Origin of the sequence: Streptomyces beigongshangae (assembly GCF_019710745.1) — a bacterium.
GTDB classification, from domain to species: Bacteria; Actinomycetota; Actinomycetes; order Streptomycetales; family Streptomycetaceae; genus Streptomyces; species Streptomyces beigongshangae.
In genome coordinates this window covers 1-57,451 of record NZ_JAHKJW010000046.1, presented here as the reverse complement: position 1 = coordinate 57,451, position 57,451 = coordinate 1, and the positions used below count along the sequence as shown (strand labels likewise).

The 57,451-nt window shown below is 70.3% G+C and carries 51 protein-coding genes, 1 tRNA gene and 1 pseudogene (1 of these 53 cut by a window edge); 27 read left to right on the top strand and 26 right to left on the bottom strand.

Going from position 1 to position 57,451, the window contains the following annotated elements:
• The 5 genes from KM933_RS29155 to KM933_RS29135 form a co-directional block, all read left to right on the top strand.
• Positions 1-206 carry the final stretch of a peroxiredoxin gene (locus tag KM933_RS29155; protein WP_221357652.1) on the top strand. Its footprint begins 253 nt before the window's first position, so only the last 206 of its 459 coding nucleotides appear in the window; its start codon lies beyond the left edge, outside the window; the stop codon is at positions 204-206.
• Between the two features lie 171 nt (positions 207-377).
• Complete coding sequence (locus KM933_RS29150; RefSeq protein WP_149513484.1) at positions 378-953, top strand: TerD family protein; 576 nt, start codon at positions 378-380, stop codon at positions 951-953.
• A gap of 218 nt (positions 954-1,171) precedes the next feature.
• Positions 1,172-1,747, top strand: coding sequence for a TerD family protein (locus KM933_RS29145; RefSeq protein ID WP_221357651.1), 576 nt, complete (start codon positions 1,172-1,174; stop codon positions 1,745-1,747).
• Between the two features lie 289 nt (positions 1,748-2,036).
• Complete coding sequence (locus KM933_RS29140) at positions 2,037-3,182, top strand: DUF475 domain-containing protein (RefSeq protein WP_221357649.1); 1,146 nt, start codon at positions 2,037-2,039, stop codon at positions 3,180-3,182.
• Between the two features lie 130 nt (positions 3,183-3,312).
• Complete coding sequence (locus tag KM933_RS29135; RefSeq protein ID WP_221357647.1) at positions 3,313-4,050, top strand: TerD family protein; 738 nt, start codon at positions 3,313-3,315, stop codon at positions 4,048-4,050.
• A gap of 80 nt (positions 4,051-4,130) precedes the next feature.
• On the opposite strand, the gene KM933_RS29130 is transcribed toward KM933_RS29135, so the two are convergent.
• Positions 4,131-5,051, bottom strand: coding sequence for a TerD family protein (locus KM933_RS29130; RefSeq protein ID WP_221357639.1), 921 nt, complete (start codon positions 5,049-5,051; stop codon positions 4,131-4,133).
• 245 nt (positions 5,052-5,296) lie between these two features.
• Here KM933_RS29130 and KM933_RS29125 point away from each other — a divergent pair, with 245 nt between their 5' ends.
• The 3 genes from KM933_RS29125 (at position 5,297) to KM933_RS29115 (ending at position 10,259) form a co-directional block, all read left to right on the top strand.
• Positions 5,297-6,463: an HpcH/HpaI aldolase/citrate lyase family protein gene (locus KM933_RS29125; protein WP_221357638.1), complete on the top strand. Its 1,167-nt coding sequence runs from the start codon at positions 5,297-5,299 to the stop codon at positions 6,461-6,463.
• Between the two features lie 125 nt (positions 6,464-6,588).
• Positions 6,589-9,324 (top strand): phosphoribosyltransferase, encoded by a 2,736-nt coding sequence (locus tag KM933_RS29120; protein ID WP_260334311.1) that lies wholly within the window; start codon positions 6,589-6,591, stop codon positions 9,322-9,324.
• Entirely contained in the window at positions 9,324-10,259 is a 936-nt protein-coding gene (locus tag KM933_RS29115) for an HAD family hydrolase (protein ID WP_430727382.1), read from the top strand. Before KM933_RS29120 ends, KM933_RS29115 begins: the two co-directional genes overlap by 1 nt.
• Positions 10,260-10,348: 89 nt before the next feature.
• Here KM933_RS29115 and KM933_RS29110 read toward each other — a convergent pair whose 3' ends face one another.
• From KM933_RS29110 to KM933_RS29080, 7 genes are all read right to left on the bottom strand, one after another.
• Positions 10,349-11,077 (bottom strand): DedA family protein, encoded by a 729-nt coding sequence (locus KM933_RS29110; protein WP_221357676.1) that lies wholly within the window; start codon positions 11,075-11,077, stop codon positions 10,349-10,351.
• A 201-nt stretch (positions 11,078-11,278) separates the two neighbouring features.
• On the bottom strand, positions 11,279-11,506 hold the full coding sequence (locus KM933_RS29105; RefSeq protein ID WP_221357636.1) for an FmdB family zinc ribbon protein: 228 nt from the start codon (positions 11,504-11,506) through the stop codon (positions 11,279-11,281).
• A 9-nt stretch (positions 11,507-11,515) separates the two neighbouring features.
• Positions 11,516-12,229, bottom strand: coding sequence for a DUF4383 domain-containing protein (locus KM933_RS29100; protein WP_221357634.1), 714 nt, complete (start codon positions 12,227-12,229; stop codon positions 11,516-11,518).
• A 274-nt stretch (positions 12,230-12,503) separates the two neighbouring features.
• Positions 12,504-12,893 (bottom strand): hypothetical protein, encoded by a 390-nt coding sequence (locus KM933_RS29095; protein WP_221357633.1) that lies wholly within the window; start codon positions 12,891-12,893, stop codon positions 12,504-12,506.
• A gap of 189 nt (positions 12,894-13,082) precedes the next feature.
• On the bottom strand, positions 13,083-14,201 hold the full coding sequence (locus KM933_RS29090; protein WP_221357632.1) for a GTPase: 1,119 nt from the start codon (positions 14,199-14,201) through the stop codon (positions 13,083-13,085).
• A 110-nt stretch (positions 14,202-14,311) separates the two neighbouring features.
• Complete coding sequence (locus KM933_RS29085) at positions 14,312-14,671, bottom strand: hypothetical protein (protein ID WP_221357631.1); 360 nt, start codon at positions 14,669-14,671, stop codon at positions 14,312-14,314.
• A 22-nt stretch (positions 14,672-14,693) separates the two neighbouring features.
• A complete protein-coding gene (locus KM933_RS29080; protein ID WP_221357630.1) occupies positions 14,694-15,068 on the bottom strand; it encodes a hypothetical protein in 375 nt (124 codons plus the stop codon).
• A 267-nt stretch (positions 15,069-15,335) separates the two neighbouring features.
• On the opposite strand from KM933_RS29080, the gene KM933_RS29075 reads away from it, so the two are divergent.
• Positions 15,336-15,509 carry a hypothetical protein gene (locus KM933_RS29075; RefSeq protein ID WP_221357629.1) on the top strand — a complete coding sequence of 58 codons (174 nt, stop codon included), beginning with the start codon at positions 15,336-15,338 and terminating at the stop codon, positions 15,507-15,509.
• A 410-nt stretch (positions 15,510-15,919) separates the two neighbouring features.
• Here the strand turns inward: KM933_RS29075 and KM933_RS29070 are convergent, their stop codons facing one another.
• A complete protein-coding gene (locus KM933_RS29070; RefSeq protein ID WP_221357628.1) occupies positions 15,920-16,675 on the bottom strand; it encodes a GntR family transcriptional regulator in 756 nt (251 codons plus the stop codon).
• A 77-nt stretch (positions 16,676-16,752) separates the two neighbouring features.
• Here KM933_RS29070 and KM933_RS29065 point away from each other — a divergent pair, with 77 nt between their 5' ends.
• The 5 genes from KM933_RS29065 (at position 16,753) to KM933_RS29045 (ending at position 24,371) form a co-directional block, all read left to right on the top strand.
• Positions 16,753-17,037 carry a hypothetical protein gene (locus KM933_RS29065; protein ID WP_221357627.1) on the top strand — a complete coding sequence of 95 codons (285 nt, stop codon included), beginning with the start codon at positions 16,753-16,755 and terminating at the stop codon, positions 17,035-17,037.
• Between the two features lie 589 nt (positions 17,038-17,626).
• Complete coding sequence (locus KM933_RS29060; RefSeq protein WP_221357674.1) at positions 17,627-17,902, top strand: hypothetical protein; 276 nt, start codon at positions 17,627-17,629, stop codon at positions 17,900-17,902.
• Between the two features lie 680 nt (positions 17,903-18,582).
• A complete protein-coding gene (locus KM933_RS29055) occupies positions 18,583-20,097 on the top strand; it encodes a type I restriction-modification system subunit M (protein WP_221357625.1) in 1,515 nt (504 codons plus the stop codon).
• A complete protein-coding gene (locus tag KM933_RS29050; protein WP_221357623.1) occupies positions 20,090-21,295 on the top strand; it encodes a restriction endonuclease subunit S in 1,206 nt (401 codons plus the stop codon). Before KM933_RS29055 ends, KM933_RS29050 begins: the two co-directional genes overlap by 8 nt.
• A gap of 1 nt (position 21,296) precedes the next feature.
• Positions 21,297-24,371, top strand: a complete 3,075-nt coding sequence (locus KM933_RS29045; RefSeq protein WP_221357620.1) for a type I restriction endonuclease subunit R — start codon at positions 21,297-21,299, stop codon at positions 24,369-24,371.
• 115 nt (positions 24,372-24,486) lie between these two features.
• Here KM933_RS29045 and KM933_RS29040 read toward each other — a convergent pair.
• Positions 24,487-25,688 (bottom strand): IS3 family transposase gene (locus KM933_RS29040; protein WP_430727381.1). Its coding sequence is split into 2 segments (ribosomal slippage): positions 24,487-25,403 and positions 25,403-25,688, totalling 1,203 coding nucleotides; the frame shifts between segments, so codons are not numbered across the junction.
• 238 nt (positions 25,689-25,926) lie between these two features.
• Positions 25,927-26,001, bottom strand: a tRNA-Val gene (locus KM933_RS29035).
• Between the two features lie 212 nt (positions 26,002-26,213).
• Here KM933_RS29035 and KM933_RS29030 point away from each other — a divergent pair.
• Together KM933_RS29030 and KM933_RS29025 are read left to right on the top strand one after the other, a co-directional pair.
• Positions 26,214-27,014: a DUF4097 family beta strand repeat-containing protein gene (locus tag KM933_RS29030; RefSeq protein ID WP_221357618.1), complete on the top strand. Its 801-nt coding sequence runs from the start codon at positions 26,214-26,216 to the stop codon at positions 27,012-27,014.
• 82 nt (positions 27,015-27,096) lie between these two features.
• Positions 27,097-28,542, top strand: coding sequence for a coiled-coil domain-containing protein (locus tag KM933_RS29025; RefSeq protein ID WP_221357617.1), 1,446 nt, complete (start codon positions 27,097-27,099; stop codon positions 28,540-28,542).
• Positions 28,543-28,679: 137 nt separating this feature from the next.
• On the opposite strand, the gene KM933_RS29020 is transcribed toward KM933_RS29025, so the two are convergent.
• Positions 28,680-29,045: a hypothetical protein gene (locus KM933_RS29020; RefSeq protein WP_221357612.1), complete on the bottom strand. Its 366-nt coding sequence runs from the start codon at positions 29,043-29,045 to the stop codon at positions 28,680-28,682.
• Between the two features lie 86 nt (positions 29,046-29,131).
• Here KM933_RS29020 and KM933_RS29015 point away from each other — a divergent pair, with 86 nt between their 5' ends.
• Positions 29,132-29,368 carry a DUF2277 domain-containing protein gene (locus KM933_RS29015; RefSeq protein WP_221357610.1) on the top strand — a complete coding sequence of 79 codons (237 nt, stop codon included), beginning with the start codon at positions 29,132-29,134 and terminating at the stop codon, positions 29,366-29,368.
• A 354-nt stretch (positions 29,369-29,722) separates the two neighbouring features.
• Here KM933_RS29015 and KM933_RS29010 read toward each other — a convergent pair whose 3' ends face one another.
• The 6 genes from KM933_RS29010 to KM933_RS28985 form a co-directional block, all read right to left on the bottom strand.
• Positions 29,723-30,409, bottom strand: a complete 687-nt coding sequence (locus KM933_RS29010) for a DedA family protein (RefSeq protein WP_221357609.1) — start codon at positions 30,407-30,409, stop codon at positions 29,723-29,725.
• Between the two features lie 154 nt (positions 30,410-30,563).
• Positions 30,564-30,719 carry a hypothetical protein gene (locus KM933_RS29005; RefSeq protein ID WP_221357608.1) on the bottom strand — a complete coding sequence of 52 codons (156 nt, stop codon included), beginning with the start codon at positions 30,717-30,719 and terminating at the stop codon, positions 30,564-30,566.
• A 97-nt stretch (positions 30,720-30,816) separates the two neighbouring features.
• Positions 30,817-31,269 (bottom strand): DoxX family protein, encoded by a 453-nt coding sequence (locus tag KM933_RS29000; protein ID WP_221357607.1) that lies wholly within the window; start codon positions 31,267-31,269, stop codon positions 30,817-30,819.
• A gap of 80 nt (positions 31,270-31,349) precedes the next feature.
• The gene (locus tag KM933_RS28995; RefSeq protein ID WP_221357670.1) at positions 31,350-33,284 is read right to left on the bottom strand and encodes an FAD/NAD(P)-binding protein; all 1,935 of its coding nucleotides are present in this window, start codon (positions 33,282-33,284) and stop codon (positions 31,350-31,352) included.
• 464 nt (positions 33,285-33,748) lie between these two features.
• Positions 33,749-35,512, bottom strand: a complete 1,764-nt coding sequence (locus KM933_RS28990) for an alkaline phosphatase D family protein (protein WP_221357603.1) — start codon at positions 35,510-35,512, stop codon at positions 33,749-33,751.
• 164 nt (positions 35,513-35,676) lie between these two features.
• On the bottom strand, positions 35,677-36,321 hold the full coding sequence (locus tag KM933_RS28985; RefSeq protein WP_221357593.1) for an HNH endonuclease family protein: 645 nt from the start codon (positions 36,319-36,321) through the stop codon (positions 35,677-35,679).
• 508 nt (positions 36,322-36,829) lie between these two features.
• Here KM933_RS28985 and KM933_RS28980 point away from each other — a divergent pair.
• Positions 36,830-37,504, top strand: a complete 675-nt coding sequence (locus KM933_RS28980) for an HAD family hydrolase (protein ID WP_221357591.1) — start codon at positions 36,830-36,832, stop codon at positions 37,502-37,504.
• A 180-nt stretch (positions 37,505-37,684) separates the two neighbouring features.
• Here the strand turns inward: KM933_RS28980 and KM933_RS40375 are convergent, their stop codons facing one another.
• Positions 37,685-38,950: a peptidoglycan-binding domain-containing protein gene (locus KM933_RS40375; protein ID WP_221357590.1), complete on the bottom strand. Its 1,266-nt coding sequence runs from the start codon at positions 38,948-38,950 to the stop codon at positions 37,685-37,687.
• Between the two features lie 165 nt (positions 38,951-39,115).
• Between KM933_RS40375 and KM933_RS28970 the strand changes: the two genes are divergently transcribed.
• The 3 genes from KM933_RS28970 (at position 39,116) to KM933_RS28960 (ending at position 42,785) form a co-directional block, all read left to right on the top strand.
• Positions 39,116-41,170 (top strand): MDR family MFS transporter, encoded by a 2,055-nt coding sequence (locus KM933_RS28970; protein WP_260334309.1) that lies wholly within the window; start codon positions 39,116-39,118, stop codon positions 41,168-41,170.
• A gap of 302 nt (positions 41,171-41,472) precedes the next feature.
• Positions 41,473-42,150, top strand: coding sequence for a hypothetical protein (locus tag KM933_RS28965; RefSeq protein ID WP_221357583.1), 678 nt, complete (start codon positions 41,473-41,475; stop codon positions 42,148-42,150).
• Between the two features lie 5 nt (positions 42,151-42,155).
• Positions 42,156-42,785, top strand: coding sequence for a hypothetical protein (locus tag KM933_RS28960; RefSeq protein ID WP_221357581.1), 630 nt, complete (start codon positions 42,156-42,158; stop codon positions 42,783-42,785).
• 147 nt (positions 42,786-42,932) lie between these two features.
• On the opposite strand, the gene KM933_RS28955 is transcribed toward KM933_RS28960, so the two are convergent.
• Positions 42,933-43,337, bottom strand: coding sequence for a DnaJ family domain-containing protein (locus tag KM933_RS28955; protein WP_221357579.1), 405 nt, complete (start codon positions 43,335-43,337; stop codon positions 42,933-42,935).
• 279 nt (positions 43,338-43,616) lie between these two features.
• Between KM933_RS28955 and KM933_RS28950 the strand changes: the two genes are divergently transcribed.
• Positions 43,617-44,012 carry a hypothetical protein gene (locus KM933_RS28950; RefSeq protein WP_221357576.1) on the top strand — a complete coding sequence of 132 codons (396 nt, stop codon included), beginning with the start codon at positions 43,617-43,619 and terminating at the stop codon, positions 44,010-44,012.
• Between the two features lie 54 nt (positions 44,013-44,066).
• Here KM933_RS28950 and KM933_RS28945 read toward each other — a convergent pair whose 3' ends face one another.
• Positions 44,067-44,738 carry an O-methyltransferase gene (locus KM933_RS28945; RefSeq protein ID WP_221357574.1) on the bottom strand — a complete coding sequence of 224 codons (672 nt, stop codon included), beginning with the start codon at positions 44,736-44,738 and terminating at the stop codon, positions 44,067-44,069.
• A 310-nt stretch (positions 44,739-45,048) separates the two neighbouring features.
• On the opposite strand from KM933_RS28945, the gene KM933_RS28940 reads away from it, so the two are divergent.
• A complete protein-coding gene (locus tag KM933_RS28940; RefSeq protein ID WP_308013578.1) occupies positions 45,049-47,229 on the top strand; it encodes a bifunctional glycosyltransferase 87/phosphatase PAP2 family protein in 2,181 nt (726 codons plus the stop codon).
• Here the strand turns inward: KM933_RS28940 and KM933_RS28935 are convergent.
• Complete coding sequence (locus KM933_RS28935) at positions 47,183-48,859, bottom strand: hypothetical protein (RefSeq protein WP_430727380.1); 1,677 nt, start codon at positions 48,857-48,859, stop codon at positions 47,183-47,185. The two genes, KM933_RS28940 and KM933_RS28935, sit on opposite strands and share 47 nt — an antisense overlap.
• Before the next feature lie 214 nt (positions 48,860-49,073).
• Complete coding sequence (locus KM933_RS28930; RefSeq protein WP_221357573.1) at positions 49,074-50,318, bottom strand: cytochrome P450; 1,245 nt, start codon at positions 50,316-50,318, stop codon at positions 49,074-49,076.
• Between the two features lie 313 nt (positions 50,319-50,631).
• Between KM933_RS28930 and KM933_RS28925 the strand changes: the two genes are divergently transcribed.
• Positions 50,632-51,801 (top strand): steroid 3-ketoacyl-CoA thiolase, encoded by a 1,170-nt coding sequence (locus KM933_RS28925; RefSeq protein WP_221357570.1) that lies wholly within the window; start codon positions 50,632-50,634, stop codon positions 51,799-51,801.
• A 30-nt stretch (positions 51,802-51,831) separates the two neighbouring features.
• Here KM933_RS28925 and KM933_RS28920 read toward each other — a convergent pair whose 3' ends face one another.
• A complete protein-coding gene (locus KM933_RS28920) occupies positions 51,832-52,536 on the bottom strand; it encodes a glycosyltransferase family protein (RefSeq protein ID WP_221357568.1) in 705 nt (234 codons plus the stop codon).
• A 228-nt stretch (positions 52,537-52,764) separates the two neighbouring features.
• Between KM933_RS28920 and KM933_RS28915 the strand changes: the two genes are divergently transcribed.
• Together KM933_RS28915 and KM933_RS28910 are read left to right on the top strand one after the other, a co-directional pair.
• A complete protein-coding gene (locus KM933_RS28915) occupies positions 52,765-54,051 on the top strand; it encodes a glycosyltransferase (protein WP_221357566.1) in 1,287 nt (428 codons plus the stop codon).
• A 48-nt stretch (positions 54,052-54,099) separates the two neighbouring features.
• The gene (locus KM933_RS28910) at positions 54,100-54,609 is read left to right on the top strand and encodes a cupin domain-containing protein (RefSeq protein ID WP_260334307.1); all 510 of its coding nucleotides are present in this window, start codon (positions 54,100-54,102) and stop codon (positions 54,607-54,609) included.
• On the opposite strand, the gene KM933_RS28905 is transcribed toward KM933_RS28910, so the two are convergent.
• On the bottom strand, positions 54,553-55,299 hold the full coding sequence (locus KM933_RS28905) for an SDR family oxidoreductase (protein WP_221357564.1): 747 nt from the start codon (positions 55,297-55,299) through the stop codon (positions 54,553-54,555). The genes KM933_RS28910 and KM933_RS28905 overlap by 57 nt on opposite strands.
• Positions 55,300-55,374: 75 nt before the next feature.
• Here KM933_RS28905 and KM933_RS28900 point away from each other — a divergent pair, with 75 nt between their 5' ends.
• Positions 55,375-55,722, top strand: a complete 348-nt coding sequence (locus KM933_RS28900) for a MerR family transcriptional regulator (protein WP_221357562.1) — start codon at positions 55,375-55,377, stop codon at positions 55,720-55,722.
• A gap of 1,259 nt (positions 55,723-56,981) precedes the next feature.
• Here KM933_RS28900 and KM933_RS28895 read toward each other — a convergent pair.
• A pseudogene (locus KM933_RS28895) lies at positions 56,982-57,451 on the bottom strand (PE family protein); the annotation flags it as partial.

Genomic DNA, 57,451 nt, shown 5'->3' with positions numbered 1-57,451 from the left:
AGGGCCTGGAGTACCCGCTGCTGTCGGACTTCTGGCCGCACGGCGAGGTCTCGCGCGCGTACGGCGTCTTCGCCGAGGACAAGGGCTGCGCGGTGCGCGGCACCTTCGTCATCGACAAGGGCGGCGTCGTCCGCTGGACCGTCGTCAACGCGCTGCCCGACGCGCGGGACCTGGAGGAGTACGTACGGGCCCTCGACGCCCTGTGACCCCGGCGCCGGCGCGGCCCGGCACCGCGGGACACGCCGGGATGCCGACACTTCGGGATTCTTCGTGCCCAGGGCCTGCGGTGACGGGGAACCCCTCACTAGGATCTGTACGTTGATCCGATACCAACGCACTACGGGGCTTCCCGCCCCCGGACACCAATGGGAGGACTCGTGGGAGTCAGCCTCAGCAAGGGCGGCAACGTATCGCTGTCGAAGGAGGCCCCGGGCCTGACCGCGGTCATCATCGGTCTGGGGTGGGACATCCGCACCACCACCGGCACCGACTTCGACCTCGACGCCAGCGCCATCCTGACGAACGCGGACGGCAAGGTCAGCAGTGACGCCAACTTCGTGTTCTTCAACAACCTGAAGAGCCCGGACGGCTCGGTCGAGCACACCGGTGACAACACCACCGGTGAGGGCGAGGGCGACGACGAGCAGATCAAGGTCAACCTCGCCGCGGTCCCGGCCGACATCGAGAAGATCGTCTTCCCGGTCTCGATCTACGACGCCGAGAACCGCCAGCAGTCGTTCGGCCAGGTGCGCAACGCGTTCATCCGCGTCGTGAACCAGGCCGGTGAGGCGGAGATCGCCCGGTACGACCTCTCCGAGGACGCCTCGACGGAGACCGCGATGGTCTTCGGCGAGCTGTACCGCCACGGCGCGGAGTGGAAGTTCCGCGCCATCGGCCAGGGGTACGCCTCCGGCCTGCGCGGCATCGCGCAGGACTTCGGCGTCAACGTCTGAGCCCTCCCGGGACCGCACCGGTCCCGGGCCGCACCACCGCTTCCCGTCCGGCGCCGCACGCTCCCAGTGCGGCGCCGGACGTGGTAGTTCCGCAGCACCCGCGGGCACCACGCGGGTACCACCCGAGGACCGCCGAAGCACTGCTCAAACAGCACCCGGGCACCACCCGGGCAGCACCCGGGCACCACCCAACGGCTTCACCGGAGAGGACCAGGAACATGGGCGTCACGCTCGCCAAGGGGGGCAATGTCTCCCTCTCCAAGGCCGCACCGAACCTCACGCAGGTGATGATCGGGCTCGGCTGGGACGCGCGCTCCACCACCGGAGCCCCCTTCGACCTCGATGCCAGCGCGCTGCTGTGCAACTCGGGGCGGGTGCTGGGCGACGAGTGGTTCATCTTCTACAACCAGCTCAAGAGCCCGGACGGCTCGGTCGAGCACACCGGGGACAACCTCACGGGCGAGGGCGACGGCGACGACGAGTCCCTGCTCATCGACCTCTCCAAGGTGCCCGCCGGCGTCGACAAGATCGTCTTCCCGGTCTCGATCCACGACGCCGACAACCGCGGCCAGACCTTCGGCCAGGTCAGCAACGCCTTCATCCGGGTCGTCAACCAGGCCGACGGCCAGGAGCTCGCCCGCTATGACCTCTCCGAGGACGCCTCGACGGAGACCGCGATGATCTTCGGTGAGGTCTACCGCTACGGCGGCGAGTGGAAGTTCCGCGCCGTGGGGCAGGGCTACGCGTCCGGGCTGCGGGGTATCGCCCTGGACTTCGGCGTCAACGTTTCGTAAAGCCGCGTGCGCGGAAGACGCCTCCTGTGACAGGAGGGTCGGCCGTGACCTCTCGTGGACGGGGTGCCCCCGAACATCGTGGACGGGGTACCCCCGAACAGCCGGATGCGCGGCACCCGCGCGGATCCACTGGACCCGCGACTCCCCGGAAGGAGGGCCCGGCCCTCTCTACCGGGGGGTCGGCCCTCTAGACTTCGTGGTCAATGTTTCGTAAAGCCGGGTACGGCGGGGGAAAACCCCCTCCGGACTTCGTCCGGGGGTAGCCCCCCAACTCACGATTGGGTAGCCAGTGGTTCTGAAAACCTTCGGCTGGTCGTTCGCGGTCACCGCGCTCGGCCTGGTCGCAGCGGTGCTGTTCGGCGGATGGACCGCCTTCGGGATCGTGCTGATCCTGTCCATCCTCGAGATCTCGCTGTCCTTCGACAACGCGGTGGTCAACGCCGGCATCCTGAAGAAGATGAGTGCCTTCTGGCAGAAGATCTTCCTCACCATCGGCATCCTCATCGCCGTCTTCGGCATGCGGCTGATCTTCCCCGTCGTGATCGTCGCGATCAGTGCCTCGCTCGGTCCCATCGAGGCGGTCGACCTGGCGCTGAACGACGCGGACCGCTACCAGGAGCTCGTCACCGACGCCCACCCGTCGATCGCCGCCTTCGGTGGCATGTTCCTGCTGATGATCTTCCTCGACTTCATCTTCGAGGACCGTGACATCAAGTGGCTCGGCTGGATCGAGCGCCCGCTCGCCAAGCTCGGCAAGGTCGACATGCTGTCGGCCTGCATCGCCCTGATCGTCCTGCTGGTCACCGCGCTGTTCCTCGCCCCGCACGCCCACCTGCACGCGGGCTCCGCCGACAAGACCGAGACGGTACTGCTCTCCGGCGTCGCCGGCCTCATCACGTACCTCGTCGTCGGCGGGCTCTCCGGATTCTTCGAGAACCGCCTGGAGGAGGCCGAGGAGCGCGAGCACGAGGCCGAGGAGGAGGCCAAGGCCAAGGGCAAGCAGATCACCGGCGGCGCCATGGTCGGCAAGGCCGCGTTCTTCATGTTCCTCTACCTGGAGGTCCTGGACGCGTCCTTCTCCTTCGACGGCGTCATCGGCGCCTTCGCCATCACCAACGACATCGTCCTGATGGCACTGGGCCTGGGCATCGGCGCCATGTACGTCCGGTCGCTCACCGTCTACCTGGTCCGCCAGGGCACGCTGGACGACTACGTCTACCTGGAGCACGGCGCCCACTACGCCATCGGCGCCCTGGCCACGATCCTGCTCGTCACCATCCGCTTCGAGGTCAACGAGATCATCACCGGCCTCATCGGGGTCGTCCTGATCGCCTGGTCCTTCTGGTCCTCCGTGCGCCGCAACAAGGCACTGGAGGCGTCCGGGGGAAAGGGTGACCCCTCGGACGACAAGACGGAGGTCTCGTCCGGGGTGTGACACCGGCCGGGTTGAGGAACGCTCTGTGTGGGGCGGCTGCCGAGGAGTCCTCGGCAGCCGCCCCGGCGCATGGGGCCCCGGCCCACCGCAGGGGTGAGGGCGGGAAGAACAGGCGAGCGTGGGGGCGGGAATGAAGTTCTGGGAAGGTTTGTGGCGCGGCCGGACGACGGAGTTCGACTCGGGCAGCGCGGCGACCAACGCCATCGAACTGACCAAGCGGAACCAGACGATCTCACTCACCAAGCAGGGCGCGGCCACCGGCAACCTCCGCATCAACCTGTCCTGGCGGATGCGGACCTCCGACATCGGCGGGCCCCGGCGGGACAGCCTGCTGCGCCACCCCCTCAGGGCGTTCAAGCCGGACGTCGTGCAGGCGCACACCCAGAGCATGGTCAACGTCGACCTCGACCTGGGCTGCATGTACGAGCTGGCCGACGGCACCAAGGGAGTGGTCCAGCCGCTCGGCGGCTTCCTGGGCGAGCTCAACGACCCGCCGTACGTCAAGCTCAGCGGCGACGACCGCTTCGGCTCCGGGTCGGGCGAGACGATCTTCGTCAACCTCGACCACCGCGAGGAGATAAAGCGGCTCCTGGTCTTCGTCTACATCTACGACCAGACCCCCGCCTTCGACCGTACGCACGCGATCGTGACGCTGTACCCGAGCAACGGCCCACGGGTCGAGATCGGGCTCGACGAACGGCACTCGCAGGCCAGGTCCTGCGCGGTGGTCATGATCGAGAACGTCAAGAACGAGCTCGTGGTCCGGCGCGAGGTGAAGTTCGTCTACGGCTTCCAGGCGGAGCTCGACCGGCTCTACGGGTGGGGTCTGCAGTGGGGCCGGGGCTACAAGGCCAAGGCCGACCGCTAGGTGTATCGCCCCGTGAGGGGGCGCCCCTGAAAGACCGTGCGGTTCCCCGCGACCCGGCAGACGCGCGGAGCGCCCGGCGTTCAGCGGCCGATGAACTGGGGCCCCTGCGGCGGAAGACGGAAGTCCGGGTCCGGGGCCGGGGAGACCGGCTGGGGGTAGCCGTAGCCGGTCCGGTCCGCCGCCGGGGCCGGCTGGGGCGGGGCCGTCTGCGGATAGCCGTACGCCGCCTGGCCGGTGGGCTGCGGATACCCGTACGCGGGCTGGGTGGCGGGCGGCTGCTGCCGCGTGGGCTCCGGACCGGGAGCCGCCGGGGGATACGCCGCCGGGGGGTACGCCGGCGGAGGCGGCTGCCGGGGCACCTGCGTGGGCGCCTCGGGCGGCAGCGGCTGCACACCGGCCCGCCCGGCGGACCCCGGGTCCGCCGGGTCCGCCGAACCCTCCTCGGACTCGTCCACCGAGATACCGAAGTCGGAGGCGAGCCCCTGCAGACCGTTCGAGTAGCCCTCGCCGAGCGCGCGGAACTTCCAGCCCTCACCGCGCCGGTACAGCTCCCCGCAGATCAGCGCGGTCTCCTCACCGGTCTCCGGCCTGATGTCGAAGTGGGCCAGGGGTTCCGCGTCCCCGGCCGCGGCGTCGAAGACGAGGATCCGCAGCGCCTGCACCCGGTCGAAGGTGACGTCTTCGGCGGAGGCGACGAGGAGGATCCGTCCCACGCTGTCGTCGACGCCCGCCAGGTCCGCCTGGATCGTGTCGGTGAGCCCCTCGGCGAGACCTTCGTTCACACGCTTCTTGCCGAGCCGCCAGACATGGCCGGACGGATGCCGGGGCTGGTTGTAGAAGACGAAGTCCTCGTCGGACCGCACCCGGCCGTCGGGGCCCAGGAGGAGCGCGGAGGCGTCCACGTCCGGGAGGCCGCCCCGCCCCGGTGTCCAGCGCAGCACGGCGCGCACCGCCGTGGCGTCCAGCGGGACGTTCGACCCCTTCAGCATGGCGTGCGTCATGCGGTCATCCTGCCCTCTCGGTCCTGGTCACGACAATGCGGGGGGCGGTCCGGGTACGACCCGGGTACGGGCCGGGGGCGGCCCGGGGTGTGCTCGCTTTCGGCTTGTTGTGCGAATGGGCGGGCACAATGGTGTTTGTCTGCGTTACCTGAACTTCATGCCTCATGGGAACCCTTGACACGGATCTCTACGTACTATTACCGGCCACATATCGTCAGGCCGTCCAGTCACTCCGGGGGAGATTAATGCGTCATTTCGGTCATATCGCCCCTGAGGTGCAGGAGCGTCTCTTCTTCCAGAAGCCGTGCGACTTCACCGCGGACTCCTCGCCCCGCGTGCTCGCCAGCGCCCTCGGGGCCACCCTCTACTCCCCTGCGACCAGGGAGAAGCTGGCCGACGACATCCTGAAGCAGGCCGGTCGCGGTGTCGTCTCGATGGTCCTGTGCCTGGAGGACTCGATCGCGGACGCGGACGTCGCCGACGCGGAGGAGAACCTCGTCCGGCAATTCGCTGACCTGGCAGAACGCTGCACGGTCGGCGAGCTGCCGCTGCTCTTCGTCCGGGTCAGGACGGCCGAGCAGATCCCCGACCTCGTCCACCGGCTCGGTGCGTCCGTACGGCTCCTGTCCGGATTCGTACTGCCGAAGTTCACCGAGGAGCGCGGGATCCCCTTCATGGAGGCGCTCGCCGACGCCGAGATCATCAGCGGGCGACGGCTTTTCGCCATGCCGGTCCTGGAGTCGCCCGAGCTGCTGTACCGCGAGTCGCGGGTCGAGACCCTCGCGGGGATCTTCCGGGCCGTCGACAAGTACCGTGACCGGGTGCTCGCCCTGCGGCTCGGCGTCACCGACTTCTGTTCGGCGTACGGGCTGCGCAGAGCGCCCGACATGACTGCGTACGACGTGCAGATAGTCGCCTCCGTCATAGCGGACGTGGTGAACGTCCTCGGACGGGCCGACGGCACCGGCTTCACGGTGACCGGGCCCGTGTGGGAGTACTTCCGCGTCCAGGAGCGCATGTTCAAGCCCCAGCTGCGCCGCAGCCCCTTCACCCCGGAGGCCGAGGACCTGCGCGCCGCCCTGATCGAGCACGACATGGACGGCCTGCTGAGGGAGATCTCCCTCGACCGGGCCAACGGGCTGCAGGGCAAGACCTGCATCCATCCCTCGCACGTGCTGCCCGTGCACGCCCTGTCCGTCGTCAGCCACGAGGAGTTCAGCGACGCCCAGGACATCCTGCGGCCCGAGCAGGACGGCGGGGGCGTGCTGCGGTCCGCGTACACGAACAAGATGAACGAGGTGAAGCCGCACCGTGCCTGGGCGGAGCGCACGCTCCAGCGCGCCGAGGTCTTCGGCGTCGCCAACGAGGACGTCGGCTTCGTGGAACTGCTCGCCGCCGGACTCCCCGACTGACGCGCTCCCGGCCGGCCCGCCGCCCCCGGCCGCCCGGCTGCGTGACCGCCCCGGCCCCCGGGCTGACACACTTCCTCGGCTGACACCCACCTCCGGCCGGCACACAAGTGACACACAAGGAATCCATGAACAAGGCTGTGAACGACGGATCCGGCGTCTGGTCCGCGACGGGCTTCCGCCCCGGCCCCGGCACCGGTCTCGGTACCGGTACCGGGACCGGCGCCCCCTCCGGCTCCGGCGAGGATTCCCCCGCGACGGGTGAGGGGCCCTCGGGCGGAGGGTCCCCGCGCGAGGGGTCCTCGGGCGAGGGGTCCTCGGGCGGGGTCTGGTCCGGGAGCTGGGTCGCCGGACGGCTCGGCATCGAGCTCTGCGGGGACGAGGGGCTCGGAGAACTGCTGGGGCTCGCGCTCCGGCGCAACCCCAGGCGGGCGCACCTGCTCGTGTCGAACGTGCTGGGCAAGCACGTACCGCAGTCGCCCGCCGTCGTCCACGGGTACGGGTTCGCGCTCGGACTGCGCGTGCGCGACCTGCTCGGCGAGGACGAGGCCCGCCGGGCCGTCGTCCTCGGGTACGCCGAGACGGCCACCGGGCTCGGCCACTCGGTCGCGGACGGCGTGGGCCTCGCCCCCTGCCTCCACTCGACCCGGCGCCCGGTCGAGGGCGTCGCGACGGCGGGCGGCTTCGAGGAGTCCCACTCGCACGCCACCTCGCACCTGCTGCTCCCGGAGGACCCGGACCTGCTCGCCGGCGGCGGCCCGCTCGTCCTGGTCGACGACGAGTTCTCCACCGGCAACACGGTCCTCAACACCATCCGTGACCTGCACGCACGCTATCCGCGCGACCGGTACGTCATAGTCGCCCTGGTCGACATGCGCTCGGCCGCGGACCTCGACCGCCTGGCCGGCCTCGCCCGCGAGATCGACGCGACCGTGGACCTGGTGACGGCCGCCTCCGGCACGGTACGGCTGCCCGAGGGCGTACTGGAGAAGGGGCAGGCGCTGGTCGCCGCGCACGAGAACGCGCACGAGAACGGGTACGGGTACGGGTACGGGAGCGAGCAGGAGAACGGGCGCGGGAGCGCGGCCGTGGCTCCCACGGCGCGCCCGGAGCCCGGCGGCGTCGTCGTCCGGGTGGACCTCGGCTGGCCGCGGGGCCTGCCCGACGGCGGACGGCACGGCTTCACACCCGAGCACCGCGTCCGCCTGGAAGCCGCCCTGCCCGCCATGGCGGCCCGGATAGCCGAGGCGCTCCCGTCCGGCGCCCGCCGCGGCCGCGTGCTCGTCCTCGGCTTCGAGGAGCTGATGTACGCGCCGCTGCGGCTCGCCGTCGCGCTGGAGAAGACGACCGACGCCGAGGTGCGCTACTCCACGACCACCCGCTCCCCGGTGCTGGCCGTCGACGACCCCGGCTACGCGATCCGCTCCCGGCTCGTCTTCCCCGCCCACGACGACCCGGCCGACGGCCCCGGCGAGCGGTACGCCTACAACGTCGCCGGCGCCGGCTTCGACGCCGTCGTCGCCGTGGTCGACTCGGCCGCCGACACCCCCGGACTGCACGCGGCCGACGGCCTGCTGGCCCAGCTCGCCGCCCACACCGGGACCGTACTGCTGGCCGTCGTCCCGTCATACGTCCCCGTCCCGGGGTCCGCCCCCGTGTCGGCGTCGGCGTCTGTCCCCGCCCCCGTACCCGCTGAAAGGCACTCGATGCTGCCCGAGCCCCTCCGTGGCCCCGACTTCTCCTCGTACGCGCCGGACGAGGTCGGCTGGCTGCTGCAGGACCTCTCGGACACCCGGCTGGAGGCGCCGACCGAGGAGCGCGAGGAGGCCATCCAGAGCGGCGGCGCCCACTACGCCGAGTCGCTGCCGGTGGAGTACCAGCCGACCCCGCAGTACCAGGAGCTGTTCCGCGACGCGCTCGCCACCTCGGCCGCCCGCATCGCCCTGGCCGTCGGCGCGGTCACCGGGACCGTGCTGGCGGAGCGCTCACCGCGTCCCGTGCTCGTCTCCCTGGCCCGCGCCGGCACCCCCGTCGGCGTCCTGATGCGCCGCTGGGCCCGGCACCGCCACGGCGTCGACCTGCCGCACTACGCCGTCTCCATCGTGCGCGGCCGCGGCATCGACGCCAACGCGCTGCGCTGGCTGGCCGCCCACCACGACCCGGCCGACGTCGTCTTCGTCGACGGCTGGACCGGCAAGGGTGCCATCACCCGCGAACTCGCCCAGGCCGTCGAGGAGTTCGAGGCGTCCGACGGCGTCCGCGGCTTCGACCCGGAGATCGCCGTCCTCGCCGACCCCGGCTCCTGTGTGCGCACGTACGGCACCCGGGAGGACTTCCTCATCCCGTCCGCCTGTCTCAACTCCACCGTCTCCGGGCTCATCTCCCGTACGGTGCTCCGCGCCGACCTGGTCGGGGAGCACGACTACCACGGGGCGAAGTTCTACCGCGAACTCGCCGGCGCGGACGTCTCCACCGAATTCCTGGACGCGGTCTCGGCCCGCTTCGCGGAGGTGGACGACGCGGTGGACGACCGGGTCGAGGAACTGCTCTCCACCGACCGCACGCCGACCTGGGAGGGCTGGGCGGCGGTCGAGCGGATCAGCGAGGAGTACGGCATCCACGACGTGAACCTCGTCAAGCCGGGCGTCGGGGAGGCGACCCGGGTGCTGCTGCGCCGGGTTCCCTGGAAGATCCTCGCCCGCGCCGGGGCGGGCGCCGACCTCGACCACGTACGCCTGCTCGCCGAACAGCGCGGCGTACCGGTCGAGGAGGTGGCGGACCTCCCGTACACCTGTGTCGGGCTGATCCACCCCAAGTACACGCGCGGCGCGACCGGCGCCGACGGCAGGGCGGTGACGGTCTGATGCCGAACCCCGCGCCCCACTCCGCTTCCCACTCCGCTCCCCGCGTGAATCCCCCTGCGGATCCCCGTCCGGGTGCCCCCGCGAGCCCCCGTGTGCTCGTCGCCAGCGACCTCGACCGGACGCTCATCTACTCGGCGAACGCGCTCGCGCTGACCACGCCCGACGCCGAGGCGCCCCGGCTGCTCTGCGTCGAGGTGTACGGGGGCAGGCCGCTGTCGTACATGACCGAGACCGCGGCCGGGCTGCTCGCCGAACTGGGCGGGGCGGCGGACTTCGTCCCCACCACGACCCGGACCCGTGAGCAGTACCACCGCATCCGGCTGCCGGGACCCGCGTCGAAGTACGCGATCTGCGCCAACGGCGGGCACCTCCTCGTCGACGGCGTCTCCGACCCCGAGTGGCACGCCCGGGTGACCGAGCGCCTGGCACGGGAGTGCGCCCCGCTGGACGAGGTGCGCGCCCACATGGCGGCCGCCGCGGACCCGGCCTGGGTGCTCAAGCAACGGGTCGCCGAGGACCTGTTCGTGTACTTCGTCGTGGAGCGCGAACTCCTCCCCGCGGAGTGGGCCAAGGAACTGGCCGGATGGGCGGAGGAGCGCGGCTGGACCGTCTCCGTGCAGGGCCGCAAGATCTACGCCGTGCCGAAGCCGCTCACCAAGAGCGCCGCCATGAGGGAGGNCGCCGTGCCGAAGCCGCTCACCAAGAGCGCCGCCATGAGGGAGGTCGCCCGCCGCACGGGGGCGCCCCGCACGCTCGCGGCCGGCGACTCCCTCCTGGATGCCGACCTGCTGCTGGCCGCGGACCGCGGCTGGCGCCCCGGCCACGGCGAACTGGCCGAGGCGGGATGGACGGCGCGGGGGATCACGCCGCTCTCCGAGCGGGGCGTGGTCGCGGGGGAGCGGATCCTGCGGGAGTTCCTGAGCGGGGCCCGGTAGCCGCAGCCGCGCGCCGCGCAGGGTGTGGGGAGGCCGGGAAGCTTGGGGAGGCGCAGCCGGACCGGGCCGGGGAAGTGAGACCGGCCGGATCAGCCGCGGCGAGTACGCCGGCCGTCGCCACCGCCGCTGCGGCCGGCGCCGGTGGGCTCAGGCGTCCCGTCGGGCTCAGGCGTCCTGCTCGCCGTGGCCCTCTCGGTCGTGCCGGTGGTGCCGCGGGTGCCGGGCTTTTCTCCGCCCCGCCGGCTCCCGCGCCCCCGCCTGGACAGTCGCAGGCCCGCGAAGACCAGCACCGCGAGGGCCGCGGCGCCCAGGACCACCTTCGAGTAGGTCGTCACATAGCCGGTGACGACGGTCCAGTTGTCGCCGAGCAGATAGCCGGCGAGGACGAAGACGGTGTTCCAGATCGCGCTGCCGAGCGTGGTCAGGCCGAGGAAGACGGGCAGCGGCATCCGCTCGACACCCGCCGGCACCGAGATCAGACTGCGGAAGATCGGGATCATCCGCCCGAAGAACACGGCCTTGGTGCCGTGCCGGGAGAACCATGCCTCGGTCTTCTCGATGTCCGACACCTTGACCAGCGGCAGACGTTCCGCGATGGCCACCGTGCGGTCGCGGCCGAGCAGCGCCCCCACGCCGTACAGCGCGAGCGCGCCGATGACGGAACCGGCCGTCGTCCACAGCAGCGCGGCGTACAGGTTCATCTGCCCGGTGCTCGCCGCGAACCCCGCGAGCGGCAGGATCACCTCGCTCGGCAGGGGCGGGAAGAGGTTCTCCAGGGCAATGGCGATGCCCGCGCCCGGAGCTCCGAGCGTGTCCATGAGGCCGTTGATCCACTGGGGTGCGCTGCTGTCGGTCACACACCCGACGCTAGAGAACCGAACCTGAAGCCAGACTGAAGCGGAGACCGGGACCGGGGAGCGTGACGCTCCCCGACCGGGGTACGAACGCGGTGCGAAGGCGACGCGGCGCCGGGGCGGACACGGCGCGAACGCGGTGGCGACGCGGCGCCGGGACCGGCGTCAGCCGCAGCAACCCCCGCCGCAGCAGCCGCCCCCGCCCCCTCCACCACCGGCGCCCGCGCCGGGCGCGGGGGCCGAGGCGGAACCGCCGACCGCCACCGTCGACAGCAGCTTCACCGTGTCGTCGTGACCGGCCGGGCAGGCCGCGGGCGCGGCCGACTCGGCCATCGGACGGCTCTTCTCGAAGGTGTCGCCGCAGGTACGGCAGCGGTATTCATAGCGAGGCATGCGCCCAGATTAGCGGCCGGTGCGCTTCTCTCCCAGAGCCGCCGGAGCCGCCGGAGCCGCCGGAGCGGTCGGGGCCGCCGGAGCCGCTGCGGTGGTCGGGGCCGCCGGAGCCGTCGGAGAGGCGGCAGCCGCCGGACCGGAGCCCGTGCCGTGGGCCAGGGCCTTCGCGCGCAGCCCGGCCCCCGCCTCCTTCCGTTCCTCGCGGGCGGCCTGCTCGGGATGGCGGGAGCGCCAGTACGGGTTGTCGTGCGGCAGGGCCGAGCCGACGCGTCCGTACATCCCGAAGAACATCAGCAGCACGCCGACGACGAAGCTGAAGAGCACGTTCGGGATGCGGAAGGCGAGGATGTTGAGGTCCCTGTCGAGCAGGGCGAGGTTCACGAAGCCGCTGAGGATGAAGAGGACTCCGAGGACCATGTTGAGCGTCGAGGCGATGTTGCCGCCGATCACCATGCCGGCGAAGAGCAGCAGCCCGACGCAGATCGAGAGCACACTGAGCGCGCCGTTGGTGTTCAGCCCCGCGACGGTGTCGCCGCGGGTGTCGAAGAATCCGATCTTGTCGATGAGGCCCAGGATGCCGAAGACGAGCAGCACGAGCCCCATCACCCCCGCGCCGATCCGGTAGAACCTGCTCAGACGGTGGTCGACGGGCAGGTGCTCGTCGAGCGTGATCCGCCGCCGTCCGGCTGCCGTACGCGCCGTACGCAGTGTGTGCGTGGCCATGTCCGCCTCCTCGGGTGGTACGGGCGAAGGGCGTCCGCACCCTCAGCATCCGCCGGGCGAGGAGGTCCTGCCAGTTCTGGGACCTCCTCCCTCACCGGTACGCCGCTCCCGGTGGACGCGGACGGTTTCGGCGGACCGTCGGCATCCACCTCATCCACCTCATCCCCCTCATCCACCTCGGAACTCCGGTACGACCGCTGGCGGGGACGGCGCGGGTCGGTTCTGCCTGGTGCTCGGCCGCGCGGGCCCGAACCCGCGGCAGGGACGGGCGCGGTCACCCGTCCCCCTCCAGGTCGAGTTCGTTACGCTCGCGAAGTCCCCACAGCTCTTTGTCGTTCCGCCCGTAGAAGCGCACCGCTCCGGCTCGCACCAGTAATTGCCGGAGTTCGTCGCCGTCGAATCCGCCCACTCTGCGCTCGATCACCTCGAACGACCGCTTGGGCTGCGCGCTGAGCAGCAGTTCACGGATGGCTTCCTCGGCCATGAATTCCGTACGGAGCTCGGTCCGTAACCTCTCTTCCTGAAGCTTCAAGGCCGCCTCGATCTCTTTGGTCTGCGATGACAGGTCCGCTTGTATTTTGAGTTTTGCTGCCAGGTACGAGAGGAGCCCCGTGAGCAGTGCGGCTGCCGCCGCAACGAGGGCGGCGAACAACTTGTCGTCCATCCGTCGAGCCTTCCGCGTCGGGCGTACACGACTGGGCCCTGCCTATCAGACTGCGGCGTCCGGTGTCCCCTGGCGCGGACGGTTTCGAACCGTCGGCATCCACCTCGCGAAGATGACACGGCCTTCGGCAGGTACGGCGCGGGTCGGTCCCGCCGCGCTGGCTGCCGGGCGGCACTGATGGAGCAGACGTCAGCGAGCCTTCTTCCATTCCCTGACAAGCGCTCCGATGATGTCGTCCTGATCAATGGGAACCCCGGCGATCTGAAGTCGCAAGAGCCCCTCGCATGCCTTGACGTAGGCAGTCCCCATCGCGTAGGTCGTCGATCCGGCAACGGTGGCGTTTACGACGCTTCCCACCAATGGGAGGGCCAGTTTGAGAAGACTCGAAGCCGTCCTGGCCGCTGTACCCACGCCAATGACGGCCGTACAGGCGGCAGCCAAGGACTTCGGCTCGATGCTGAAGCCCATGACCCGGGTGATGCGGGCGAACATCGCGACCTGCAGGGCGCTGAGCGGGCCGATGTCGTAGAGCGGAATGGGTACCGCGGCGATGGCGGATGCTTTTAGGGCGGTCTCCGCCACGATGGCGTTCGCTTCTTTGACCTTTAACTCCAGGTTTACTCGCTGCCGACTCACCAAGGTACGCTTCTGGGCTGCCGGCAGCACCCGTGTCAAAGCCCTGAGCAGGTCTTCGAGACCGAACTGTTTGACCAGTATGCTTTGACCGGAGAAAGTGAGCAGCTTTTCCTCGGCCAGCACCGGAAAAGGTCGATTTTCCACGATCGGAAGTTTCCGGGAGTCAAGGTGAGCCCGCAGGTCGATCACCTCTTGTGACTCCTTGTCGAGGCATTGGGTCAACACGAAGGCTGTGTGTACTTCCCCGGCCAGTGCCCTGACGAGATCGGCCTCGAACTGCTCGACCCGCTTGTTCGCGATCAGGCTGCAGTAAAGGGCGAAGTGGATTTCCGACCCCTGGGTCGTCACTTCTTTCCTGATCTGACTCAGGAAATATCCAGCCACTTCCTTCGGACTCTTGCCCAGCTCGTAACCGGGCGTGTCGTATACGGTCACCGGAAGGTGCGGGCGGCGGTAGGCATTGATCTTCTGCGTTACCGGTGCGCCAGTCCCGACCGGTGCGATGCGTTCCCCGAAGATGGCATTGACGAGGGTACTCTTGCCTGCCCCCGGTCGGCCCGCCAGCATCACGTTGAGCATGGCTTCCTCCTGGTCAGCTTGGGCGAGTCCCTCCTGGAAAACGGCTGCGACGTCGAAGGCTTCGTTGTCGTGGCCATGAGCATCAGCACTCATGTGGGCCCTTCCTGAGTGATTTGTCAGTGGTGTCGATTCACCTTGCTTGAACCAAGCGCTCGGCGGGTCAAGTGATGAACGACCGTCCGGTGGAGCGTGTGCGTGACGTGCTAGGCGGCCAGAACGCCGAAGACGACAACAAGCGCCAAGCCGAGGCCGAAGAAGGTCATCTGCACCGCGGCCGGCAGTCGGATGTTCGTCGAGTAGATCGATCTCGTACTGTCCGCCTCGTCAACTGTGCCGGCGAGGGCCAGGAGCGTGGCCACGCCTGCCAGGACCGAGACGGCGTGGGAAAGCCAGGCCAGGCGGAGCCATACAAGGGCGGACGGCGCAGCCTCGCCGATGAGGTCCTTGGTCAGACTGACAGTGATGGTGATGACCGCCGTCGTCAGGGTGAGAACGTGCTTACTCGTCTCCGACGCGGCAGCCAATGCTGTATTTCGCCGCTGCTCCGCTACTTCGTCTGACACCACTGTGCCGGCCCCTCGTCATTCAGCAGAACGGCCACAGCGGACAGGTGCGGTCCCTGATCGTCGTGAACAAGGCCAAGGAGACTTCGGCGAGACTCCGACGGCGCGTCTCACCGGCCAATTCGCCCGTGAAGCGTTCCAGCCGCCCTGTCGCTACGGGTAGTTTGGCTTCGACATCGGCCTGCGCCATCAGCTCGTCGAACCCCGTGAGGATGAACTGTTGGTACGTCGGCTGAGTCTCTCCGGCGATCGGGACACCGCCGAGACCGCGCTCCGCCGCATCGGAGAATTCCCGGGCCACCCGTTCCGTCAGATGCCCCGCCGAGCGCCTGTTGTCGGCTCCGCGCCTCCGCCCCGGGTCACCCTCAGTTGCTCGGCGGCGGTTGTTTCCGTTCACTGGAATTTCCTTCTGCCACCGAGCCCTCTGTGGCAGCCTCTGTTCGGAGTCGACCACGTACGGCTCAAAGTGATGAGAGAGCCATAAGCCCTCGGTGACGCTTTCCTTCTTCCCGCACCGGCCATCTAAAGAGGCAGCGCTCGCGTCTCATCGACTGTCTATTGAGACGCTACTCGTGTGATTGGCCGATTGTCAGCGGCGCACTTGGTTACTCATCCGCTCGGGAGCGCACGCCCCCAGGCGTGCGTCTGGGCCAAGTGGTTATGCGTGAGGCAGACGATGCATGACGGCGGGAGCGAGTACCACGCCACTGCGGAGCTGGTGGAGTGGCTCCTCGCCGAGGTGCGCGACCATGTCACCGACTCCTCGACCGACGCGGATCCGGCGCCAGGCCGCCGCAGCGCTCCGTTTCGGCGGGCCGGCCGCTCTCCGGGGCTGTGACATCGCTCTGGAGACCTGTACGCCGAAACACGTACAAGCGGCCTCACGGTCAAGGCTCCCAAGAGCGCGGCCGATGTCCGCACCCTGGCGTTCCCGACCCACCCGGGAAAGAGCGAGGCCCAGGCGGCCGGTTCCGCACCGGCTGACCTGGGCCTTCGTCGTGTCCTGGGACTGGTGGGCGCGGACGGTTTCGAACCGCCGACATCCGCCTTGTAAGGGCGGCGCGATCACTGGCGGGACCTGCCCAGGTCAGTTCCGCTGTAACGGCTGCCCAGGTCATCCGGGCTTCTCGACCCCGGTGAACCGTCGTTGACCGTGGCTGACCGCACGATGTGGCACGCATGTGGCACGGAACTGGCACGCTCTGGGGTGAGCGCGCTTGCCTCCTCGCTGAGTTGCTCGCGGCGCCGCTAACGATTGATCGGAATCTCGTAGACGATCTCGCAGTGGGCGGCGGGCACCACGATGTCCGCGGTCTCCACGGGCCGGCCTTGGTCGCTGTAGTACGTCCGCCGGATGTGCGTGACGAGCGCGGTCTTCGGAACACCGAGCAGCGAAGCCTCTTCGGCGGTCACCTGCCTGGGCTCCAACTGCTCCACCGCATGGCTGACGGTGATCCCGATGGCGGCCATGCGGTTCACGACCCCTGCTCCGGCGTGCGGCCCTCCCTCGGGGAGGACAACGAGTGTGCCCGCGGTGAGGTCGTACGGCTCCCAGCTCGTTGACAACTGCACTGGCCTGCTGTCGGCGAGGAACTCATACGAGGTCCGGACGCAGAGGGCTCCCTCGGCGATGCCCAGCCGTGCCGCGATGTCCGCGGGCGCCAGCACCTTCGCATCGGTCCGGCTCTCCCAGTCGCCCAGTTTGCCGAGGGCCCTCATGTCCGCGCGGAAAGGCGACCCGTCGGACTGCTCGCGCGCTGGTGACCGGACGACCCGCACCCGCTGCTGAGGCTCGGCGACGTAGGTGCCCGATCCGGCGCGGCCCTCCAGCACTCCCTGGGAGATCAGCAACTCCTGAGCCCGGCGGACCACGTTCTCGCCCACACCGAACTCCTGCCCGATCTGGGCGCGGGAGGGGAGACGGTCACCGGGCTCCCATACGTGCTCCGTGATCCGCCGCCGGAGTTCGTCGGCGACGCGGAGATAGGGAGGTTGCTCAGGCATGTGGAAAATCTAGTCCACTAGCTCTAATCTAGTTAACTAGCTTTACTGAAAGTGATCGCTGGTGACGGAGGCTGCCTGTGCCCGCTTTAAGAGTCAGCGCGGCAGCCATCGCCGCTCGGCTGCACGCCGTCGGGCTTCCCCCGCGCGTCACGGAACACGCGCACCACACATCGGTCGAGGTGGAGGTGCCGGAATCCCTCTCCGCCGATTCATGGCGGGAGGGCCTGGAGGCCGTGGCCGAGGCCGATCGGTTCGGGCTCCTCGCCACCAGCCTGGGCGACCGCACCCTCTGGGCGGTCGTACGCAAAGCGGTCCCCGCGGCAGGCAACGTTGGGGACCAAACGATCAGCGACAGGAGCTGATTCAGCGTGCTCAACCTCATCCGCCGCATCATCTCCGGCACCAGAGCGCGACACTCCCGCAGGGGCAGACACCGCCGCTCCTTCATGACGTCCAGGGCGCCGGCCACTCCCGCTCCCCCTCCCACAGCGCCCGCCGACAAGCCGACGGTCGCCCGGGGATGGCCTCACGACCACGCGGGCCATCGGCACCCCCTCAGGGGCGAGGACGCCGCACTCGTACGCCCGTACGTCCTGGCTTGCGAAAAGAGCAGACGGTACGCAACGGCTGCCGCGGCCCCCCACCTGTCGCCCGAGAGTTGCCCAACCCTGCTGGGAGTCCACTGATGCCTCCGCAACGACAGCACCACGGCCCGGACAGCCCGGTCGCCCCCTACCAATCACTCGCCTGCCGAATCGGTACGCACCACGCTTGCTCGGAGTCCTCTCCGGCGACAGCCCCGGTCGACGTTCCAGTGATCTACGAAGCCTGCGACTGCCCGTGTCACTCCATGCCCGACCACTGCACCCACCCGGAGCCGAAGCGATGAGCGGCGAAACATCCGACGACGCGCCGGCACCCGACATCGCGATCACCGAGAGGCAGACAGGAATGACGGGACACGAAGGGCTGAGACTTCTCCCGTGGGCAGGCCCGGACGGCAAGGCGTGCTACCTGAGCACCGACGACCAGGACAGCTACATCTCCCGCTTGGCGGACCAGGTCGAGGCGGCACAACTCGAAATGGCTTCCGCACTGCCGACACAAGCACTCGATGACGGAACCTCGGATCCGGAGGAGCTAAAACTCCTCGTCGCCCAACTGGCCGGCGCCTTACGGGATGTACTGCGCGTGGCAACCAGCCGCGGAGATCGCCTGCGCACCTGAGAGGCACCGCACGGGATGACCGACCATCTTTCCGCGGCAGATCCCGACCGCCAGTTGCATGTAGTACAGCAGGGGCCCCGAGCAAGCTTCGGGGCTTCCTGCGTTCTACGGGTGCTTTCGACATAACCGCTCGAACCTCAGTCGGCGAAAGCCAGCCACGACGGCGGGTACGTCAACCGATCAGGTGCGCGTATGCCTCGCTGCACCCCCACCGGCCTCAGCCACGCTGCTGGGTGCCGTCTCCCGGCCAGCGACAATCGGGCTGCGCACACGGCTCCGGAGGCCGCTTGAGGCTCGTCCATTGCTGCTAGTCAGCGGGCTCTGCGACCTAGGAAGGGTCTACTGAGTCCACAAATGGTCCACGGCCGCTGGCCGGTCATGAGGCGAGGCGTACGACCGCCTGTCTACGCTCTGCTATAACCTGCCCAGGAGTCGGACGCTGGATTAACCGTCCTCTTCGCTGGCCTCGGCTTGTAGCAGAGTTCGTCTGGTGGCACGTTCCAGAAGCTCCAGTACGGTGGCCAATCGTTCATCCAAGTGTGTCCGCGATCACGCTCGGTTCGGAGCGTGGGCGCTGGTCATCGTATGCAGGTCGCTGCTGCCTGCCGTACCGGCCTCCCGAAATGTCAGTGCCCTCCTCCATAATCGGGGCACCGTCTTCAACGAAGGACCTCATCTCTGTGACGATCACCCAGCACGAGCTCGAAGCCCGGCTGTGGGACGCCGCGAACGCGCTCCGCGGCCCCGTCGACCCGGCTGACTTCAAGACCTACGTCTTCCCGATGCTGTTCTGGAAGTGGATCAGCGACACCTGGGTCCACGAGCACGACGCGGCATTCGACAAGTACGGCGACGACCTCGACGACGAGATCGAGGCCGAATTCCACCGGTTCGAGCTGCCCGAGGGCACGCTGTGGAGCGAGGTCACCGAGAAGGTCACCAACCTTGGTGCGGAGATCGCGAAGGCCTTCCAGCGAATCGAAATGGCTAACCCCCGCTCGCTTGCCGGCGTCTTCGGTGACGCCTCGTGGGGCAACAAGGAGCGCATCCCGGAGTCGGCTCTGCTGGGGCTCATTCAAGCGTTCAACAAGATCAGGCTGGACCCGTCTACGGTCTCGCACGATTTGCTCGGTGCAGGCTACGAGTACTTGCTGAAGAACTTCGCCGACGAGTCGGGAAAGAAGGCCGGCGAGTTCTTCACGCCTCGTGAGGTCGTGAACCTGCTCGTCGGGATCCTCCAGCCTGAGCCGGGCGATTCTGTCTACGACCCGTCCTGCGGCTCGGGCGGGATGCTTGTCGCGACGATCAACCAGCTGCGCGAGTCCGGCAAGGACCACCGCACGCTCAGGGTGTACGGCCAAGAGATTAACCTGACGACGGCCTCGATCGCCCGGATGAACCTGTTCCTGCACGAGATCGAGGACTTCGACATCAAGCGCGGGGACACCCTCCGCGCTCCGGCCTTCAAGGCCCCCAGCGGTGCGGTCCGCCAGTTCGACGCCGTGATCGCTAACCCGCCCTTCTCGCTGGCGAATTGGGGAGCGGACCGCTGGTCCTCGGATCCGCGAGCCATCTACGGCGTGCCGCCGGCGAAGAACGGCGACTACGCCTTCGTTCAGCACATGGTCTCGTCGATGAAGCCTGGATCCGGTCGTGTCGGCGTGGTGATGCCCCACGGCGTGCTGTTCCGCGGAGGCTCGGAGGCGAGGATCCGCCAGGGCCTCATCGGGAAGGATGTTCTGGAAGCCGTCGTCGGGCTGCCGCCCAAGCTGTTTTACTCGACCGAAATTCCGGCATGCCTGTTGATCTTCCGCAACCAGAAGCCACCAGAGCGCAAGGGGCACGTGCTCTTCATTGACGGCTCGGCGCGGTTTTTCAAGGGCAAGAAGCAGAACCTGATGTCCGAAGGTGACGTCAGAGCTGTCATCGAGGCATACCGGACAGGTAGCGACTCAGCGGGTGAGGGCGGTGCGAACGTCCGGCTGGTGCCGCTCGAGGAGATCGAGCAGAACGGTTTCGACCTGAACATCGGCCGCTACATCAAGGTCGCTGCAGAAGAGACCGCCGATCTGGGCACCGCGCTCGTGGCGTATGCCGACGCCCGGCAGCATCGCATCGACACCGAGACTGTCATGTTCGAGCGGCTCGCAGCGGCAGGCGTCGACCTGAGCGTGTTCGGGGTGTCCAGTGAGTGAGTGGCAGCGGGTCCGGCTCGACGAGGTCATCGCACTGGACGTCGACGCGGTTCCGATCACGGCGACGGCCTCCTACGACATCATCGGTGTCTTGAACCGCGGTCGGGGCCTGTTGATCCGGGAACCGATTGCGGGCGATGAGACCTCGTACAAGACGCTGAATCGCATCCGGCCGAACCAGATCGTCTACAGCCGCTTGAAGGCGTTCGAAGGAGCGATCACCGTTGCTCCGAAGGATCTGGGCGAGGTCTACGCGTCGCAAGAGTTTCCCACGTTCACGTGTGGAGAACGAATGCTTCCCGGATACTTTCGACTCCTTACGACTACAAAACGACTGTGGGAGCAACTGCAGGCGTTGTCGACCGGCATGGGCGGCAGGCGTGAACGGGTAAAACCCGTTGACTTTTTGACGATTGAGATTGCTCTCCCGTCCTTGTCGGAGCAGTGCCGCATCGTCGACGTCATGGCAGCGGTGGACGCACAGATTGACGGGCTGAATGCCGAGAAGCAGAAGGCGGCCTCATTGCTGGCAATCTTTCGCAACGCGCATCCGGAAGGTACCGAACATGAGCTACGCAGCGTTGTTTCCAGGATTCAAGGCGGAAAGAGCGTTCAGACTTCGGACGAAAAGCCGCGAACTGGAGAGCCGGCTGTCCTGAAACTGAGCGCGATCCAACTGGGCGCTTTCGTGGCCTCCGAAGCAAAGCGACTTGTTGACCTGACGGGTTACACCAGTGCCCACCTAGTGACAGAGGGCGACCTCCTTATCACTAGAGCCAGTGGTTCATTCGATCGCGTCGGCTATGCCGCTATCGCGCGAAACGTAGCACCTCAGACCTACCTACCTGACCTGATCTGGCGAATTCAAACAAAACCCGAGGTCTGCCAGGCGACGTTTCTGGCACATCTATTGTGTTCACCGTCAGTGCGCTCAATTATCACAGCATCGGCACGCGGGACCGCATCGATGAGGAAGATCAATAAGGTCCTTTTGGGTTCTCTGCGTCTGCCGATCCCGTCGCTTGAGGATCAGTCCAATTACGTTCAGCAATGTGATGTTGTCGCGTTCGCAGTAGACGACCTGGATCTGGAGCTCGCCAATCTCCGCGCTTTTCGCTCCGCGCTGCTGGCCTCCCTTCTCAACCAGGAAATCGAGATTCCGGAGGCGTACGACGCTCTGCTCGAGGAGGTGTCCTGACATGGGGTGGACGGAAGCGAGCACGATCCAGCGTTCACTGCTTGAGTGGGCGGAGGAGGCTGGCTGGGAGCGTCTCCAAGGGGATGAGTTGCCGCGCGATGAGCATGACGTCATCGTCGAGGACTGGGCACGCGAAGCGTTGCTCGCGCTGAACCCGGAGCTGGTCGACGACCCTGAGTCGGCAGACCTCATTCTGCATGAGCTCAATCAGGCTGTCCTCGATGCGCACAACGGTCTCGTTGCGGTCAACGAGCGGCTGACCGTGATGCTTCGTGGCGATCACTCGTTCACGACGATCGACGGTAGGCATGTGCCTCGTCGGCTGATCGACTTCAAAGACCTCAATAACAACCGCTTCACTGTCGCTGACGAGATCACCATCAACGGTGCGGCCAAGCCGCGCCGGTTCGACGTCGTCTACTACGTCAACGGGTTCCCGCTGGTCGTTGCCGAGACCAAGACGCCTGTGAAGCATCAGGTCTCATGGGTCAACGCCGCGAAGGACCTTCACGACGTGTACGAGGAGGAATACCCGAACTTCTTCGCGACGAACGTCTTCAACGTTGCCACCGAGGGCCTGGAGTTCCGCATGGCTCCGATCCGTGCGGTCCCGGACCCCGACTCCGAGATCTGGGCCCCGTGGGGGTCCACTGAGGACGACCCCAAAACCGTCACGGGCCCGGCTCGAGTCGAGCGGGCTGCGCGCTTACTGCTGCAGCCGGAGACGATCCTGCCGATCCTCAAGGACTTGGTGATGTTTCGTCACGCTCGGGACGCCTCCGAGGTCGACATCAAGTTCTTGCCTCGTTACCCGCAGTTCGAGGCGGCTCTGGCGATCCACGCCAAGGTGCTCGCAGGCCGTCCTGGCGGACTGATCTGGCATCACCAGGGATCGGGCAAGACCGAACTTATGGCGTTCGCCGCCGCCCGTTTGCTGCGCGATGACGCGGTGACAGGGAAGTTCGGGAGCGCGCCGACGGTCATCGTGATCGCCGACCGTAAGGATCTGGTCCGGCAGACGGCGGAGATGTTCGAGACTGCTGGCATGCCGCGGATATTGGTGCCCCGCAACCGGCGGGAGCTGCACGCTCTGCTGCGTAGCGGTGAGCCCGGTGTGGTCATCACGACGGTGCACAAGTTCGCTGAGGCTGGCCATCTCAACAACCGGTCGAACATCGTGGTCCTCGTTGACGAGGCGCACCGCTCGCAGGAGGGGAAGTTCGGCGATGCGTGGCGCGCAGCTGTGCCGAACGCGAAGTTTTTCGGTGCGACGGGTACTGCGGTCGAGGACAAGGACCGTTCGACGTTCAAGCTGTTCGGCGACCCTGACGACCCGGACTTTGTGATGTCGCGGTACACGCCGGAGCAGTCCATTGCCGATGGGTTCACCAAGCCAGTGATCGTGGAGGGCCGGTCTGTCGGGTTCAACCTCGACAAGGAAGCCTTGGATGAGGCCTTCGACGAGCTGGCCACGGAGGAGGGCCTGGACGAGGAGGAGAAGGTCTTCCTGTCGGGGAAGGCTTCTCACATTGAGACGATCCTCTCCAACCCCGAGCGCGTGGCTGCTGTGTGTGCCGATATTGTCGACCACTTCCTTACTTATGTCGCGCCTCTGGGGCAGAAGGCTCAGGTCGTGGCCTACAACCAGCGCCTTGTGATCGCGTACACCAGGGCCATCGAGGCCGAGCTGGAGAGCCGTGCTGCAGTCATGCCGGATGGACGACTCCGTGAGGTCGGTGTGGTGATGCACGTCGCCGACAGCAAGGAGACCCCCAAGGAGCACAAGAAGTACCTGCTCACAGCGGAGCAGGAAGAGGCGCTTAAGCGCCGCTTCAAGAAGGTCGATGACCCGATGTCGTTCATCGTCGTCACCGCGAAGTGGATGACCGGCTTCAACGCACCCATCGAGGGCGTGCTGTATCTCGACAAGCCCGCCAAGGACACGAACCTGTTCCAGACGATCACGCGGCCCAACCGTCCGTGGAAGAACCCTGTCACCGGTCAGCGCAAGGACTTCGGGCGGGTCGTCGACTACATCGGCCTCGCGAGGGCGATCGGCAAGGCTGTCGCCGGCCCGAAGGTGAAGGACGATGAAGAGAACGAGCTCAACGTCACCGACGCCTCCAAGCTAGCGGGGAAGTTCGTCGCCGACCTCACGCGTCTGCTCCATCTTTTCAACGGCATTGACACCAGTGACTCGTCATTCGAGTCGCTCGCCGAGGCCCATGAGCGGATCCCCGAGGGCGGCGCGCAGCGCACCGAGTTCATCGAGACCTACATCGCGTTGCAGACGGTGTGGGAGTTCCTCGACCCGCACCCGATGCTCCAGCCATTCAAGGGGCAGTACTTCTGGCTCGCGAAGGTGTACGAGTCGATCCGGCCCAGGGATGTCTCCAAGACTTTCCTCTGGGCACGTCTCGGCGCGAAGACCACTGACCTGATTCACGGTCACATGACCGATGTGGGCGTGAAGTCAATGCCGTCGAAGACAGTCACGCTCGACGCTGCCGGCCTGGCGCTGGTGAAGAAGATCGCCGAGCAGCTGAAGCTCTCCGAGCAGCAGACGCCGGAGTCGAAAGCCGGTGACGTGTACCAGGAGGTCCTCGACTCCATCGAGGCACGCCTCAGGCGTCGGCCTGCCGATGCTGAGAGCCCGGCGTACCGGTCGCTGGCGGAGCGGATCGCGAAGCTCCGTGCCAAGGCGATTGAGAACGTCGAGGACTCGCTGGCGTTCCTTGAGGAAGCGCTGAAGATCGCTCAGGACGTGGTCGCCGCGGACCGGGCAGCGGAACAGGGTGACCAGGGAGCGCTCGACCAGCTGGCCGATCCGAAGCGTGGGGCGCTCACTCAGATCGTCGCGGAGAACACACCGCCCGGGCTGCACAAGATCGTCCCCGACATAGCCTCGCGGATCGACTCGATCGTCGTCGAGGTCGTCTATGCCGGTTGGAGCGCCAGCGACGCGGGCGACAAACGCGTCCGTCGCGAGCTGCGTTCCGTCCTGAAGGAGTACAGCTTGCCAATCAAGGGCGAGCTGTTCGACCGAACGTACGAGTACGTGCGGGAGAACTATTGAACGACGTCACGACCAGGACCATCACAAAGATTGAGCAAGTGCTGGGACCGAGAATGGAGTTGAAGTGACTCTGCTTGGAAAATGTGGGGTCTTGACCCACATTCCTGAACACGGGTTATGCGGCTTCGGCCAGCGTAGTTGGTGTTGTGCGGAGGGCTCGCTCGTAGGTGATCGGGCTGCGGTGGCCGAGGCGGGAATGGCGTCGGACGTTGTTGTAGCGGTGCAGCCAGCGGAAGAGGTCCAGATGGGCTTCGAGCTCGGTGTCCCAGGCCCGGCGGCCTTGGAGAATCTCCCGCTTGCAGGTCGCGTTGAAGGACTCGGCGAGTGCGTTGTCCGCGCTGGAGCCGATCGCGCCCATGGACTGGGTGACGCCGGCCTTGCGGCAGGCGTCGGCGAAGGCCCGGCTGCAGTACTGGGCTCCATGATCGCTGTGAAAAACGGCTCCGGTGAGGCTGCCGCGGGTCCGTTCGGCCGCGTGCAGGGCGTCGATGACAAGGTCGGCCCGCATGTGGTCGGCGACCGCCCATCCCGCCAGGCGCCGTGAGGCGAGGTCGATCACGGTGGCCAGATAGCGGAACTTCCCGCCGGCCAGCGGAAGGTAGGTGATGTCGCCGACGTACTTGGTGTTCGCCTGGTCCGCGGTGAAGTCGCGGCCGATCAGGTCCGGAATCTTCGCCGCGGCCGGGTCGGAGACGGTGGTGCGGTGTCGGCGGCGCAGGCGGAGCCCGGCCAGCCCGATCGTCTTCATGACCCGGGCGATGCGTTTGTGGTTCACCACCTCGCCGTTCTCCCGGAGCTCGGCGGTGATCCTGGGGACGCCGTAGGTGCCCTCCGAAGCCCGGTGAACCGTGCGTATCCGGGCAGCGAGCTGTGCGTCGGCGGTCTGGCGGGCCGCCCTTGCGGATGTCGTCCTGCGCCAGTAGTAGAAGCTGGAGCGGGCGATGCCCATGATGGTGCACAGCCGCTTCACGCCGTAGCGGCGCTGATGGTCGGCGACGAACTGGAAGCGGTTCACCAGCGCGTCTCCCCGGCGAAATATTTCGCCTCCTTCCGCAGGATCTCACGCTCTTCCTCCAGTTCGCGGACCTTCTTCCGCAGAGCGGCGTTCTCCGACTCCAGCGGCGTCGGCGGCTCGGCAGGCACCTCCGCCCGGTGCCCCCGGGACCGGCTCGCACCGGCCGCTCGGACCCAGTTCCGCAGGGTCTCGGGGTTGATCCCCAAATCGGCGGCGACCTGCCTGATAGTCGCCTCGGGCCGCGACTCATACAGCGCGATCGCGTCTGCCTTGAACTGCGGCGGATAGTTCTTCATGACCACGAGATGTCCGTTCTCAGATCCTCAGAATCCAGTGTCTCGTGTGTCCAGGATCAAGGGTCAAGGCCCGTGATCACCAGATCGCCGACTACGTCGACGGGCAGATCCGGAAGGTCAAGCGGCCCCCGCAGGATCCTTCTGGCACGTAAGTGGCACGGCGGCGAGAAGCCGTCGGGAACGATCAAGGCCCAGGTCTCCGGCTGCACACCGGTTGACCTGGGCCTCAGTCGTGTCCTGGACCTGGTGGGCGCGGACGGTTTCGAACCGCCGACATCCGCCTTGTAAGGGCGGCGCTCTACCACTGAGCTACGCGCCCTGGACGAGTCGACAGCCTACATTGCCCGGGGCGGTGCCCCGCAAACCCGTTCCCGGCGGTCGGGGCGGGGGCCGGAGCAGGGGATGCGGGGGTTTACCCCACCCCGTATCCGGGAGCGGCCCGGATCCCCCGGCCGGGAGCGGATCCGTACGGTCGAAGTGTGTCCGGGGCGCGGTGCGGGGCCGCGGACGGTCGACGAGGGGGTCCCGGTCATGAGTGGTCGTCAGCGTTCCAGGAACAGTGCGGGCAGGGGGCGGCGGAGGTTTCCGGCCGTCGTCGGAGTGGGCGTGGTCGCGGTCGCGCTGGGGCTCCTCGCCTCCGGGTGCGGGAACAGCGCCGAGGACGACACCGAGCCGGAGAAGCGGTCGTTCACGCTGAGCGGCCGGGCGCTGACCGTCGACTCCGACGGCTCGGCGCTCGAACTCGTCGTGGGTGACGTCGGGAAGGTGCAGGTCACCCGGTGGTTCAAGGCCGACGTCGTACTCGGTGAGGATCCCGGGATCACCTGGGCGATGAAGGACGGCACCCTCAAGCTCCGCACGCACTGCGCGGGCGTGGTCGCCGACTGCTCCGCCAAGCACCGGATCGTGGTCCCGCGCGGCGTCGCCCTCACCGTCGAGGAACGGGACGGCGGGGTGCGGGCCACCGGCTTCGAGGAGGCGCTCGACATCCGGGCGAGCGACGGATCCGTCCGCGTCGAGGACGCCTCCGGACCCCTGACCCTGCGGACCGCGGACGGCTCGGTCCATGCGAGCGGCATCGGTTCCCGGCGCGTCGACGTGCGCACCGAGGACGGCTCGGCCCGCCTGGAATTCGCCTCCGTCCCGGACCAGGTCTCGGCGCGCGGCAAGGACGGCTCGCTCACCATCGGGCTGCCCGACGCCGCGTACAAGGTGACGGCCGGGGCCCGGGACGGCTCCGTGGACGTGTCGGTGCCCCGTGACGAGGACAGCCCTCATGTGGTGTCCGCGCACACCGAGGACGGCAAAGTCACCGTGCGTACGGCGAACTAACCGACCCGTGTGTTCGTCCTTACCTGGTGGGAGAATGTAACGGGACCACCGGGCGGGACGGATCACAGCACGGGAGAGGGAAGTGACGGCGACACCTTCGCAGCCGTACACACCGTTTGTGCCATGCGCGCGGCAAGTGTCCCGCCCCCGTGCCGGGTTCCGGCCCGCGGGCGCCCGTGGTGCCGGCCGTGACCTGCTCGCCCTCGTCCTCCTCCCGCTTCCGCTGCTCGCGCTCACCCTGCCCGCCGCCTTCGCGGGCGGCGGCACCCGGCGGTGGTTCGGCGGGCGCTCCGAGAGCCAGCGGGCCGAGGCGCAGGCGGCCAAGGACGCCGCCGCGGCCGCCTTCTACGAACTCGACACGGCGCAGCGCGACCTGCGCATCTCGATCGAGACCATCACCGCCGTCGACGACACCCCGCCCGCCCGGCGCGCGGTCGCCGACTTCGAGGCGCTCGGCCGGCGCATCGACGAGGCCAGCCTCACGTACATCGGCGCCGTGGACGCCCACGACCTCGACCGCGACGACCTGGAGGCATCCGCCGCCGCCCGCGCGCGCACGGAACTCACCCGGGCGAAGGACGAGCTGACCCGGGTCAAGCAGGAGCTGGACCGGTTCGAACAGGGGCTCGGTCCGCTCCTCGGCAAGGCCGAGAACCAGCTGGCCCGCCTCGCTCCCGCCGTCGAGCGCGCCCGCCAGGCCCTGCTCGCCGCGTCGAACGCGCTGGACGCCGTACGGGGCACGGGGCTCAAGGCCGACGACCTGGCCGCCCGCCTCGCCGCGCTCGCCCCCGAACTGACCAGGCTCAACCAGGGCGCCGGGCAGCACGGCGTGCCGGAGACGCTGGAGCGCGCCGACCGGGTCGCCCGGGACGCCGGAGCCGTCCGCGCGGAGGCCGAGCGGCTGCCGGAGCGGGCCACCGAGATCGACCGCCGCCTCGTCTCGTTGCGTACCCGCGCCCAGGCGCTCACCACCCGGTCCGGGCAGGTGGACCCGGTGCTCAGCGAGTTGCGGCGGCGGTTCACGGCCGCGTGCTGGCAGGACCTCCAGCACGTGCCCGACCAGGCCGCGGAGGCCGTCCGGCAGGCCGAGCGGAAGCTGGCGGAGGCGCGGACCGCCCGCGAGGAGCAGCGCTGGGCGGACGCGACGGCCCTGCTGTCCACGGTCCGCGCGCTGCTGAACACGACCGACGAGGCGGTGTCCGCGGCCGGCGACCGGCTGCGGCGGCTGAACGAGGTGTCGAAGGACCCGCAGCGGGAGATCGAACGCACGCGGTTCGCTATCCGGGACGCGCAGCGCCTCGCCATGGCCGGCCGCGACATCCCCGAGCCCCGGCACGCGCGTCCGCTCGACGACTCGGTCACTCGCCTGGAGCGCGCGATCGGGACGCTGGAGGGACGGCACCCGGACTACTGGCACTTCCTGACCGAGCTGGAGACCGTACGGGCGACGGTCGGCGGTGTGGTCTCCCGGATCCGGGAAGAGCGCGGGGCCGGAGCCGCCGGAGCCGCCGGAGCCGCGGGCGCCTGATCCCGGCGAGGGCGTGACCGGCAGGGGCGGCTGGGGAGCCTCCCTGTGTGGAATCTCCTGTACGGACGCCCCTGTACCCCCTTGTGCGGACGCGCCCCTGTGCGGACGCCCCTGTGCGGACTCCCTACGAGGGCTCCCTACGAGGGCTCCTGTCCCTCCTCCGGCTCGCGGACCCGCTCCGCCTCCCGTACGTGCTTCAGGGTCATCCGGGCGTCCACCTTCTCCGCTGCCGTGACCTCCGACCAGAAGCGGTGGCCGGTCACGAAGACCGCCAGCTCGCGTTCGCGCTGCCGGAGCTTCTCCACCTCGGCCTGTTCGTCGGGCGTCCAGCCGGGGGAGGCGGGACGCTCCACCTTGCGCCAGCCGTGGTCGTCACTGAAGCCGTCCAGGGGTTCGACCGACCAGGGAAGCCGCTTCAGCAGGGCCAGCAGTTCGGCCCGGACCTGGTGCAACTCCTCCTGACCGGACAGGAGATCGCTCGGGAAGTCATAGGTCGCAGCCACCCGGCAATGGTACGCCTGTTCGATTTTGTGATGCGAGTCGATCGGGGACTTCACGCGATGTCGGTGGCGCGCGCAAGACTGGGCGCATGTGCCGCAGCATCAAGACACTCCGACCGCCCGTCCTGCCCGAAGAGGCCACCGAGGAGGACATCCGCGCAGCCGCTCTCCAGTACGTCCGCAAGGTTTCGGGTTTCCGTGCCCCGGCTGCCCACAACCGCGAGGTGTTCGACCGCGCGGTCGAGGCGGTCACGCAGGCCACGGCCGAGTTGCTGGCCGGGCTGGAGGTCCGCGGCCGGACCGCCCCGTCGCACCGGGAGGACTGACCCTCCCGGTCTGCCCGACGGACCGGTCTGCCCTGCGGACCGGCTTGTTCGGCACGCCGGTCCGCCCGGTGCGTCGGGCGGACGGGCCGCCCGGTGCGTCGGGCGGACGGGCCGCCCGGTGCGTCGGGCGGACGGGCCGCCCGGTCCGTCGGGCGGACGGGCCGCCCGGTCCGTCGGATGGGCCGCGCCGCCCGGTGGAAGGGACCGGCCACTTCCCCGAGGCGGGCGCGGACGAGGAGGCCGTGCACACGGGTGTTCCGTGCGTCGCGCCCCGGAAGCGTGTTCCGGAAACGTGTCCTGGTCTGCCCGGACTCGGGCGTCCAGGCTCAGGCGTCCGGACTCGGACGCTCCTGCTCAGACGCCCGTACCCGTGCCGGTCCCCGGCACGGGTACGGGCACGGTGACCGGTACCGGTACCGGCACCGCCGCCGGTGACGGGCGGCGCATCAGATAGGCCGCCCCCGCCCCCGCTCCGAACAGCGCCACCAGCGAGATGCCCGAGGCCAGCCAGCTCGCGCCCAGCCACTGGCCGCCGAAGTAGCCGAGGGCCACGCTGTACGCCGCCCACGCGAGGCCCGCCAGGATCGACCAGGGCAGGAACTCGCGGACGCGCCGGTGCGCGGCGCCCGCGGCGAGCGAGACGATCGAGCGGCCGGCGGGTGCGAAGCGGGCCAGGACGACCAGGGCGCCGCCGCCCCGCGAGAGGGCCGCGCCGAGACGTTCCTGCGCGCCGGTCAGACGGCGCGAGCGGGCGATCGCGCGGTCCAGTCGCGCTCCGCCGCGCCGGGCCAGCCGGTACGCCACCAGGTCGCCGAGGACCGAGGCCGTCGCGGCCGAGAGGATCAGGGAGAGGATGTCCGGCACGTGCTGGACCGCCGCCCCGGTGCCCGCCGCGGCCGCCGTCGCCGCCGTGATGACCAGGACGCCGCTCGGCAGCACCGGCAGGAAGACGTCGAACAGGACCGACAGCGCCACCACGGCGTAGATCCATTGGCTGTAGATCCAAGGGGTGCCGGACAGCGACCCCACACTCTCAAGCACCGAAACTCCCCTGTGTCTCCCCCGTGGGCCCCGACCGTGCCGTGATACCGCGGTGTCGCGGGGGAGCGGCAGGAGCGGCCTGTGACAGCCACAGAGCGTACGCCCCGGGACCGACAGCGGATCCACAGGGGGCCGGGTGCTCGCCGCCCCTTGTTCACCCGGTCGCCACCTCCGGCCGCGCCGCTTCCCCGGATTCCTCGAACTCCTCGAACTCCTCGGGCTCCTCGGGGCGGCCCGGTGAGTCCCGGGGGCAGCCCGGCGGTTCACGGGGACGGGCCGCGGCGGTCCAGGGGGCGGGCCGGTGGTTCACGAGGACCGCCCGGTGGTCCTCCGGGGCGGGTCCGGTGACGCTACGGCGCCCGTTCCCCCGGTGGGAGCGGGCGCCGTCGTCGTACGTACGCCGCGCGTCAGGCGGTGACCGGTTCCGAGGGCCGCTTCTCCCCGGCAGGCGTGGACAGGCGGCCGGGCAGGAAGCGGTCGAGGCCGAACGCGCCCGAGCCGGTGAAGACGAGCAGGAACATCGACCAGCAGTACATGGCCGCACCCTCCCCGTTGTTCTCGATCGGCCACAGCGCCTCGGGCTGGTGGACCTTGAAGTACGCGTAGGCCATCGCGCCCGAGGAGATGAACGCGGCGATGCGCGTGCCCAGGCCGAGCAGGACCAGGGTGCCGCCGACGAGCTCGATGACGGCCGCGTACCAGTTGGGCCAGGCCCCGGTCTCGACGGTCGCGCCCTTGCCGTCCACGCCGCCGAGGACGCCGAGCAGCGCCACGGCCCCGTGGCAGGCGAAGAGCAGGCCGATGACGATGCGGAACAGACCGATGGCATACGGCTGGGCGCTGTTGAGGCGTCCGGTCATGTGAGGGAACTCCTTCGGCTTGAATACGGTCCTGGGACCGGTGGGGACGTGACCGAATGGGTGCTCTACGTTATGTCTGCCTATTCAATGCTTGCAAGTTCAACTTTTGGCCACGGTTTTTCCCCGGCGGCGGATCCGGTACCCGGTTCCGTCCCGCGCCCCGCCTGCGCGGCAGCCGTCCGCAGCACCGCCCGGGCCACCGCGTCGGTGTCCGACAGGGTGACCGAGTCCACACCCGGCCGGGCCCCGGCGGCGGTCACCCAGTGGACGCCTTCCGTGGGCACCCCGATCGCGAACCGCCGCGCGTGCGGACGCCCTTGACGGTCAATCAGGTGGTAAGGGCGTTGTGTCACATCCAGCCCCCCGGTTTCGTAACCGTCCACCGTGTGCGGGCGGCACTGGCCCGTCCTCAGCAGCCGGGCCAGCAGCGCGTCGGCGGTCCGCCGCAGGTCCGGTTCGGGCAACCGGGCCTCGACGAGGGTGGTCGCCGTCACGGTCGAGCCGGGCACGTCGGGGGAGTGCGCCACCCAGACCCCGCCCTCCGCCCGCACCTCAAGCCGGGGACCGAGGACCTCCAGCACCCCCGCCTCGATCAGCGCGGCCATCTCCTCGATACGGCGCCGGGGCGGGCCGATGGACAGGAACGCGTTGAGCGGGGTGTACCAGCGGTCCAGGTGGTCACGGCGCGACGGGCCGGCGAGCCCGCCGTGGTCGACGATCTGCCGCAGCTCGTTGCGCAGGTCGCGCAGTACGTCGAGAGCCGCCTTGAGGGGTCCCTCGACATTGCCGAGCGCGGCCTGTTCGGCGTCCTTGCGCAGATGGCCGAGCAGCCAGCCCCGGAAGTCCCCGGGACCGGTGAAGACGCGTTCCCCGTACGGGTGCGACACGCGGTCCCAGGACCAGCGCTCGGCCTCCGGAACCCCGAAACCGTCCAGTACGGCCGCCTCCCGCGGGTCCCGGTGCGGTACGGCGAGGAACCGCGCACGGAAGCGGCGCGCGTCCGCGCCGGCGCGCGTCAGCAGCGTCTCGTAGTAGACGGTCTCGACCTCCTTCGCCACCAGCGGCCATATCTCCGTGAGGAAGTCCGGCGCGTCGCCCGAGTCCGCGCGCTTGCGGAAACCCGCGATGGTCTCCGGGGTCAGCAGGAGCGGGACGTGACGGCCGTAAGGGCCCTTCGCGTTGTCGCCGCGCGCCTGGTACGGGATGCCGCGGCGGGAGCCGGCCACCAGCCGTGGCTCGCGGCCCGAGGGGAGGTAGCGCAGGCCGTCCGCGGTGCGCGTGAAGCGGCCGCCGCGGGCCGTCGTCAGCAGGGCCATGTGGTCGAAGAAGTTGAGACCCAGACCGCGCAGCAGGACGGTCTCGCCCGGGGCCACGGGGGAGAGGTCGAGGTCCGCCGGGTTGGCGGGCGGGACATGGCGCAGACCGTGGCGCCCGGCGTACGCGGACAGGCGTTCCTGTGCCCGGTCGGGGACCGTCGGCAGGTGGCCCTGGGCGAGGACGACGGCCGACAGGCCCGCCAGGACGCGCCCGTTGTCGAGTAAGAGGGTCTGGTGGCCGTCGGCCGGACCGTCGAGGCGCACCGCACGCGCCCGGTGCGTCTCGATCCGCAGGGCGGGCGGCGCCCCACGGACCACCTCGCCGAAGACCCATTCCAGGTAATGGCCGTACTGGGCGCGGGTCGGGTAGTCGTCCGGGCCCAGACGGCCGTCGGCCCAGGCGTGCAGCCCGGGTCCGGGGCGGATCGGGCCCGAGCAGTCCACGCTGTCGTCGGTGAAGAGGGTGACCTGGGAGGCCACGGTGTTCATCAGCAGTTCGGCCGGCTGGGCGGTGCGCCAGACACGGCCGGGGCCCGGCGGTGCCGGATCGACGACGTGGACCGTCAGGCGCGTACCGGGGGCGAGGAGTTCGGGCGCGGAGGCGCAGAGGCGTTCCAGCACGCTGGTCCCGCGTGGTCCGGCGCCGACCAGGGCGACGGAGACGTGGTGCTCCGCCGCCGTGGACCCGGTCGGTTCCATCGGCTCCGCCGGGTCCATCGGTTCCGTCGGCTCCGCGGTCGCTGCAGACAAGGGTGTGACTCCCGGACAGGTGGGGCATACGCGGTACGCCGTCTGCTGGAAGCGGACGGTCCGCATCATCATGCCGTCGCGCAGGCCGGGAAACGGCCCCGGACCGGATCAACGGTGCCGGTTGTGGGATGCCTCACGGGACTCTCGGGACGCGTGGGGACCAAGCGCGAATATCGCGGGCAACACGGCTCTACGCGGCGTTACACGGGCAACGTACGCAATAGGCGTATGTCCTGGTCCGGGGGCCCGGAGGCCCGGGGGCCAGTACGGCAACCGCCGCTCGTATGTCCCTGCGCCTGGTCCCCGCAGATCCGTATGTGATCGCCTTCCCCCGTCGCTCCCCGTCGCTCCCCTCCCCGTGGCTCCCTCTCGCTCTCCTGCGCGGCACCCGTCCTCCCCGACCGCGCGAAGCGCTAGCTGAGTTCCGACTCCGAGATCGTCCGCAGCCGGGCCCCGCCGCCCGGCTCCTCGCGTGCGTGGTCGAGCCGCAGCCTGGCCGACCGGCCGCGCAGGGTCAGCGTCATGAGCTGGTTGCCGAACCAGGGGCCCCCGGTCTTGCGCCAGTCGACGGGCGGGGGAGTGACCCGGCCGTGCCGGGCGAGGCGCCGGCCGATGGCCCGGCCCACGCCGCTCCAGCCGAAACGGAAACCGATCTTGATATAGGGCGGGATGGAGTTGTGGACGGGGGAACAGGTCAGCTGGACCACCCGGGCGTCGGGCCCCGGCAGACCCTTCCGCCACACCGGTTCGGCGATGTACGCGTGGTGCACGTCCCCGGACAGCACGCACACCGTCGCCGGTGCCCGGGAGCCCGAACCGGCCTCGGCGATCAGTTCGGCCAGCCGGTCGAAGGACGACGGGAACGCCGCCCAGTGCTCCAGGTCCGCCGCCCGCCGCAGCTTCTCCCCGCGCCGCGCCCAGCGCTCGCCGCGCTCGCCGCGGCACATCGAGGCGTTCCACGCCTCCGCGTCGTGCACGAGGTTGGGGAGCAGCCAGGGCAGTGAGGTCCCGATGAGGAGATGGTCGTACGCACCGGACCCGTCCGGCGCCCGCCCGTCCGAAGCCGGCTCGTCCGGTACCTGCTCGTCCGAAGTCCGCCCGTCCGACGCCTGCTCGTCCGGTACCTGCTCGTCCGAAGCCCGCGCGTCCGGCGCCCGGCCGTCCAGTATCTGTTCGCGCAGCCAGTCCCATTCCTCCGCGTCCAGCATCGAGCGGTCCTGCTCGGCGAGGACGCGGGCGGCGCGGCTGTCGACCATCAGGAGGCGGGTGCGGCCGAAGTCGCGGCGGTAGCTCCAGCGGACCGAGGCCGGATCGGAGTCGGCCCGGGAGGCGAACGAGCGCAGGGCGTCCGTGCCGTCGGGGACGGCGCGGACGGACGCGTACAGGGGGTCCTCGGCGAGGTGGTCGGGGGAGAGGTTGCCGAGGTGCTGGTGGACCCAGTACGACATCAGGCCGCTGAGCACGCGCTCGCGCCACCAGGGGGTGTCCCGCATGTCGGAGACCCATGCCTCGCTGGTGTTCCAGTCGTCGATGACGTCGTGGTCGTCGAAGATCATGCAGCTGGGCACGGTGGAGAGCAGCCAGCGGACCTCGGGATCGAGCCACGACTCGTAGTAGAGGTGCGTGTACTCCTCGTAGTCCGCGACCTCGGCGCCGGGCGGCTCGTCCAGGCCGCGGCGGTCCTCCAGCCAGCGGCGGGTCGACTTGGACACCTCGTCCGCGTACACCTGGTCGCCCAGCAGCAGCAGGACGTCCGGACGCTCGCCCTGCGGGTCCGCCGCGATCCGGGTCGCGAGGGTGTCCAGGGCGTCCGGGCCGACCGGGTCCTTCTCGCCCTCGGGCGGTGAGGCCCAGCGGCAGGAGCCGAAGGCGACCCGGACGGTCTCGTGGTCGTCCACGGGGGTGTGGATGACCGAGGGCGGGAAGCGGGAGTCGGGCAGCGGCCAGACCCGCTCCCCGTCGAGCAGCACCTCGTACGGGGTGGTCGTGCCCGGCGTCAGCCCGGTCACCGGGACCAGGGCGTAGTGGTGGTCCGCGATCTGGAAGGTGCGGGTCTCACCGCCCGTACCGTCCGCGCCGCGCACCTCGGCGGTGCACGGACGGCTCGCCTCGACCCAGACGGTCGCGGACGAGCCGTCGACGTACCTCAGCAATGGACCCAGGCGCAGGCTCGCCACGTGTGATCACCCTCTTCCGTCGTTCCGTACGGTACGGAACGACGGAGGCGGGTGGGGAGATTCCCGGCGAGAGATCGGCCGCGAGTTCGGAAACAGGCCGGGCCGGGCCGCACCACGCCGGGGATCGGGGCGGCCCGGGACGTGCCGCCCCGGGCAGGACCCGGTCAGCAGCCGTTCAGGACCGAGCTGAGCTTGTTCTTCTCCGCGGAGTCGACGGACAGGTCGTAGTAGTACTTCACCTGGACCCAGGCGCGGACGTAGGTGCACGCGTAGGCCGTGCGGGACGGCATCCACTGGGCCGGGTCCTGGTCGCCCTTCGACTGGTTCACGTTGTCCGTGACGGCGATCAGTTGCGGGCGGGTCAGGTCGTTGGCGAATGCCTGGCGCCGCGAGGTGGTCCAGCCGTCGGCGCCGGAGTCCCATGCCTCGGCCAGCGGCACGAGGTGGTCGATGTCGACGTCGGAGGCCGCGGTCCAGGTCGCGCCGTCGTAGACGGAGTACCAGGAGCCGCTGGTGGCCGCGCAGGCAGAACTGGTGACGACGTTCGTGCCGTCGCGCTTCAGGACGGTCTCGCGGGTGTTGCACGTGCCGCTGATCGTGATCCAGTGCGGGAAGAGGTCGCGGTCGTAGCCGGTGCGGTCCTCGGCCGCGACGGTGAGCGAGGCGAGGTAGGTACGGGCGGTGGCGGCGCTGACGGGGGTCGGCAGCGCGGCGGAGGCGGTCGGGCCGTTGAAGAGCCCGAACGTGGCTGCCAGGGCGGTGAGGGCCGCGACCGCACTCAGTCGTCGACGCGCGTAGATACCGGGCATGTGAACTCCCTTTGGGTGGGGGGAAGTCGGCCTGCGGGCAAGGAATGCTCCCGGCGGCCGGTTTCCGGGGGATGTGCGTGAGGTGAGAAGTTAATGACGGGGTCATGACACGGCAAGGTGTCGGGTGGGACTTTCGGATCAGGGCGCGCGCGCCGGCTCCGGAGCCTGGTCTTTTCGACCTCCCGGTCCGGGTGGACCCCGGGTGGACCCCGTCCGAGCCCCGGGCGGGCTCCGTCCGGACCCCGGGCGGGCCCCGGACGGGTGGCGAAGAGGTCGCGCGGGTGGGTGGCGGATCGCCACTTCGTTTTGTACCGTGGAGAAACAAAGTGGTTCCCGTCCGCACCCCCTGACCGGCGGGCGGGACCACCTTGTCCCTCGCCGCCCCGGCCCCCTGCCCGGGGCCGCGGCGCTCTCCCCGACGCTTCGGATCCTCGGCGCGCTCCGGGTCCTCGACGTCCTGTCCTTGCGCTTTTCGCTCTCCCTTTCGTTTCGTTCTTGGAGCCTGCTGATGACGGCCTCGACCGTGCTGACCGCCCGTGCCCTGCTGCTGGACATGGACGGGACCCTCGTCAACTCGGACGCCGTCGTCGAGCGCGTCTGGCGCCGGTGGGCCGACCGGCACGGGCTCGACGGTGACGAGGTCATGAAGGTGGTCCACGGACGGCAGGGGTACGCGTCGATGGCCGTGCTGCTGCCCAGCCGGTCCATGGAGCGGAACTACGCGGACAACGCGCGCATGCTGGCCGAGGAGACCGCGGACATGGACGGGGTCGTGCCCGTCGAAGGGGCCGCGGAGTTCCTCGGTTCGCTGCGGGAGCTGGGGGTGCCGCACGCGCTCGTCACGTCCGCCGACGTGCCGCTGAGCACCGCGCGCATGGAGGCTGCGGGGCTTTCGCTGCCCGGGCTGCGGATCACCGCGGAGTCCGTGGGGGCCAGCAAGCCGGATCCCGAGGGGTTCCTGAAGGGGGCGGCCGAGCTGGGGGTCGCGCCTGAGGAGTGCGTGGTGTTCGAGGACTCAGGAGCGGGGATCGCGGCGGGGCGCTCGGCCGGGATGCGGGTGGTGGGGGTCGGGCCCCGGGCCGGGTTCCACCGGCCGGATGCCGTGGTGCGGGACCTTCGGGGGATTCGGGTCGAGCGAGTGGACGATGTGGCGGGTGGGGGTGTCCGGCTGCACGTGGGGTGAGGCGCGGGTGCGACACGGCGCCGGTGCGTGAGCGGCGCCGACACGTACGTGGACGCGGCGCCGGTACGCAAGCGGGCGAGAGTGCGGGGGGACGTGTCGCGCGGTTCCCGCGTCCCCGGGTGAGTGGGGGATTCGGGTCGGGGGCGCGGGTCCCGCGCCCTTCGCGGCGCCCGCCGTGGCCTAGGGTTCCGATGTCTCTGTTTCGAGGCGTTGGCGGGTCTGTGGGCCGTACGTGCCTTGTTCCCCGTTGATGCCCCTGGTGAACTGGTAATTGCGCACGGCGTTTTCTGTTCGATTGTCGTACGTACCGTCCGCGGTGCCCAGGTAGAGGGCCAACTGCTTGAGCCGCAGCTGCAGTTCGAGGACCTCCGGGCCCTCGTCGCCGCGGCGCAGCGTCACCGGTTCCGCCTTCTCCGGTGGCACGGAGGGCGGTCGGGTGGTGCTCACCGGGTTCTCGGCCGACGGTTCCTGCGACGTGGCCGTCGTCGGGGACGGGGTCGCCGAGGCGCTCGGCGACCCCGAGGCCGACGGCGACGCACTCTCGCTCGCCGACCCGGACGGCGAGGCGGTCGGCGACGCGGACGCCGACCCGGAGCCGGACGGGGACGAGGGCGAGGACGGGGACGGTTCGTCCACGGACGCGTCCGGCACGCTCGCGCGGATGTCGTCAGGGGCGGCGCCGTTGCGCGACGGCGACTCGTACGAGAACAGTCCGCCCGCGAACCCGGCGGCCGCCATCACGACCGCGGTGGCACCGGCGCCCACCAGTACGAGGCGACGCCGACGGCCCGGGTTCTCGGCGCGGTCGGTGCGGGTGGAGAGGGCCGGGTCGCCCGGGAAGTCGAACGGGGCCGAGGGCCGGGTCGGGGACCCGTCCCCGGAGAGCCGGCTGTCCTGCGGGTGCGGCAGCGCGGTGGCGCGGGGCAGCCGCGCCGTCGCGTCGAAGGGGTGGGGGCCCGCGGCGTCCGTACGGGGTGCCCCGTGGTCGCCGCGGTCGCCGGGGGCACCGGGGTCGCCGTGGTCGTCGCCTCCGACACCGGGGGACCCCGGGCCCTCGTGACGGCCCTGGTGCTCGGGTGAGCCCGTGCGGTCGTCGGAGGACGGGTGCTGCCTGGGGAGCGCGAGCGTTCCCCGGGCGTCGGCGTCGGCGTCGGACCCCGGGCGGCCCTCGTGCGTCTCGCGGGTCTCGTGCGCCGCGTGTGTTTCAGCGGCCTCGTGCTCCGGCCCGATCCCGGACTCGGACCCGGTGGGCCCCTCCGTGTGTACTCCCAGGTCCACGTAAGGGCGTATGCGCAGCGGGTCGAAGTCCTCCGCGGCGGCGGCCTCCGCGGAACGGGTCTCCAGGAGTTCGTCCGCCGCTCTGCGGGCACAGTCGCAGGTCGGGGAGCCCCCCGACTCCTTGGGCGCCCCGCATTCAGGACATATGTGACCGCTCCGGTCGCTCACGTGTGGATCCCTCCCGTACGGACTCCAGCGATTATGCAGAGCCCCTCCACACAATCTCCCGGTCACCCCCGGAATCCGGGACGCCTGACCGGATTCAACAGGCCATAACCGGTCACACCGACCAGGATGGAAGAGGAACGGGCTTCTCGTGGCCGGGAGGTTCTCATGGCCGGGAACGCACGCGGCACCACCACCGCCGCCCCGGGGCACCCGGAGCGCGGGGTCCTCGTTTCGATCGGGGCGCTGCTCCTCGGGATGCTCCTCGCCGCGCTCGACCAGACCATCGTGTCGACCGCGCTGCCGACCATCGTCAGCGACCTCGGCGGCCTGGACCACCTGTCGTGGGTCGTCACGGCCTATCTGCTGGCCTCCACGGCCGCCACCCCGCTCTGGGGCAAGCTCGGTGACCAGTACGGACGCAAGAAGCTGTTCCAGATCGCCGTCGTGATCTTCCTGATCGGCTCGGCGCTGTGCGGCCTGGCGCAGGACATGCCTCAGCTGATCGCCTTCCGTGCCCTCCAGGGCCTCGGCGGCGGCGGGCTGATCGTGCTGTCGATGGCGATCGTCGGCGATCTCGTCCCGCCCCGTGAACGAGGGCGCTACCAGGGCCTGTTCGGGGCGGTCTTCGGTACGACCAGCGTCCTCGGCCCGCTGCTGGGCGGCCTGTTCACCGAGCATCTGAGCTGGCGCTGGGTCTTCTACGTCAACCTTCCCGTCGGGGCCGTCGCGCTCGCCGTCATCGCCGCCGTCCTCCACATCCCGGTCCGCTCCCGGCAGCACACGATCGACTACCTCGGTACGTTCCTGATCGCGGCCGTCGCCACCTGCCTGGTCCTCGTCGCCTCGCTCGGAGGCACCACCTGGGCCTGGACCTCGCCGCGGATCATCGGCCTCGCGGTGCTGGGCGTCGTACTGGCCGTGGCGTTCGTGGCCGTCGAACGGCGCGCCGCCGAACCCGTCCTCCCGCTGAAACTGTTCCGCATCCGCACCTTCACCCTCGCCGCGGTGATCAGTTTCGTCGTCGGCTTCGCGATGTTCGGCGCCATGACGTACCTGCCGACGTTCCTCCAGGTCGTCCAGGGTGTCTCGCCCACCATGTCGGGCGTGCACATGCTGCCGACGGTGGCCGGGATCCTGATCTCCTCCACCGTCTCCGGGCAGATCGTCAGCCGTACGGGCCGCTGGAAGGTGTTCCCCGTCGCCGGCACCGCGGTGACCGCCCTGGGCCTGCTGCTCCTGCACCGGCTCGACGTGGACAGCTCCACGGCCGGGATGAGCGCGTCCTTCCTCGTCTTCGGCCTGGGACTCGGACTGGTCATGCAGGTCCTCGTCCTGATCGTGCAGAACGCCGTCCGTTACGAGGACCTGGGCGTCGCGACCTCCGGCGCCACCTTCTTCCGCTCCATCGGCGCCTCGTTCGGGGTCGCCGTCTTCGGCTCGGTCTTCGCGGGCCGGCTGGGCGACCGGCTGAGCGACGTACTCCGGGGCCAGGAACTCCCGGCGGGGCTCGGCGCCGACGCGCTGAAGTCCGACCCGAAGATCATCACCGAGCTGCCGGCCGCGCTCCGGCCGCCCGTCGTCGAGGCGTACGCCACCTCCCTCACGGACGTCTTCCTGTACGCGGCGCCGGTCGCCCTCCTCGGCTTCGTGCTCGCCTGGTTCCTGCGCGAGGACCCGCTGCGGGGGTCGGTGACGGCACCCGACGCGACCCAGACCCTCGCCAGCAACCCCGTGGAACGCTCCTCGTACGACGAGGTGTGCCGCGCGCTGTCCGTGCTCGGCACGCGGGAGGGGCGGCGGCAGACCTACGAGAAGATCACCGCCCGCGCCGGGTACGACCTGCTGCCCGCCGCGAGCTGGCTGCTGCTGCGCATCCGGCGCCACGGGTGGGCCGACCCCACCGCCCTCTCCGAATACAGCGGGGTGCCCCTGCGGGTCGTCATCACGGCCGCGCGCCAGGTGGAGGGACGGCATCTCGCCCTGCGCCGGGGGCACGACCTCGTCCTCACCGAGCAGGGCCACGAGGTGGCCGAGAAGCTGGCCGGGGCCCGTGAGGAGTCCCTCGCCGAACTGCTCGGCGACTGGTGGGGCCCGGACCGGCCGACCGACCTCGTCCGGCTCGTGGCGGACCTCAACGCCGAGCTGTGCGGCTCCGACGCGGAGCGGTCGTACGAGGAGCCGGCCCCGCGACCTGCCCGACGGCCGCGGTCCGTCGGGTGAGGCCCGTCGGCCGCGGTCCGGCGGATGAGACCCGTCGGCCGCAGCCCGGCGAGTGAACGGCGGCCCCCGTCCCGGGGGTCCGCCGGCCCTCGCCCGGCGGGGCGTGCGGGGTGTCGCCTTCCGCCGCCGCGGAAGCGCCGGGGCGCCTGCCGCCTCCTCCCTCGCCACCCTGTCGCCGTCCTGTCGCCGTCCCGTCGCCACGCCTCCGACCCGGATTGCGGGAGCGCCCGTTTGTGGGCCGGAGTCCGGGCAACACGACGAAAAGAACCGGCCCACTGGGCCCAGAACCCGGAAGGCAATCCATGTCCACAGGCGTGATCATCGTTCTGATCGTGATCGCGGTGGCCCTTGTCGCCGTCGTGATCGCCAGGTTCCTGAGGGCCCGCGGGTCGGGCGGCGGACAGAGTCTGAAGCGGCGCTTCGGACCCGAGTACGACCGGGCGGTCGCCCGGCACGACGGCGACACCAAGGCCGCCGAGCGCGAACTCGAGGAGCGCGTGGAGCGGCACGGTTCGCTGCGCGAGCAGCCGCTGGACCCCGCGGCGCGGGAGCGGTACGCGGTCCGCTGGACCGCTGTCCAGGAGCAGTTCGTCGACTCGCCGCGTGACGCCGTCGTCGAGGCGGACCGGCTGCTCGCCGAGGTGGCGGGCGCGCGCGGCTACCCGGCCGGCGACCACTACGAGGAGCAGCTCTCCGCGCTCTCCGTGCACCACGCGCACCACGTGAACGGCTACCGCCGGGTCCACCTGGCCGCGCACTCCAACGTCGGCGCGACCGGGCACGCCGACACGGAGGAACTGCGTGAGTCGCTGGTCGAGGCCCGCGCGCTCTTCGAGAACCTGACCGACTCCGCCCGCGACGGCAGGGCGCGGATGCGCAAGGACGCCGGGGAAGTGGCCCCGGCCGACCGGACCGACGGCTCCCACGGCCGCGCGAACGCGCCGTGGGCCCTCAACAGGCGTCACGTGAAGGGGAGTTGACACGCATGTCGGACAACACTGCGACGGGACCGTTCCGGGACGAACGGGATCAGGCCGGCGGTCGGGGCGACGTGACGAGGACACCGGGCACGGGCGGCACGGTCCGGGCGGGCTCGGACGACCGGGCGGCGGCCCAGGAGCGGGCCCGCGAGGGCCGGGACACGATGGTCGACGGCGAGAGGATCCCGGCCGGACCCGTCGGTGCTCCGGGCGCCCCGGGCTCGGCGGGTGCGGCGGGCCACGACCGCTCACCGGCCGGTGAGGGCCTCGGGAAGGGCGCCGGCGCCGGCCGGAGCGGCGCGTCCCGTGAAGGGCTCCGGGGTGCCGAGGCGAGGGTGAACGCCGGAGCCGGCGCGGGCACCGGCGGACGGCTCATGCGCGACGAGGGCGACAAGTGGTCGCTCCGGCTGCAGCAGGCGGTGGCCGCGTTCGTCGACGGGCCGCGGGGCTCGGTCGAGGAGGCGGACGAGGTGCTGAAGGAGGTCACGGAGCGGTTCGTGGACGCCGTCGCCCACCGGCAGCGCACCCTGCGCACGTCGTGGCAGGGCTCCGGCGACGGGAAGGCCGACACGGAGCAGCTCCGGCTGGCCCTGAAGGACTACCGCGAACTGACGGAACGCCTGCTGAAGCTGTGACCCGCCCCGTCCGCGGGCCCACCCCCGCGGACGACCGAACGATCAGAACAAGCCAAGCAGACCCCGACCAAGCAGACCCCGCAGGAGGCCCCGCCCGGTCGCACACCGGACGGGGCCTCACGCGCGCTCCGGCTCAGGCCACGGGCCTCAGGCGGACCGGCGGGCGTGCCAGTCGCGGACCACGTCCTCCACGTCGTACGGCTTCAGGCCGAGCGGAGGACCCGGTGGGGGCTTGAACATCATGTCCCGGATCTTCGCGTTGATGTCCGTGACGATCCGGCGCACGACCCGTTCCGAGGGCGCCGCGGCGGCCTTCTCCAGGGCGTCCTCCGCCTCCTTGCGCAGCGCCAGGGTCGGGGGCAGTGCGGACAGGCCCTCACGGGCCATCTTCTGTTTGATCCACCACAGTTCGTCGTACGACGTGTCGGGACCACTCGGCAGCGGCTTGCCCGCGCCGGCGAGTTCGGTGAACTCGCCGCGGGCCTCCGCCTCGCGGATCTGCTTGTCGACCCAGGACTCGAAGGCGACCCCGGGAGGCTTGCGCTCGGTCATACGTCCATTGTGCCGGAGAGCGTGTGACCACGCCGGAACGGTATGAGACAGTCCGGAACGGTATGGGGGTGTCCGGACCGGTATGCGACTGTGCGGGACGGTGCACGTCCGGGCGTTTTATCATTCGGCGGCGATACGTCGCGGGGACACCCTCACGTCCCGGCGCGGAACAGGACAGTCGGACCGGACCGGATCGGGACCGCGGAACCGCGGGATCGCGGAACCGCGAAACTGCGGGATCGCGGAACCGCGGGATCGCGTGGCAACGAAGGAGCGCACGTGCTCGAACTCACCATGGCCTCGGTGTCCGGGACGGACGCCGGCGCGACGGCCGGGATGCAGATGGCCGACGCGCCGAGCGAGCCCGGCGCCGTGCTGCGGGTGGGGCGTGACCGGGGCGTGTGCCGCCTCGCGACGCCCGACGACTGGCTGTTCGTCTCGCGGGTCCACCTGGAGTTCCTGTGCGGACCCGAGGAGACCTGGCAGGTGACCTGGCTGCGGGGCTCGCACGACGAGCCGTCGTCCGAGGTGCGGTTCGCCCTGATGGGCGGCGCCCAGCAGGCGCTTCCGTACGGCGGGACGGCGAAGCTGCCCGTGGGCGGCTCGGGGGAGCTGGTCATAGTGGACCGCACGGGACCGCGCATGGTGAACGTGGGCTTCTACCACGAGGTCTGACGTGGGCTTCTGTCGCGAGGTCCGACGTGGGTTTCTGCCGCGAGGTCCGAGGGCCTACGGCAGCACGCGGGCCAGCGCGAACCCGTCGTACCCCTTCACCCCCACCGTCTGGATCGCCGTGGCGCTCACCTTGGGGTGCTCGGCGAGGAGTTCGAGGGCCTCGCGGGTGCCGCGCACGCTCAGGTCCTCGCTGTAGGCGTCGGTGACGGCGCCGCCGCGCACCACGTTGTCGAGGATGATCAGGCTGCCCGGCCGGGTGAGCTTCAGGGCCCAGTCCACGTAGCGGGGGTTGTTCACCTTGTCCGCGTCGATGAAGACCAGGTCGAACGGTTCGGGCTTCTCGTCGGCCAGTTCCTGCAGGCCGATCAGGGCGGGTCCCACCCGGACCTCGGTGACCTCGTCCAGGCCCGCGCGGGCGAGGTTGTGCCGGGCCACCTCGGCGTGCTGTTCGCTGTACTCCAGGGTGATCAGCCGGCCGTCCCGCGGCAGGGCCCGCGCCAGCCAGATGGTGCTGTAGCCGCCGAGCGTGCCGATCTCCAGGATGCGGGTCGCGCCCTGGGTCGCGGCGAGGAGGTGCAGCAGCTTGCCCTGGTTCGGGGCGACGTTGATCTGCGGCAGTCCTGCGGCGTCGCTGTCGCGCAGCGCGTCGGTCAGGGCGGCGTCCGGCGGGGCGAGGAGTCCGGTGAAGTAGTCGTCCACGTCGTGCCAGAGCTGCGGCTCGGTCATGCGGTAGGCCTTTCGTCTATCTAGTTAGGCGTGCTAACTAGTTCTGTCGCCGAATATAGCCGCTTACCCACGGACGGGGTGGTTGTATTCCGGTCACGGCCTGGCGTGGCGGCGTACCGGGGCGTCACATCGGCCGTACAACACCTCCATCAGGACAAAAGAACGACGCACGTCAGGTGAAGAGGGGGTTGCCTGCGTCTCACGTCGGGGGTGGTGCGAGCCTCTAAGGGTTCGAACAGAAAACAGACGCACGAAACCCATGGGACTCATGGGACCCAAGGGACGAACGGGGCGGGAGGGCCGACGGCACGTGGCGAACGTGGAGCACGGTGGACGACCAGGTGATGCCTTCGGGGCGACAGCACCCGGGACGGCGGAGGCACGGCTGGGCATGGTCCGCGCGGGCCTCTGGCTGATCGCCGCCGTCCTGGCGGTACGGCAGGTCGCCGTAGTCCTGAGCACACCGAAGGGCGAACGCCTGACGGAACTGGAGACCTGGGTCGGACCCGACGGCGTGCTGCACGTGACCGGCTCGCTGTACGACTCGACGCGGTTCACGGGCACGCCGTTCGGCGGACTCGTCCTCAAACCCCTCACCAGGGCGGCGGAACAGGCCCTCGGCTGGGGCTGGACCTTCGGCACCCTGCTGCTGGTGGTCGCCCTCGGCCTGGTCGCCGCGCGCGCCCTGCCGCAGCCCGTCGGCCGCCGTACGGCCCTGCTGGCCGCGCCCGTCGCGATCAGCCTGCTGATGCTGTCGCTGCCCGTGCGCAACGCGCTGCACCTCGGCCAGACCAGCATCATCCCGGTCCTGCTGGTGCTCCTCGGCTGCTTCGCCGTGCGCGGGGAACGGGCGAGCGGGGTGCTGATCGGCCTCGCGGCGGCCCTGCAGCCGACCGTCCTGCTGTTCGTGCCGCTGCTGTGGCTGACCGGCCGCCGCCCGGCCGCCGTCTCCACCGGGCTCACCTTCACCGCGTCCACCGTGCTCGCGTGGGCCGCGATGCCGCACGACTCGTACACGTACTGGGTGCACCACTCGGCCGGCGCCGGGCTCGGCCGGCCCGCCGACGACCTCGCCAACCAGTCGCTCCACGGGGCGCTGCTGCGGCTCGGCGTCGAGGGGCCGCTGGAGATCGCGCTCTTCCTGGCACTCGGCGCGGCCGTCGCCGTCCTCGGCCTGCGCCGCGCCGTGCGCTACGCCCGCGACGGCCAGCTGCTGCTCGCCGTCGCGATCACCGGCTGCGTCGCCGTCGTCGTGGCGCCGACCACCTGGCAGCACCAGCTGCTGTGGGTGCTGCTCGCGATGGCCGGGCGCGTCGGCAAGAAGGCGGGCGACCGGTACGTGTGGCCGGTCGCCGTCGTCCTGGTGATGACGCTGCCGTCCAAGATGATGCTGCCGAACATGGCGCCGCTGCACCCGCTGCGCGACAACGTCGTGCTGCTCGCCGCCCTCGCCGCGGCGACCGCGGTCCCGTTCCTGTCCCGTACGTCGGAGTACTACCGCTCGCCGATCCCGACGCGGTACGCGGAGCCGGTGCCCACCCGCTGGAGGCACGTCCCCCTGCTGCCATTCCTGCGCAGGGTCCTCACCCGGCCGAACCTCCTCCTCGAACTGCTGCTGATCCGCGTCGGCTACTCCGCGTACCAGCAGGTCCGGCTCGCGGCGACCGGCGGCACCAACACCGGGGGCCGGGCCACCGCGGAGCGGCACGGCGAACAGATCCACGCGATCGAGCAGTTCCTCTTCATCGACATCGAGCACTGGGTCAACCACGCGGTGGTGGAGGTGGGGTGGCTGGAGGACTTCTTCAACTTCTACTACACGTCGTTCCACTTCGTGGTCCCGCTGAGCGTCCTCGGTGTCCTGTACGTCCGCAGGCCCGCCGAGTACCGCTGGGCCCGCTCGGCGCTCGGCTTCGCCACGCTGTTCGCGCTCGTCGGGTTCTGGCTCTACCCGCTGGCCCCGCCGCGGCTGATGCCCGAACTCGGCTTCATCGACACCGTGCACGGTGTGCAGGACTTCTCCCAGCCGGACTACGGGACGCTGACCGCGCTCACCAACCAGTACGCGGCGATGCCCTCGCTGCACTTCGGCTGGTCGCTGTGGTGCGGGCTCGTCATCGCGATCCTCGCCCCCAAGTGGTGGATGAAGGCCCTCGGGCTGCTGCACCCGCTGTTCACGGTCTCCGCGATCGTGGCCACCGGCAACCACTGGGTGCTGGACGCGGTGGGCGGCGCGGCCGTCGTCGGCGCCGGCTTCGGACTGACCTACCTGCTCCAGGGACCCAGGCCCCGGCCACTCGCGGAACCGGCCGCGGGGGCCGGGGAGGCCGAGGGGACCGGGAAGGCCGGGAAGGCCGGGAAGGCCGAGAGGACTGAGGGGCCCGGAAGGACCCAGGAGCCCGAAAGGACCGAGACGGCCGAGGAGGCCGAGGAGGCCGAGGAGGTCAGCACCGGGAAGCCGGTCCCGGCGAAGGACGGTACCCCGAGCTGATCCGGTACTCGCCCGGCTCGGTCACCGTCAGCCGCGTGAACTCGCCCTCCTCGGTGAGGCAGCCGCCCTCCGCGTGCAGCCAGGGCGAGAACGCGACACGCACGGTCACCGGGCCGGGGCGCGGGACGCGCACCACGATCTCGGCGCTGTCCGCGTGCACGACGGTGCCGGGCGCCGACACCAGCGGCACCGCGTCGCGCACCCGGTAGATCCGCCAGTGCGGGTCGCGCCACACCGGCTCCAGCCACGGGACGCCGTTCCTGACCAGGCGCGCCTCCTCCTCCGCGAAGCCGTCCGGCTTCCCCGAGGGCAGTACGACGAAGCCGACCGCCCACCGGTCCAGCCAGGCCCGGTAGGTCTTCTCCGAGAACGTCCCGTCGTAGAAGAGCCGGCCGCGCTCCATGTCCAGCTGCCGGTTCCAGCCGCGCGCCAGGTTCACGTGCGGGGCCAGCGCGGTCGCCTCGCGGTGGTTGCGTGCCGGGACCACCTCGACGCGGGTGCGGTCGGCGCCGAGCCGGTCCAGGGCCTCCACGACACTGCTGGTGTCGTGCGCCCAGGCGGGCACCACGGTCGACACCTCCAGGTCGTCGACGGTCTTCTTGCCGACCCAGCCCACGGAGAAGACGAGGGCCATCGTCAGCGCGACGCGTCTCCTGCGGTGCCGGCGCCATCCGGCGGGGTCGACCTCCGCCGTGTGCCGCGGACCCGGCACCGCCAGCAGCGCGGCCAGCAGCGCGGCGGGCGCGAACAGCTCCGCGAGCCGCTCCACGTTCGTGCCGACCGGCGAGGGCACCAGATACGTGAGGACCGTCCCGGCCGCGTACACCACGGCGCCCCAGCGCAGCACCAGCCACCCGCGCGGGGCCAGCGTCAGCACGACGACGCCGATCAGCACCGGCGGCCAGATCCGGGCGGCGGGCATCAGCTGCTCGCCGGTGAACGGGAAGAGCAGGGTGGTCGCGCCCACCACCAGGACCGGGGGCACGATCAGCGAGGCGGCCCGCGCCCGGTCCCGTACGAGGGCGTAGCCGGCCCCCGCCACGACCAGGAAGAGGCCCGCCACCGGGCTCGCCATGGTCGCGAGCGCCGCGTACGCCGTGGCCAGGGGTATGCGCCGCTCCCCGGTCAGCAGGACACAGGCCGCGAGTCCGAGGGCGACGCCGAGCGCGAACGTCGTACGCCCCGACGCGACGTTGCACCACAGGGCGAGCGACGCCAGCAGCGCCGGGCCGAGGGGGCGGCGGATCCCCGTACGGACGATGAGCGCCGCGGCCAGCCAGGCGGCCAGCAGTCCGGCCGCCACGGTGACCGTCCGCACGCCGAGGGCGGCCATCAGGTAGGGCGATATCAGGCTGTAGTTGGCGGTGTGCATCCCGCCGTACCAGAACAGGCTGTACGCCGAGCTGCCGTGCCGGGACGCGAAGTCGGCCCACGCCTCCTGTGCGGCCAGATCACCGCCGCCGGTGGCGAGGAACAGCCACCACACCACGTACAGCGGGACGGTCGGCAGGGTGGCGAGCAGGGGCACCCGGTACCGCCGCGGAAACGGTCGCAGAACCGGTCGGAGGTCTCGCTTCCGGGAGACGGGGGCACCCTCCTGCCGGACGGGGGACGGTTCGGCTCGGGCCACGGCTCGGTGTTTCCGTTCGAAGTCTTCGAGGGTGAGGTTTGTCTGTGCCACCTGTGAAGACGCCTGGGCCCCCGAAAACGTTCACCGGGTGGCCGCCGGGTTGCCGTGGGGTTGCCTTCGGGCCGCCTTCGGGTTGCCGCGGGAAGGGGAAGCCCGGGGGGGCGGGGGCGCGGCGCGAGAGAGGGCGCCCCCGCCTCCCGGGTGGTGGGTCGGGTCAGCCGGCGCTGACCTGTAGCTCCTTCACGCCGTTGAGCCAGGCCGAGCGCAGCCGGCGGGGTTCCCCGGCGAGGCGCACGTCGGGCATGGCGTCGGCGATCGCGTCGAAGATGAGGTCGATCTCCAGGGTGGCCAGGGATTTGCCCAGGCAGAAGTGCGGGCCGCCGCCCCCGAAGCCGAGGTGCGGGTTCGGGTCGCGTCCGATGTCGAAGACCTCGGGCCGGTCGAAGACCTCCGGATCGTTGTTGGCGGACGAGTAGAAGAGGCCGACGCGGTCGCCCTTGCGGATCTGTTTGCCGCCCAGCCCGGTGTCCTCGGTCGCCGTGCGCTGGAAGGCGACGATGGGCGAGGCCCAGCGGACGATCTCCTCCGCGGCGGTCGCCGGGCGCTCCCGCTTGTAGAGGTCCCACTGGTCGGGGTGGGTGAGGAAGGCGTGCATGCCGTGCGTGATGGCGTTACGGGTCGTCTCGTTGCCCGCGACGGCCAGCATCAGCACGAAGAAGCCGAACTCGTCGGAGGCGAGGTTGCCCTCGTCCTCCGCGGCCACCAGCGTGGTGACGATGTCCTCGGCGGGGCACTGCTTGCGGTCGGCCGACATGTTCATCGCGTAGGCGAGGATCTCGGTGGCGGCCTCCTGGCCGACCTCCCTGGTGATCGCGTACTCCGGGTCGTCGTACGCGATCATCTTGTTGGACCAGTCGAAGATCCTGGCGCGGTCGTCCTGCGGGATGCCGATGAGCTCCGCTATCGCCTGGAGGGGCAGTTCGGAGGCGATCCGGGTGACGAAGTCGAAGGAGCCGCCGGGGCCGGCGTCGGCGAGCGCGCTCTCCACGACGCGGCCCGCGCGCGCGTGCAGGCTCTCCTCCAGGGCGCGGACGGCGCGCGGGGTGAAGACGCGCTGGACGATCTGGCGGACCCGGGTGTGCTCGGGCGGGTCCATGTTGAGCAGGATGAGCCGCTGCACGTCGAGCGTCTCGCGGTCCATGTGCTCGCCGTAGCGGATGATCGCGGTGTTGAGGGTGGACGAGAACAGCTCGGGGTGCGTGGAGACGTACCTGACGTCCGCGTGCCGGGTCACGGCCCAGTAGCCCTCGTCCTGGAAGCCGGCCAGATGGAGCGGCTGCGGGATCCAGCGGACCGGCTCGGCCCGGCGCAGCTCCGCGAACTCCGGGAGAGGCACGCGGTGGTGCAGCAGGTCGGGATCGGTGAAGTCGAACCCGTCGGGGAGCGCTGGACAGGGCATCGGGCCTCCAGGTCGTACGACGGCCGTCCTCTGACGACCCATCAGGAACCGGGAATTGCCGAGAAGGTAGTAACGGGTTCTACAAGAGGCAAGAGGCATGCCGCGCTGAATTCCGTACGCGGTACGTGCGTCCGCGCAAGGGTGCGATTCCGTGCCGCATACGTGCAGATCGCTACTCCAAGGGCTGCACGACCCTTGCGGTGGCGGACGCCGGGTCAGCAGACTGCACACATAACTAGAACGCGTACTAGTTCAGCGTGGCGGGTGCGCCGGGACGCCCGCGCCGCGCGGGTGACCCGAGGAGAGGACTCCCATGGCCGCGGAACCCGTGATCGTCGAAGCCGTACGCACCCCCATCGGCAAGCGCGGCGGCGCGCTCGCCAACCTGCACCCCGCCTACCTCCTGGGCGAGACCTACCGGGAACTCCTCGGCCGCACCGGCATCCACGCGGACTGCGTCGAGCAGATCGTCGGCGGCACGGTGACGCACGCCGGCGAGCAGTCCATGAACCCCGCGCGCGTCGCCTGGCTCACCATGGGCCTGCCGTACGAGACCGCCGCGACGACGGTCGACTGCCAGTGCGGCTCCTCCCAGCAGGCGTCGCACCTGGTCGCCAACATGGTCGCGACGGGCGTGATCGACATCGGCATCTCCTGCGGCGTCGAGGCGATGTCGCGGGTGCCGCTGGGCTCCGGGTCCAGGCACGGGCCGGGCAAACCGTTCCCCGACGAGTGGAACGTGGACCTGCCGAACCAGTTCGAGGCGGCCGAGCGGATCGCCCGCCACCGGGGGCTGACCAGGGAGGACGTCGACGCGCTGGGACTCCTCTCGCAGGAGCGGGCCCACGCCGCCTGGTCCGAGGAGCGCTTCAAGCGCGAGACGTTCGCCGTGCAGGTGCCGACCACGGAGGAGGAACAGGCGGCCGGACAGGGCATGTGGCGGCTGGTGGACCGCGACGAAGGGCTGCGCGACACCTCCATGGAGGCCCTGGCGAGGCTGAAGCCGGTCATGCCGACGGCCGTCCACACCGCGGGCAACTCCTCCCAGATCTCCGACGGGGCCTGCGCGATGATGTGGGCGTCGAAGCGGATGGCGCGGGCGCTGAAGCTGCGCCCGCGCGCCCGGATCGTGGCCCAGGCCCTGGTCGGCGCCGACCCGCACTTCCACCTCGACGGCCCGATCGACGCGACGAAGGCCGTCCTGGGCAAGGCGGGCATGTCCCTGAAGGACATCGACCTGGTCGAGGTCAACGAGGCGTTCGCGTCCGTGGTGCTGAGCTGGGCGCGGGTCTTCGAGCAGGACCTGGAGAAGGTGAACGTCAACGGCGGCGGGATCGCCCTCGGCCACCCGGTGGGCGCCACGGGGGCCCGGCTCATCACGACCGCGCTGCACGAACTGGAGCGGCGGGACAAGGAGTTCGCGCTCATCACGATGTGCGCGGGCGGGGCGCTGGCGACGGGGACGATCATCCAGCGGCTGTAGCCGGTCACCCGGTGACTGCCGCCCGGGGCGTCAGCCCGCCGAGGTGTTGTAGTTGACGATCCCCTCCACCATGACGGCGCTCGCGCCCGCCAGCGGGCTGTCCGCGCCTTTGCGGACCACATCCGGCAGCCGGTGCGCATGCCCCTCGGCGGCCGCCACCATGCCCCAGAACGCGTTGTAGGCCGACGGGTCGGCGGGTTTGTCGACGGCCGCCCCGACGGTCCTGCCGCCGTCCCCCTCGACCAGGGCCAGCGCGCCCATCTGCCGCAGCGTGTCGGGGTCGTGCTCCTCGGCGGCCACCACGCTCCAGCCCGCCACCTCCGTGTGCCGCAGTGCGGCGAGCAGACTGCCGGTGCTGCCCGCACCTGTGACAACGATGTCCGGCAGGACGAGCGCCACCGGCCCGTGCGTCATCGGCAGGGCGGACCGGATCGCCCCGTCGAGTTCCGGTTGCGACGACTGGTCCTGGTAGACGAAGACGATCTGGAAGGTCTCCGCGTAGCGCGCCAGATAGCTCACCGTGTCCATCTTGTGCGTCTCGAACACGACGACCAGGCGTACGGAGAGCCCGCTCCTGGCCAGTTCGACGACGGCCTCAAGACTGCGGTCCAGCACGGTGACCCCGGGCGCCAGACAGTGGAGTTCCTTCGAGTAGGGCGCCCCGAAACGCGTTCCGAACCCGGCGCACGGCAGGATGACCGAGACGTCGGGGACGGGCACGGACGAACGATGCATGCGGTCCCCTTCGGGGTGCGTTGACGGGCGGGAGCCCCGGGGGCGCGCCGACGATCACCGTAGCCACTGACGACGGCCCGCGCGAGAGGGCAAAACGCCCTCCGTTGCCTGGTCGCGGCAGTGATCGTGGATCACTGCCGCGACCGGCACCACGCGTCGTACACTGCTGCCGCGCACCCGCCGGGGCCCACGCGCAGCCGTCGACAACGGAACGAAAGAGGGTGCGGGATGCGGGTGTTGCTGTCCACGTACGGCACGCGCGGCGACGTCGAACCGCTGGTCGCGCTCGCGGTGCGGTTGCGGGAGCTCGGCGTGGAGGTGCGGATGTGCGCCCCGCCGGACGAGGAGTTCGCACGGCGGCTGGCGGACCTCGATGTGCGACTGGTGCCGGTCGGACCGCCGGTGAAGGAGCTGATGCGCGGCGCGGGCGTGCCGTCGGCGGCGGACCTGGCCCGCTACCGCACCGAGATGCTCGACGCGCAGTTCGACCTCTTCCCCGTGGCGGCCGACGGCTGCGACGCGCTGGTGGCGGCCGGGCTGGCGCAGATCGCCGCGCGGTCGGTGGCCGAGGCGGCGGACATCCGCTACGTGTACACCTGTTACGCGGCGGTCAACCTCCCGTCGCCCCACCACGCGCCGCCCCCGCGACCGGGCTGGCCGGAGCCGGGGTCGAGCGACAACCGGACGCTGTGGGACCTGGACGCCCGCCACGTGAACGCGCAGTTCCGCGAACAGCTCAACGCCCACCGGGCCGTGCTCGGCCTGCCGCCGGTGGGCGACGTCCGCGACCACGTCTACAGCGACCGGCCGTGGCTGGCGGCGGACCCAGTCCTGGGACCGTGGCGCGGGACGCCGGACCATGGCGTGACCGGCGTGACCGGCGTGGCCGGCGTGGCCGGCGTGGCCGATATGACCGACGTGATCGATGTGACCCAGACCGGCGCGTGGTTCCTGCCGGACGAACGCCCGCTCCCTGCCGACCTGCTGGCGTTCCTGGACGCGGGCACCCCGCCGGTCTACGTGGGCTTCGGCAGCATGACCCCGGCACCGGACATCGCCCGCAGGACCGTGGAGGCGATCCGCGCGCAGGGCCGCCGCGTACTCGTCTCCCGGGGCTGGGCGGAGCTGGACCTGGACCTGACCGACGGCCGGGACGACGGCCGGGACGACTGCTTCGCCATCGGAGAGGTCAGCCATCAGACCCTGTTCCCCCGGGTGGCCGCGGTGGTGCACCACGGAGGCGCGGGTACGACGCAGACGGCGGCCCGGGCGGGCACGCCGCAGGTGGTGGTACCTCTCCGACTGGCGGACAACCCGTACTGGGCCGGCCGGGTGGCGGACCTGGAGATCGGCGCGGCCCTCGACGGTCCGGCCCTGACCGACGACGCCCTGGACGCCGCGATCAGGACGGTCCTGGCACCCGGGACGCGGGCACGGGCGGAGGCCGTGAGCGCCGGGATGCGCACGGACGGAGCGGAGACGGCCGCGCGCCTGCTGTACGACGCCCTGCGCTGAACAGCAGGCACGCGGCCGTCCCCGGGCGGGCTGCTAGCGTGCGGGCGCATGGATGACGGCGGGGACGGCGGCGTGGACGGCGGCGTGGACGGCGTGGACGGTACGAACGGCGTGGACGGCGTGTACGTGGGCAACGCGGGCAAGGACGCGGCCCTGGACCGGGGATGGCTGCTCGGGCACTTCAGGGACCACGGCGACCCCCGCCACAGCGAGGCCGTGGAGGTCAAGTGGGGCGTCCATCCGCGTGGCGAGCGGCGGACCCGGTGGGTGGAGGGCGAGGTGCGCACCGCCGTCCTGGTGCTCGTCTCGGGCCGCTTCCGCATGGAGTTCCCCGGCCGCGACGTGCTCCTGGAGGAACAGGGCGACTACGTCGTCTGGGGCGAGGGAGTGGACCACTCCTGGACCGCGGAGGAGGAGTCGGTGGTACTGACCGTCCGCTGGCCCTCGGTGCCCGGGTACGCCGTACCGGAGCGGCCCGATCAGAAACCGATCAGAACCCGGTCAGATGATGCCCGCGCGGATCTCGTCGTGCAGCCGGACGGGATCCTCGGACAGTGACTTCTTGACGTGCGCGCTCCAGTCGTCGGCGAGCACCTCGGCCGCTCCCGCCTCGATCCCGTCCAGGGCGGCGCGTACGGTGGCGGCCGGATCGCCCTTGGGTCCGTCGTAGGAGGCGCTGAAGTCGGTGTCTACGGCTCCCAGGTGAAGCCCGGTCACGAGCGTGCCCCGCCCGGCGAGCTCCATCCGCAGGCCGTTCGTCAGCGCCCACTGGGCCGCCTTGCTGGCGTGGTAGCCGTTGTTGCCCGGTGAAGCGTGCCAGGACTGCGCGGACAGTACGTTGAGGACCGTCCCGCCCCCGTTGGCCGTGAGCACCGGGGCGAACGCCCGCACGACGGCCAGTGTGCCCCAGAAGTTCGTGTCCATCTCCGCGCGGACGGCCGCCAGGTCGGCGGTGAGGAGGCTGGTGAAGTGGGTGACCCCGGCGTTGTTCACCAGGAGCGTCACGTCGGCCGCCGTGGCCGCCGCCGCTCGGACCTCGTCCTCGTCCGTGATGTCCAGCCGCAGCGGTACGACGCCGGGCAGGTCGAGGTCGACCGGCCCCGGACGCCTGGCCGCCGCGTACACACGCGTGGCGCCGCGTTCCAGGAGCTGTCGGGCGAAATGACTGCCCAGTCCCCGGTTGGCGCCGGTCACGAGCGCGACGGCGCCCTCGATACGGGTGGTGTGTTTCGTGTTCGGTGTGGTCATGTCCGGTACGCTAAAACCTACCGCTGACGTCAGGTTCAAGTCCTGAAGTCCAGGTGCCGACGAGAAGAGGACGGCGTGCGCATCGGAGAGGTCGCCCGGCGCTCCGGAGTGAGTGTCCGCGCGCTGCGCTACTACGAGGAGCAGGGGCTCCTCACGCCCGATCGCGGCCCCGGAGGTCAGCGCGAGTACGCCGAAGGAGCCGTCGACCGGGTCCGCGTCTTCCAGCAGCTCTACGCCGCGGGCCTGTCCAGCAGCCGTATCGCCGAACTGATCCCCTGCATCGACACGGACACCACGACCGCCCACCAGCGGGCCATGCTCGCCGCCGAACGCGCCCGCGTCAGGGAGCGGATCGACCAGCTCACCGCCACGCTCGCCCGCCTCGACGACCTCATCGAGGCGGCCGACAACCGCCGGGCCTGAGCACCGGCGTGGTCCTGCGGCTCCGCGGGCACGGCCCGGACCTCCCCGGCAGGCTCGCGGGCGCCGGTCGCACCCGTGGTGCCGTCAGCGCTGAACGTGGCCGCGGTGCCGTTGCCGCCGGGCTTGCCCGGGCAGACCGGGCTGGCGGCACCGCCGGCGGCGCCGACACTGCCCTTGCCGTCGCCGGTGCCGCCCACACCGCCGAGTCCGCCGTTGTTCCCCACGCCATCGGCTCCGTTGCTGCCGGGCAGCCCCAGAATGCCGAGGCCGGTGTGGGTCCGGGTGTTGCTCGCTGCTGTCTCGGGGCCCGCGGAGGCGAGCACGGGGGAGCGGTGAGGCCTGCTACCGCGAGCGCGGCGATGAGAAGGGTCTGGGGAACGGCGATGGTGCGCGTACGGCGCTTGGGGGACGCCTTTCGTTGTGCAGCCGAAGTGGTTCTCAGCTGACAACACCCATCTTATGGAGGAATGATATATCTCAGTAATATTTAGATGATGAAATGTAGTTAAGCAGATTAATCAACGATAAATTGGCTTGTAAGTACTTCTGTGGGGTGTGGGTCGACGCCCGGGGGCCGGTGGAGGGGCGGACGGGCCGGGGCCCTGGACCGCGCCGCGCCGGACGAAAGGACATGACCGCCCTCCGGCCTGCCGAAGGGCGGTCGTCCCGCCGACGGGGGGCGGGGTGATCTGCGGGGCGGAACGCGCGTGCGGTTTCCGTGAAACCGGTGACGAAGTGTCCGGGCGGCCGCCGGGAAGCCTCCCTCAGTCCTGGGCCATTCGGTTGTCTGCCTCCCCTCTCGCGATCCGGGACCGGGTCGCCCGCAGGCGGAGGCTGAACCGAGTGCTGGATACCGGACCGCTCACACCGGCAGACCCAAGCCTCTCAGGAGGGCGCCGACCTGAGGGGCGACGCCGTTCACCGCACCCAGGACGATGCCGATCACGCTGTCGATCAAACCGCCGACGACGGGCAAACCCATGACTACTCCTCCGCTGGTACCTGTAAATCCGGTTCGTCCAAAATATACATAAAGGGAACTTTTCAAGGACATTTATGGGTTTTTCGGACCTCGCGTCGGCGGTCGTATGCGAGTGCCGTCCCGAGCCGGGTGACGCCCGGAACGCGACTCGCCGCTGAGAGCCGGTGCACCGGCTCTCAGCGACGAGATGGTCAGGATGTCGCCGTACACCCGGGACGGGGGCAGACGTCCTTGCGCGGGGCGGCGCCGGACATCTTCCCCGGCGGGTCACGGCGGGTCACGGAGTTCCGTCGGCTCCGTCCGCGCAGGGGCTTCCGCCACCGAAGGTTCCGCCGGTACCGCCGTCGCCGCCCTGGTAGAGGAGGCCGCCGGTGGCGTTGCCGCCGGCTCCGCCGATACCGCAGGCGCCATCGGCGCTGGCGCCGGACTTGGCACCCCCGTTGCCCCCGTTGCCGCCCCTGCCGCCGAAGTTGCTGATGCCTCCGGAGCTGATGCCGCCGGCACCGCCGATACCCGCGGCACCGCCCGGGTAGGCGCCGCCGGAGCTGCCGTTGCCGCCGTTGCCGGCCCTGCCGCCCTTGCCTCCGTTGCCGAAGCTGTTGATGCCGCCGGCGCCGCCGTTGCCGCCCGCACCACCGCCGTGACCGGTCCCGCCGTTGCCCGCGTTGCCGCCCGCTCCGCCGGCGGATCCCCCGGCCCCGCCGAGGCCGCCTGCGCCACCCGCGCCGGCGTTGGCACCGGAGCTGC

Coding starts and splice junctions, on each gene's coding strand:
- KM933_RS28980 (WP_221357591.1), top strand. CDS start 36,830: ATGACGGCCTCGACCGTGCTGACCGCCCGTGCCCTGCTGCTGGACATG.
- KM933_RS28910 (WP_260334307.1), top strand. CDS start 54,100: ATGGATGACGGCGGGGACGGCGGCGTGGACGGCGGCGTGGACGGCGTG.
- KM933_RS28970 (WP_260334309.1), top strand. CDS start 39,116: ATGGCCGGGAACGCACGCGGCACCACCACCGCCGCCCCGGGGCACCCG.
- KM933_RS29135 (WP_221357647.1), top strand. CDS start 3,313: ATGAAGTTCTGGGAAGGTTTGTGGCGCGGCCGGACGACGGAGTTCGAC.
- KM933_RS28925 (WP_221357570.1), top strand. CDS start 50,632: ATGGCCGCGGAACCCGTGATCGTCGAAGCCGTACGCACCCCCATCGGC.
- KM933_RS29145 (WP_221357651.1), top strand. CDS start 1,172: ATGGGCGTCACGCTCGCCAAGGGGGGCAATGTCTCCCTCTCCAAGGCC.
- KM933_RS28905 (WP_221357564.1), bottom strand. CDS start 55,299: ATGACCACACCGAACACGAAACACACCACCCGTATCGAGGGCGCCGTC.
- KM933_RS29100 (WP_221357634.1), bottom strand. CDS start 12,229: ATGGCCACGCACACACTGCGTACGGCGCGTACGGCAGCCGGACGGCGG.
- KM933_RS29090 (WP_221357632.1), bottom strand. CDS start 14,201: ATGAGTGCTGATGCTCATGGCCACGACAACGAAGCCTTCGACGTCGCA.
- KM933_RS28960 (WP_221357581.1), top strand. CDS start 42,156: ATGTCGGACAACACTGCGACGGGACCGTTCCGGGACGAACGGGATCAG.
- KM933_RS29015 (WP_221357610.1), top strand. CDS start 29,132: ATGTGCCGCAGCATCAAGACACTCCGACCGCCCGTCCTGCCCGAAGAG.
- KM933_RS29030 (WP_221357618.1), top strand. CDS start 26,214: ATGAGTGGTCGTCAGCGTTCCAGGAACAGTGCGGGCAGGGGGCGGCGG.
- KM933_RS28985 (WP_221357593.1), bottom strand. CDS start 36,321: ATGCCCGGTATCTACGCGCGTCGACGACTGAGTGCGGTCGCGGCCCTC.
- KM933_RS29125 (WP_221357638.1), top strand. CDS start 5,297: ATGCGTCATTTCGGTCATATCGCCCCTGAGGTGCAGGAGCGTCTCTTC.
- KM933_RS29120 (WP_260334311.1), top strand. CDS start 6,589: ATGAACAAGGCTGTGAACGACGGATCCGGCGTCTGGTCCGCGACGGGC.
- KM933_RS28995 (WP_221357670.1), bottom strand. CDS start 33,284: ATGGAACCGACCGGGTCCACGGCGGCGGAGCACCACGTCTCCGTCGCC.
- KM933_RS29105 (WP_221357636.1), bottom strand. CDS start 11,506: ATGCCTCGCTATGAATACCGCTGCCGTACCTGCGGCGACACCTTCGAG.
- KM933_RS29070 (WP_221357628.1), bottom strand. CDS start 16,675: ATGCCTGAGCAACCTCCCTATCTCCGCGTCGCCGACGAACTCCGGCGG.
- KM933_RS28915 (WP_221357566.1), top strand. CDS start 52,765: ATGCGGGTGTTGCTGTCCACGTACGGCACGCGCGGCGACGTCGAACCG.
- KM933_RS29060 (WP_221357674.1), top strand. CDS start 17,627: ATGACGGGACACGAAGGGCTGAGACTTCTCCCGTGGGCAGGCCCGGAC.
- KM933_RS28955 (WP_221357579.1), bottom strand. CDS start 43,337: ATGACCGAGCGCAAGCCTCCCGGGGTCGCCTTCGAGTCCTGGGTCGAC.
- KM933_RS29130 (WP_221357639.1), bottom strand. CDS start 5,051: ATGACGCACGCCATGCTGAAGGGGTCGAACGTCCCGCTGGACGCCACG.
- KM933_RS29000 (WP_221357607.1), bottom strand. CDS start 31,269: ATGACCGGACGCCTCAACAGCGCCCAGCCGTATGCCATCGGTCTGTTC.
- KM933_RS28945 (WP_221357574.1), bottom strand. CDS start 44,738: ATGACCGAGCCGCAGCTCTGGCACGACGTGGACGACTACTTCACCGGA.
- KM933_RS28965 (WP_221357583.1), top strand. CDS start 41,473: ATGTCCACAGGCGTGATCATCGTTCTGATCGTGATCGCGGTGGCCCTT.
- KM933_RS29095 (WP_221357633.1), bottom strand. CDS start 12,893: ATGGACGACAAGTTGTTCGCCGCCCTCGTTGCGGCGGCAGCCGCACTG.
- KM933_RS29045 (WP_221357620.1), top strand. CDS start 21,297: ATGGGGTGGACGGAAGCGAGCACGATCCAGCGTTCACTGCTTGAGTGG.
- KM933_RS28930 (WP_221357573.1), bottom strand. CDS start 50,318: ATGCCCTGTCCAGCGCTCCCCGACGGGTTCGACTTCACCGATCCCGAC.
- KM933_RS28920 (WP_221357568.1), bottom strand. CDS start 52,536: ATGCATCGTTCGTCCGTGCCCGTCCCCGACGTCTCGGTCATCCTGCCG.
- KM933_RS29110 (WP_221357676.1), bottom strand. CDS start 11,077: ATGGACACGCTCGGAGCTCCGGGCGCGGGCATCGCCATTGCCCTGGAG.